At 61.2% G+C, this 56620-nt stretch carries 44 protein-coding genes and 2 tRNA genes; 37 read left to right on the forward strand and 9 right to left on the reverse strand.

The window, feature by feature from the left end; all coding sequences use genetic code 11:
• Positions 1-37 precede the first annotated feature (37 nt).
• The 13 genes from DW821_RS09005 (at position 38) to DW821_RS09065 (ending at position 15271) form a co-directional block, all read left to right on the forward strand.
• The gene (locus tag DW821_RS09005) at positions 38-382 is read left to right on the forward strand and encodes a hypothetical protein (RefSeq protein ID WP_147487040.1); all 345 of its coding nucleotides are present in this window, start codon (positions 38-40) and stop codon (positions 380-382) included.
• Positions 383-749: 367 nt separating this feature from the next.
• The gene (rpmE, locus tag DW821_RS09010; RefSeq protein WP_006235303.1) at positions 750-1175 is read left to right on the forward strand and encodes a 50S ribosomal protein L31; all 426 of its coding nucleotides are present in this window, start codon (positions 750-752) and stop codon (positions 1173-1175) included.
• Positions 1176-1482: 307 nt separating this feature from the next.
• Positions 1483-4290 (forward strand): preprotein translocase subunit SecA, encoded by a 2808-nt coding sequence (gene secA / locus DW821_RS09015; RefSeq protein ID WP_117638070.1) that lies wholly within the window; start codon positions 1483-1485, stop codon positions 4288-4290.
• Positions 4290-5438, forward strand: a complete 1149-nt coding sequence (gene prfB, locus DW821_RS09020; protein ID WP_089572239.1) for a peptide chain release factor 2 — start codon at positions 4290-4292, stop codon at positions 5436-5438. Before secA ends, prfB begins: the two co-directional genes overlap by 1 nt.
• Positions 5439-5603: 165 nt before the next feature.
• On the forward strand, positions 5604-6494 hold the full coding sequence (locus DW821_RS09025; RefSeq protein ID WP_117564199.1) for a YitT family protein: 891 nt from the start codon (positions 5604-5606) through the stop codon (positions 6492-6494).
• A gap of 207 nt (positions 6495-6701) precedes the next feature.
• A complete protein-coding gene (locus DW821_RS09030; protein WP_117638068.1) occupies positions 6702-7532 on the forward strand; it encodes a transketolase in 831 nt (276 codons plus the stop codon).
• Between the two features lies 1 nt (position 7533).
• A complete protein-coding gene (locus tag DW821_RS09035) occupies positions 7534-8475 on the forward strand; it encodes a transketolase family protein (protein WP_117786557.1) in 942 nt (313 codons plus the stop codon).
• Between the two features lie 446 nt (positions 8476-8921).
• Complete coding sequence (ftsE, locus tag DW821_RS09040) at positions 8922-10142, forward strand: cell division ATP-binding protein FtsE (RefSeq protein ID WP_118066567.1); 1221 nt, start codon at positions 8922-8924, stop codon at positions 10140-10142.
• Complete coding sequence (ftsX, locus tag DW821_RS09045) at positions 10129-11049, forward strand: permease-like cell division protein FtsX (protein WP_117778507.1); 921 nt, start codon at positions 10129-10131, stop codon at positions 11047-11049. Before ftsE ends, ftsX begins: the two co-directional genes overlap by 14 nt.
• A 134-nt stretch (positions 11050-11183) precedes the next feature.
• Positions 11184-13319: a ribonuclease R family protein gene (locus tag DW821_RS09050; RefSeq protein ID WP_118066569.1), complete on the forward strand. Its 2136-nt coding sequence runs from the start codon at positions 11184-11186 to the stop codon at positions 13317-13319.
• Between the two features lie 177 nt (positions 13320-13496).
• Complete coding sequence (locus DW821_RS09055; RefSeq protein ID WP_118066571.1) at positions 13497-14102, forward strand: recombinase family protein; 606 nt, start codon at positions 13497-13499, stop codon at positions 14100-14102.
• A 105-nt stretch (positions 14103-14207) separates the two neighbouring features.
• A complete protein-coding gene (locus tag DW821_RS09060) occupies positions 14208-14789 on the forward strand; it encodes a VanZ family protein (RefSeq protein WP_118066573.1) in 582 nt (193 codons plus the stop codon).
• 122 nt (positions 14790-14911) lie between these two features.
• The gene (locus DW821_RS09065) at positions 14912-15271 is read left to right on the forward strand and encodes an arsenate reductase family protein (protein WP_118066575.1); all 360 of its coding nucleotides are present in this window, start codon (positions 14912-14914) and stop codon (positions 15269-15271) included.
• A 45-nt stretch (positions 15272-15316) separates the two neighbouring features.
• On the opposite strand, the gene DW821_RS09070 is transcribed toward DW821_RS09065, so the two are convergent.
• The gene (locus tag DW821_RS09070) at positions 15317-15727 is read right to left on the reverse strand and encodes a hypothetical protein (protein ID WP_118066577.1); all 411 of its coding nucleotides are present in this window, start codon (positions 15725-15727) and stop codon (positions 15317-15319) included.
• Positions 15728-16003: 276 nt separating this feature from the next.
• Between DW821_RS09070 and DW821_RS09075 the strand changes: the two genes are divergently transcribed.
• The 6 genes from DW821_RS09075 to DW821_RS09100 all read left to right on the forward strand — a co-directional run bounded on the left by DW821_RS09075 (position 16004) and on the right by DW821_RS09100 (position 18589).
• Positions 16004-16077, forward strand: a tRNA-Gln gene (locus DW821_RS09075).
• Between the two features lie 17 nt (positions 16078-16094).
• A tRNA-Glu gene (locus tag DW821_RS09080) sits at positions 16095-16171 on the forward strand.
• 97 nt (positions 16172-16268) lie between these two features.
• Entirely contained in the window at positions 16269-17186 is a 918-nt protein-coding gene (locus tag DW821_RS09085; RefSeq protein WP_117634813.1) for a hypothetical protein, read from the forward strand.
• The gene (gene smpB / locus DW821_RS09090) at positions 17176-17646 is read left to right on the forward strand and encodes an SsrA-binding protein SmpB (protein WP_006235325.1); all 471 of its coding nucleotides are present in this window, start codon (positions 17176-17178) and stop codon (positions 17644-17646) included. Before DW821_RS09085 ends, smpB begins: the two co-directional genes overlap by 11 nt.
• A 206-nt stretch (positions 17647-17852) precedes the next feature.
• Positions 17853-18356 (forward strand): flavin reductase family protein, encoded by a 504-nt coding sequence (locus DW821_RS09095; protein ID WP_055251877.1) that lies wholly within the window; start codon positions 17853-17855, stop codon positions 18354-18356.
• A gap of 89 nt (positions 18357-18445) precedes the next feature.
• A complete protein-coding gene (locus DW821_RS09100) occupies positions 18446-18589 on the forward strand; it encodes a rubredoxin-like domain-containing protein (RefSeq protein ID WP_117638060.1) in 144 nt (47 codons plus the stop codon).
• 389 nt (positions 18590-18978) lie between these two features.
• On the opposite strand, the gene DW821_RS09105 is transcribed toward DW821_RS09100, so the two are convergent.
• Together DW821_RS09105 and gpmA are read right to left on the reverse strand one after the other, a co-directional pair.
• On the reverse strand, positions 18979-20235 hold the full coding sequence (locus tag DW821_RS09105; RefSeq protein WP_118066579.1) for an Nramp family divalent metal transporter: 1257 nt from the start codon (positions 20233-20235) through the stop codon (positions 18979-18981).
• Positions 20236-20310: 75 nt separating this feature from the next.
• The gene (gene gpmA / locus DW821_RS09110; protein ID WP_192934503.1) at positions 20311-21057 is read right to left on the reverse strand and encodes a 2,3-diphosphoglycerate-dependent phosphoglycerate mutase; all 747 of its coding nucleotides are present in this window, start codon (positions 21055-21057) and stop codon (positions 20311-20313) included.
• A 730-nt stretch (positions 21058-21787) separates the two neighbouring features.
• Between gpmA and gltB the strand changes: the two genes are divergently transcribed.
• From gltB to DW821_RS09135, 5 genes are all read left to right on the forward strand, one after another.
• Complete coding sequence (gene gltB, locus DW821_RS09115) at positions 21788-26485, forward strand: glutamate synthase large subunit (RefSeq protein ID WP_118066581.1); 4698 nt, start codon at positions 21788-21790, stop codon at positions 26483-26485.
• A 5-nt stretch (positions 26486-26490) separates the two neighbouring features.
• Entirely contained in the window at positions 26491-27972 is a 1482-nt protein-coding gene (locus DW821_RS09120; protein ID WP_118066583.1) for a glutamate synthase subunit beta, read from the forward strand.
• 361 nt (positions 27973-28333) lie between these two features.
• The gene (locus tag DW821_RS09125) at positions 28334-29041 is read left to right on the forward strand and encodes a hypothetical protein (protein WP_118066585.1); all 708 of its coding nucleotides are present in this window, start codon (positions 28334-28336) and stop codon (positions 29039-29041) included.
• A gap of 212 nt (positions 29042-29253) precedes the next feature.
• Positions 29254-30315 (forward strand): hypothetical protein, encoded by a 1062-nt coding sequence (locus DW821_RS09130; protein ID WP_158567563.1) that lies wholly within the window; start codon positions 29254-29256, stop codon positions 30313-30315.
• A gap of 488 nt (positions 30316-30803) precedes the next feature.
• Entirely contained in the window at positions 30804-32174 is a 1371-nt protein-coding gene (locus tag DW821_RS09135) for an amidohydrolase family protein (protein WP_233547222.1), read from the forward strand.
• 133 nt (positions 32175-32307) lie between these two features.
• Here DW821_RS09135 and DW821_RS09140 read toward each other — a convergent pair whose 3' ends face one another.
• The 4 genes from DW821_RS09140 to DW821_RS09155 all read right to left on the reverse strand — a co-directional run bounded on the left by DW821_RS09140 (position 32308) and on the right by DW821_RS09155 (position 35956).
• Entirely contained in the window at positions 32308-32781 is a 474-nt protein-coding gene (locus DW821_RS09140) for a hypothetical protein (protein WP_117639812.1), read from the reverse strand.
• A 146-nt stretch (positions 32782-32927) separates the two neighbouring features.
• On the reverse strand, positions 32928-33200 hold the full coding sequence (locus DW821_RS09145; protein ID WP_006235337.1) for a metal-sensing transcriptional repressor: 273 nt from the start codon (positions 33198-33200) through the stop codon (positions 32928-32930).
• Between the two features lie 47 nt (positions 33201-33247).
• Positions 33248-33469, reverse strand: a complete 222-nt coding sequence (locus DW821_RS09150; RefSeq protein ID WP_055310331.1) for a heavy-metal-associated domain-containing protein — start codon at positions 33467-33469, stop codon at positions 33248-33250.
• A gap of 147 nt (positions 33470-33616) precedes the next feature.
• Positions 33617-35956, reverse strand: a complete 2340-nt coding sequence (locus DW821_RS09155) for a cation-translocating P-type ATPase (protein WP_117639808.1) — start codon at positions 35954-35956, stop codon at positions 33617-33619.
• 560 nt (positions 35957-36516) lie between these two features.
• On the opposite strand from DW821_RS09155, the gene DW821_RS09160 reads away from it, so the two are divergent.
• The 12 genes from DW821_RS09160 to DW821_RS09215 all read left to right on the forward strand — a co-directional run bounded on the left by DW821_RS09160 (position 36517) and on the right by DW821_RS09215 (position 52653).
• The gene (locus tag DW821_RS09160) at positions 36517-38787 is read left to right on the forward strand and encodes a DEAD/DEAH box helicase (protein WP_118066591.1); all 2271 of its coding nucleotides are present in this window, start codon (positions 36517-36519) and stop codon (positions 38785-38787) included.
• Positions 38788-39413: 626 nt separating this feature from the next.
• Positions 39414-40175, forward strand: coding sequence for a 4Fe-4S dicluster domain-containing protein (locus DW821_RS09165; RefSeq protein WP_117634833.1), 762 nt, complete (start codon positions 39414-39416; stop codon positions 40173-40175).
• 280 nt (positions 40176-40455) lie between these two features.
• Positions 40456-40968, forward strand: coding sequence for a PTS glucose transporter subunit IIA (locus DW821_RS09170; RefSeq protein WP_158549076.1), 513 nt, complete (start codon positions 40456-40458; stop codon positions 40966-40968).
• Positions 40969-40986: 18 nt separating this feature from the next.
• Entirely contained in the window at positions 40987-41841 is an 855-nt protein-coding gene (locus DW821_RS09175) for a PRD domain-containing protein (RefSeq protein WP_118066609.1), read from the forward strand.
• Between the two features lie 99 nt (positions 41842-41940).
• Positions 41941-43557 carry a PTS transporter subunit EIIC gene (locus DW821_RS09180; RefSeq protein ID WP_117817223.1) on the forward strand — a complete coding sequence of 539 codons (1617 nt, stop codon included), beginning with the start codon at positions 41941-41943 and terminating at the stop codon, positions 43555-43557.
• Positions 43558-43560: 3 nt separating this feature from the next.
• Complete coding sequence (locus DW821_RS09185) at positions 43561-44943, forward strand: 6-phospho-alpha-glucosidase (protein ID WP_117655571.1); 1383 nt, start codon at positions 43561-43563, stop codon at positions 44941-44943.
• 256 nt (positions 44944-45199) lie between these two features.
• On the forward strand, positions 45200-47032 hold the full coding sequence (locus DW821_RS09190) for an NAD(P)-binding protein (protein WP_118066593.1): 1833 nt from the start codon (positions 45200-45202) through the stop codon (positions 47030-47032).
• Positions 47033-47082: 50 nt separating this feature from the next.
• On the forward strand, positions 47083-48837 hold the full coding sequence (locus tag DW821_RS09195; RefSeq protein ID WP_199584338.1) for a [FeFe] hydrogenase, group A: 1755 nt from the start codon (positions 47083-47085) through the stop codon (positions 48835-48837).
• A 2-nt stretch (positions 48838-48839) separates the two neighbouring features.
• Positions 48840-49898: an ABC transporter substrate-binding protein gene (locus DW821_RS09200; RefSeq protein ID WP_118066597.1), complete on the forward strand. Its 1059-nt coding sequence runs from the start codon at positions 48840-48842 to the stop codon at positions 49896-49898.
• Positions 49899-49901: 3 nt separating this feature from the next.
• On the forward strand, positions 49902-51281 hold the full coding sequence (locus tag DW821_RS09205) for an ATP-binding cassette domain-containing protein (RefSeq protein WP_147487042.1): 1380 nt from the start codon (positions 49902-49904) through the stop codon (positions 51279-51281).
• 215 nt (positions 51282-51496) lie between these two features.
• On the forward strand, positions 51497-51718 hold the full coding sequence (locus tag DW821_RS09210; protein ID WP_118066601.1) for a hypothetical protein: 222 nt from the start codon (positions 51497-51499) through the stop codon (positions 51716-51718).
• Positions 51715-52653: a CPBP family intramembrane glutamic endopeptidase gene (locus DW821_RS09215; protein WP_118066603.1), complete on the forward strand. Its 939-nt coding sequence runs from the start codon at positions 51715-51717 to the stop codon at positions 52651-52653. Before DW821_RS09210 ends, DW821_RS09215 begins: the two co-directional genes overlap by 4 nt.
• On the opposite strand, the gene DW821_RS09220 is transcribed toward DW821_RS09215, so the two are convergent.
• A complete protein-coding gene (locus DW821_RS09220) occupies positions 52650-54791 on the reverse strand; it encodes a YgiQ family radical SAM protein (protein ID WP_233553046.1) in 2142 nt (713 codons plus the stop codon). The two genes, DW821_RS09215 and DW821_RS09220, sit on opposite strands and share 4 nt — an antisense overlap.
• A 193-nt stretch (positions 54792-54984) precedes the next feature.
• Here DW821_RS09220 and DW821_RS09225 point away from each other — a divergent pair, with 193 nt between their 5' ends.
• Entirely contained in the window at positions 54985-55767 is a 783-nt protein-coding gene (locus DW821_RS09225; protein ID WP_370221259.1) for a YoaK family protein, read from the forward strand.
• A 79-nt stretch (positions 55768-55846) separates the two neighbouring features.
• On the opposite strand, the gene DW821_RS09230 is transcribed toward DW821_RS09225, so the two are convergent.
• On the reverse strand, positions 55847-56383 hold the full coding sequence (locus tag DW821_RS09230; RefSeq protein WP_117757906.1) for a hypothetical protein: 537 nt from the start codon (positions 56381-56383) through the stop codon (positions 55847-55849).
• Positions 56384-56620 lie beyond the last annotated feature (237 nt).

Here is a 56620-nt window from a genome sequence, read left to right on the forward strand (position 1 = left end):
CAGGAATACCTCGATACATACGAGGGAGGTGAATGACATGAAACTATTTGAACAGCTGAAGTCCAATGCGTCGCGCATGGCTGTCTACGCCATCCTCGTGGCAACGGCTTTATGCGGAATCGCGGCACCCGTCTATGCGCTCAACGGGGAGAAAGGCGATGTCGAACCCGCGTACATGGCTTCGACGGTTAAGGACCGGTACAAAGCCTTCTCTGGAGACACGTTTTACGTAGCAGAGTACGACACGACCTACCGTCAGCTTCGCTACAACAAGGGCTACGACTATCTAGGCGCAGAGGCAATCAGCTATACATCGGGTTGGTACGGCTCAAACTATGGACACATAACCCAGTTCAAGTGTAACTACCGTGTGTACAACTAAAGCAACCGGCCGGGACGAGGGGTGACGCAAAAGCGTCGCCCCTCGTTTTTAACCATGTCAACTGAACCTAGTTCAGTTTGGTTGATTTCCGATCTCAGCCGAACACATTGAGCGGAAAGGCCGTTCCCGCAGTCAGTCGAACGTCCCCGGGGCCCTTCTCAGGCCCCGGGGACGGCATTTTCCCAGTTGAAGGAACGGTGGAGATGTGTTTCGATGGGTCAGATTCGTGTCGTTCCGAAAAGACCGTGAACCTTTTGTGGGACGCGCGGCGCCGTGGTACCATAGCCGAGTTTGTTGTCTTGGTCGGAAACCAAGACGCCTTATGCGCTGATCGGTAACCAGCGCCTGACCAATAAGGAGTCCTACCATGAAGCAGGGTATCCATCCCCAGTATGTCGAGTGCACGGTGACGTGCTCCTGCGGCAACACCTTCAAGACGCACGCTACCGTGTCCGAGATGAAGGTCGAGCTTTGCAACGAGTGCCACCCGTTCTACACCGGCCAGCAGAAGTTCGTCGACACCGGTGGACGCGTCCAGCGCTTCGCCGACAAGTTCGGTGGCGCCGCTGCCGCCCAGCTCAAGAAGGCTGAGGAGGCCAAGGCTGCCAAGGCCGCCAAGGCTGCTGAGGCCGAGGCCGCTCGCAAGGCCGCCGCTGAGGCTAAGGCTGCCGAGAAGGCTAAGCGTGCTGCTAAGTTCGCCGAGGAGGCTGCCAAGCAGGCCGCCGAGGCTCCCGCAGAGGCTCCCGTCGAGGAGGCCGCTGCCGAGGCCGAGACCACCGAGGCTGCTGAGTAAATAGCTCGCCGCGGAATCGCTCGCATTCATGGCACAAGGGCCGTGCATCCATTTGGGTGCGCGGCCCTTTTCTTTTTATTGGTGCAAGCTAACCTGTCCCCGTGGCACCAAATGGCAGAGAGACGGCGTTTGCTCAGATAAAACTTGCCAAAATAAACCTGTCCCATTGTGGCAGGTTGGTCATAGTTATTACGTGGCGGTCGAGGTCGACCGTATAGGCCGCGCCTTGTTTGGCTAAAGTACAATCATCTGTGTTTAACTCGCCCGCAGCTGCACGGCGTGGGCGATGGCCAAAAAGGAAAACCACATGGGATTCATGTCAAAGCTGCTGTCCTTTGGATCCGATAAGGACCTTAAGCGCTACTACAAGATCGTCGACCAGATCAACGGTCTTGAGCCCCAGTTTGAGAAGATGACCGAGGAGGAACTCCGCGGCCAGACCGATAAGTTCCGCGAGCGTTACGCCAACGGCGAGTCGCTCGACGACATGCTCCCCGAGGCTTTTGCCACCGTGCGCGAGGCTTCCAAGCGCACCATGGGTATGCGCCACTTTGACGTGCAGCTCATTGGCGCCATGGCACTGCACGAGGGCCACATCGCCGAGATGAAGACCGGCGAGGGCAAGACGCTCGTCTCCACCTTGGCCGGCTACCTCAACGCTATCGCCGGCAAGGGCGTGCATGTCGTTACCGTCAATGATTACCTTGCCAAGCGCGACTCCGAGTGGATGGGCCGCATCTATAAGTACTTGGGCATGACCGTCGGTCTGCTCCAGAACAACATGCCGCTCGAGCTCAAGCGCCCGGCCTACCAGGCCGACGTCACCTACGGCACCAACTCCGAGTTCGGCTTTGATTACCTGCGCGACAACATGGTCACCCGTCCCGAGCAGCGCGTGCAGCGCGGTCACAACTACGCCATCGTCGACGAGGTCGACTCCATCCTGATCGATGAGGCTCGCACCCCGCTGATCATCTCGGGCGCTGGCACCAAGTCCGCCAGTACCTACAAGGACTTCGCGCGTGCCGTGCGTGGCCTTGAGCGCGGCGAGGACGTGTCGCACGACATGCTTACCGCCACCGAGGACGTTGAACCCACGGGCGACTACGTCATGGACGAGGCCAAGCACACCATCGCCGCCACCGAGCGCGGCCTTAAGAAAATCGAGCGCCGCCTGGGTATCGATGACATCTACGCCGACCTTTCGGGTCAGCTGGTCAACCACCTGCAACAGGCGCTGAAGGCCCAGTACATGTTCCACCGCGACAAGCAGTACGTGGTCACCAACGGCGAGGTTAAGATCGTCGACGAGTTCACCGGCCGCATTATGGAAGGTCGCCGTTACTCCGAGGGCCTGCACCAGGCCATCGAGGCCAAAGAGGGCGTGCTCGTACGCGAGGAGAACCAGACCCTGGCCACCATCACCCTGCAGAACTACTTCCGTCTGTATGACAAGCTCTCCGGCATGACCGGCACGGCACTTACCGAGGATGCCGAGTTCCGCGAGATCTACAAGCTGCCCGTCGAGGTCATCCCCTCCAACAAGCCCGTGCAGCGCGTGGACCACGAGGACCTGGTGTACCGCACCATTCAGGCCAAGTACAACGCCGTCGCCGACGATGTCGAGCAGCGTCACGCCAAGGGCCAGCCGGTCCTGGTGGGCACCGTCTCCATCGAGAGCTCCGAGAAGCTGTCCGCCGCCCTTACCAAGCGCGGCATCGCACACGAGGTCCTCAACGCCAAGCACCATGAACGCGAGGCCCACATCGTTGCCCAGGCCGGACGCTACGGCGCCGTGACCATCGCTACCAACATGGCCGGTCGTGGTACCGACATCCTGTTGGGCGGCAACCCCGACGAGCTGGTGCGCGAGCGCCTTGAGTACGAGGGCCTGACCATGGAGGACGTGACGCCCGAGCAGCTTGAGCAGTTTAACGCCGAGGCCAAGGAGACCTGCAAGGCCGAGCGCGAGCGCGTGCTTGCCGCCGGCGGCCTGACCGTTATCGGCACCGAGCGCCACGAGTCCCGTCGTATCGACAACCAGCTGCGCGGCCGCTCCGGCCGTCAGGGCGATCCGGGCGAGACCCAGTTCTACCTGTCGCTCGAGGACGACCTCATGCGCCTGTTCGGCGGCGACAAGATGGACCGCGTCTCCAAGATGATGGTCACGGCCGACATGGGCGACGACATGCCCATCCAGCACAAGATCATCTCCAAGGCCGTCGAGAGCGCCCAGCACAAGGTCGAGAGCATCAACTTCTCCATGCGCAAGAGCGTCCTTGAGTACGACGACGTCATGAACAAGCAGCGCCAGGTCATCTACGCTGAGCGCAATAAGATTCTGGACGGCAAGGACCTGACCGACCACATCACCGAGGTCATGCACGACACCGTGTACCGCTGCGTTCAGGAGTTCTGCACCAAGGACAGTCACGATGGCGAGCGCGACCTGGAGGGCCTGCGCAAGTGGGTTGTGGAGCTCACCGGCCACATCGATACGCCGAAGTTCCCCGACGAGGATTATGAGGCTCTGGCTGCCGATGTCCTGGCTTACGTAGAGAAGTGCTACAACATGAAGGCCGAGCGCTTGGGCGAGGACCTGATGCGCGAGCTCAACACCCAGGTCATGCTGCGCGTCATTGATACCCGCTGGATGAACTACCTGCAGGAGATGGACTATCTCAAGACCGGCATCGGCCTGCGCGGCTTTGGCCAGCGCGACCCGCTGGTCGAGTACAAGACCGAGGCCTACGGCGCGTTCCAGATCCTCGTCGACACCATGTACGAGGATTACCTGCGCACGGTTCTGCGCATCGAGATCAAGGCTGCCCCGCGTGCCGTGGAGCACAAGGAAGAGCCCGCGCTCGAGGGTGCGCGCTTCTCCGGTCCTGCCGAGGTCGATGGCGACAACGGCAACTCGGTGCTGCGCAAGCAGGCGCAGGTGCAGGCCCGCACGGCTGTCCAGGGTGGTCCGGCTGCCGTCAACAACGGTGGCAAGGTGACCACCTATCGCAAGTCCGAGAGCGACGATCCGTACGTCAACGTGGGCCGCAACGACCCGTGCCCCTGCGGTAGCGGCAAGAAGTTTAAGTACTGCCACGGCAGGAATCGTTAATGGCTGAGGCTTTAGAGGTAACGCTCGCCGAGCTGGACGCGTTTGCGGACCGGCTCGGCGAGGTCGAGTCGTATCTCCACTTGGACGAAAAGCGCACGCGCGTGACCGAGCTCGAGGCCAAAAGCGTGGCCCCCGGCTTTTGGGATGACGCCGACGCCGCCCGTGCCACCATGGAGGAAATCGCGCGCACCAAGGAAGATATCGCCGCCGTGGACAACGCGCGCGGCGAGCTTTCCGATGCCCGCGCCGCGCTGGAGCTTGCCGAGGAGATGGGGGATGACCCCGATGCCGCCGCTCTTCGCGAGGAGGCTACAGCCACGGCTGAGCGCCTGGCCCGTGCCATCGATGAGCTTGAGCTTTCGAGCTGGTTTACCGGTGAGTTCGATCACGGCGATGCCATTGTGACCATCAAGCCCGGACAGGGTGGTCTGGAGGCCCAGGACTGGACCTTCATGCTCTTTAAGATGTACATGAAGTACTGCCAGCGTCGCGGCTGGAAGGTCACGATTAACGACTGCCCCGCTGCTGAGGTCATCGGCATCGACCGCGCGACCTTTACCGTCGAGGGCAAGGACGCATTTGGCATGCTGCGCGCCGAGGCCGGCGTCCACCGCTTGGTTCGCATTAGCCCCACCGACGACAAGAAGCGCCGCCAGACCACGTTTGCCGGCGTCGAGGTCATCCCCGTGCTACCCGATGATATCGACATCGAAATCAGTCCCGATGACATCCGCGTGGACGTGTACCACGCGAGCGGCCCGGGCGGTCAGGGCGTTAACACCACCGACTCCGCCGTGCGCGTGACGCATTTCCCCAGCGGCATTGTGGTCACCTGCCAAAACGAGCGCAGCCAGATCCAGAACAAGGCCGCGTGCATGCAGATCCTCAAGGCTCGCCTGTACGAGATTGAGCTCGAGAAGCGCGCCGAGGCCCTGGATGAGATTCGCGGACCCAAAACCACGATTGGTTTTGGCAACCAGATCCGCAGCTACGTGCTCTACCCGTATCAGATGGTTAAGGACCTACGCACGGGCGTTGAGACCAGCAACGTCGAGGCAGTTCTTGACGATGGCGACCTGGACCCGTTTGTTATTGGCTATCATCGCTGGGCCACCGGCAACGCCGATGCAGAAGGCTCGGAGATCTAAAACATCGGGCGGCTTCAAGCCGATGCTAAGCCCAACGGTTGGACGGGTTTGTATCCGGAATAAACCCTGCGCAGGGGTGGTTTTTGTCCGGCGAATCGGTAGAATCGAATACAGCAAGAAGTTCGAAGCGCATCCGTTTGGGTGCGCTTTTTTGAGGGAGGCAGCATGGCATATCGTCTGGACATTAAGCGTATTCTTTCGATGAACTTCTTTCACGACCTGCCCCAGATTATGTTGGGGTGCGCTCTGGCCGCTATTGCGACCGACCTGTTTTTGATTCCCAACGGCCTTGCTGCCGGTGGCGTTACGGGCCTTGCCACCATTATCCAGGCGGTCGGCGCATCGCGCGGTCTATCGCTTCCCGTTGGTATTCAGACGATCGTGATGAACGCCTTGCTGCTGCTGGTCGTTATGCGCGAGGGTGGCATGTTCTACGTGGTGCAGACGGCGACGGGCTTTGTGCTGCTGGGCTTTTTCACCGACCTGTTCGCTCCGTTTGTGGCGCCGCTGGCACATGCCGATCTGATGCTGCCCGCTATGTGGGGCGGCATCATCACGGGCATCGGTTATGGCATGGTGCTGCGCGCCGGCGCCAACACCGGCGGCTCGGACACGATTGGCCAAATCATCTCGCGTAATACCTCGCTGCCCGTGGGCTCGACCGTCATGGCGATCGATGTTGCCGTATGTGCGCTGTCGGCTCCGGTCTTTTCAATCGAAAATGCACTATATGCAGGCCTTTCGATGGTCATTAGCGGCTACGTGATCGATGCCGTGGTCGATGGTGGCAACAAACGCCGTATGGTACTCATCATCTCGGACAAGTTCCCCGATATCGCTGCCGATATCATGTATGGCCTGGGTCGTGGTTGTACCAAGTTTAAGGCGACTGGCATGTATTCGGGTGCCGAGAAGCCGGTGATCATGGTCATCGTGAGCCGTCGGGAGCTCAATACCCTCAAGACGATCGTGCGCGAGCGCGATCCTCACGCCATTGTGACGGTCGCCGACGTTACGGAAGCCTTCGGCGAGGGATTCAAGGACATTAGCGCGTAGGGCCGACCGCGTCCCATCCAAAAGACGTTCACATTGATAAACCGTTTCATCAGCGGTTCTGCCTGCTCAATTGTTCAAATAATGATAAAAACTCTGGTAAAGCCATCAGTTTCCAGCATAATGAATGACGTACGTGCATTGCGGCTGTGTTGGGATTACCTTCGGTGCCGTGCGCATTTTGTCTAATGAGGATGAAAGGAAGGCACAATGAGCGACGAAGAGCTCAAAAAGGTTGCCAACGAGGTAAGGAAGGGCATCGTCACCGGCGTGCACGCTGCCAAGTCCGGCCATCCGGGCGGTTCGCTCGGCGCTGCCGACATCATGACCTATCTGTACTTTGAGGAAATGAACGTCGACCCGTCCGATCCCCGCAAGGCCGATCGCGACCGTTTTGTGCTCTCCAAGGGCCATTGCGCTCCGGGCCTGTACGCCGTGCTCGCCGAGCGCGGGTTCTTCCCCAAGGAGGATCTTGAGACGCTGCGCCACATCGGCAGCCACCTGCAGGGTCACCCCAACATGAACGACACCCCGGGCGTCGACATGTCCACCGGCTCGCTCGGCCAGGGCATTTCCGCCGCCGTGGGCATGGCCGTTGCCGCCAAGCACTGGGGCGATACTTATCGCACGTACGCCCTGCTGGGTGATGGCGAGAGCGAGGAGGGCCAGGTCTGGGAGGCCGCCATGTTTGCCGGCAACCAGCAGCTCGATAACCTCTGCGTGATCGTCGACCACAACGGCCTTCAGATTGACGGTCCCGTCGAGGAGGTCAACGACCCCATGCCGCTCGCCGACAAGTTCCGCGCGTTCAAGTTCCACGTGGTTGAGCTCGCCGACGGCAACGACTTCGACCAGATCCGCGCCGCCTTTGCCGAGGCTCGCGCCACCAAGGGGCAGCCGACCGCCATTATCGCCGAGACCACAAAGGGCAAGGGCGTGTCCTTTATGGAGAACCAGGTTGGCTGGCACGGCAAGGCCCCCAACGATGAACAGTTTGAGCAGGCCATGGCAGAGCTCACGGCCGCCGGAGAGGAGCTCTAGGATGGCAGACGTCAAGAAAATCGCCACGCGTGTAAGCTACGGCGAGGCCCTCGTCGAGCTTGCCAACGAGCACGATGACTTTGTGGTCCTCGACGCCGACCTGGCCGCCGCCACGCAGACCGGTAAGTTTAAGGCCGCTTGCCCCGACCGCTTCTTCGATGTGGGCATTGCCGAGAGCAACCTGATGGGCGTCGCCGCCGGTATCGCGACCACTGGTCGTGTTGCCTTCGCGAGTACCTTTGCCATGTTCGCTGCCGGTCGCGCCTTTGAGCAGGTCCGCAACTCCATCGGCTACCCGCACCTCAACGTCAAGATCGGCGCCACGCACGCCGGTATTTCGGTCGGCGAGGACGGCGCCACGCATCAGTGCTGCGAGGATATCGCCCTCATGCGCGTCATCCCCGGCATGACCGTGATCGTTCCCGCCGACGACGTCGAGGCCCGCGCCGTGACGCGCGCCGCCTACGAGTGCGACGGCCCGGTGTACATGCGCTTCGCCCGTTTGGCCTCGCCGGTTATCAACGACCCCGAGACCTACAAGTTCGAGTTGGGTAAGGGCATTGTCATGCGCGAGGGCGCCGATGTGACCATCATCGCTTGCGGTCTGATGGTCGGCGAGGCCCTCGAGGCCGCCGAGCAGCTCGCTGCCGAGGGCATCGACGCCGAGGTCATCAACATGCACACCATCAAGCCCATCGACGCCGACCTGGTCGTCAAGAGCGCTACCAAGACCGGCCACGTCGTGACCGTCGAGGAGCACTCCGTGATCGGTGGTCTGGGCAGTGCCGTTGCCGACGTCCTGTGCGAGCAGTGCCCGACACCGCTCAAGAAGATCGGTGTCAACGACACCTTCGGCGAGTCCGGCCCGGGTGCCGAGCTCCTGCACAAGTACGGCCTGGACGCCGCCAACATCGTGGCGACCACCAAGGAGTTCTTGGCCTAGAGCAGCTATCGCTCAATCGGCAACAAGCCAATCGCATTCAAATGCAGACAGGGGCGTCCTCAAAGAGGGCGGCCCTGTTTTATATTTCAGCTAAATCAGAGCCGCACCAAGCGAGGCTTTCTCCGGGAAGAGAGCCCAGTACAGCAAAGTGCAATTCAGACCCTTCCAACTTTGTATATGCAGCACCCCAAGATAAACGCGGCGGCCCCTTAGTAGCCGCAGGCCGCGTACAGGGTTACCTCCCAAATCTTTCCGCAGGACGGAGGAGCCCCCGCAGCGCGAAGCGCGCAGCGGGGGCTCCGACATGTCCGAGGACGATTTGGGAGGTAACCCTGTACGCGGCCGGAGGGACCAGGCCCCGCCATGCTTCTTATGTGCATTGAAGGCAATCCTGCTAAAATACAAAGCGCTCATGTAGTTTAAACGCACGACGATAAGGAGCACCAGTGGGTAACCACTTCCGTACCTCCGGTGCGGGCGATGATGCCCCCAAGACGCAGACAGGCGTCCAGGGCAGTCGTTTCGCCACTCCGGATTCAGAGGGCCAGCCTGTTGCTCAGGCCCCCGCTCAGCCGGCAGATCAGGCACAGCCGGTATCCGATCCCTTTGCCTACAATCCCACCAGCGATGTCGCGCTTTCCGGCACGGCGGGTTTTGAGCCCGTTCAGGCCGTGACCGCTCGCGTGGAGCAGCCTCAGGCTGGCGCCGCCACGCCGCAGCCTACCATGGCCGGCATTCCCGACCCCATGGCCCCTGCGACACCGGCTCCTCAGCCTGCGCAGTCCGGTCTCTTTGCCGCTATTCCCGATCCCACGCAGCCTGCTGCCCCGGTGGTCGAGAACGATCAGGCCGCCGAGGTCGCAAGCCTCGATAACGCGCTCAACAACCCCGATTTTACGTCGGTGTTTGCGCCCATCGATCCGCAAGCCAGCCGCAAGAAGATGGCCAAGCAGGCCGGTGTCGAGCCCGTCATCCTTATGGAGCATGTCACCAAGATCTATCCGGCACAGCCCAACAAGCCTGCACTCGACGACATCAACATCGAGATCTATCCGGGCGAGTTCGTCTTCCTGGTCGGTCATTCCGGCTCGGGTAAGACCACGCTGCTGTCGACGCTCAACCGCGACGTCAAGCCGACGAGCGGCCGCATCTTGGTTGCCGGTCAGGACCTCATGAAGATCAAGAACCGCAAGGTTCCGTTCCTGCGCCGCCAGATTGGCGCCGTGTTCCAGGACTTTAAGCTTCTGCCGCAAAAGACCGCCTACGAAAACGTGGCGTTTGCCCTGCAGTGCATCGGCAAGCCTAAGGGCGTCATTCGCAGCCAGGTGCCGGAGGTGCTGCGTCTGGTCGGTCTGGCCGATCAGATGGACTCGCTGCCCGACCAGCTTTCCGGTGGCGAGCAGCAGCGCGTCGCCGTCGCCCGCGCTATGGTCAACCGTCCGCCGCTGCTGATCTGCGACGAGCCCACGGGTAACCTCGACCCGGCGATCTCGCTGGGCATCATGAAGCTGCTCGAGCGTATTAACCGCACCGGCACCACCGTGATCGTCGCCACGCACGACCGCGAGATGGTCGATAGCATGCACCGTCGCGTGATCGCCCTCGAGGGCGGCCACGTTATCCGCGACCAGGAGAGGGGAGGTTACGGCAACTATGGCACCAACTAACGTGGGCTACTCCTTCAAAGAGGCAATCAGTCACTTCTTCCGTAACTGGACTACCTCGCTCGGCGCCGTCATCACGATCTTCCTTTCGCTGTTTATCATCGGCCTGTTCATCATGGGCTCCGCGATGCTGAACTCCGTGATCGGCACCGTCGAGGATCAGGTTGTCATCAACGCGTTCATTAGCGATGACGCCGATCAGGCCGATGTTCAGGCTTTTGAGGCCGAGCTTAAGACGTGGAATAACGTCAAGTCCGTGACCTATAAGGACAAGGACGACGCGCTGGCCGAGTATACGAGCAAGATGTCGGGCAACGCCGACGCCACCATGAGCGCGCTCGATGGCCAGAACCCGCTGCCGGCTTCGTTTGCAATTGAGATGGACGATCCGTCCAAGGTCGAGAGCACGGCAGAGAAGCTCAAGAAGAACGCCGACTTCCAGAAGATCGCGGATGACGGCGACGTCAACGCGAGCGTGCTGTACGGCCAGGAGGAAGTGAGCCGCCTGTTCCAGGTGACCAACTACATCCGCATCGCCGCCGTGGTGCTCGTTGGCCTTCTGACCTTTATCGCATTCATCTTCATCAACAACACGATTCGCCTGTCCATCACGGCGCGTCGTCGTGAGATTGCGATTATGCGTCTGGTCGGCGCCAGCAACGGCTTCATTCGCGGCCCGTTTATCACCGAGGGCGTACTGCAGGCCATTTTGGGCTCGCTGCTTTCCATCGGTGTTCTGGAGCTGCTGCGCAATCTGATGATTCCGCGTCTGCAGGAGAGCATCGGCTGGATGTCGTTTGCCCTGCCGATGCAGTACTACCTGGTGACCTATGCTGCGCTGATTCTGGTCGGCGTGATTATCGGTCTCTTTGGTTCTGCCATCGCCATGCGCCGCTACCTGCGCGTGTAGGCATGCCTGGAATTCACCCTTCCAACGGGTCGTCTCTTATGGGGCGGCCCGTTTTTTGATCCCTAGGGGACGGCAGGAAAGCGAATCATTTGGGTAGACTCTTTGGAGTTCGCAATCGATAGCAAGGAGGCGCCATGGGGCGCAATAACAAGCATAAGCGTGGAGCTCGCAATAAGCGCGGGCCGGTGCGCAGCGAACGCCGTCCGAGCCTGACCGGGCGCGTGCAGCTCCATGAGCACAGTGCCTATGTCATAACCGAGAATGGCGACTACAAGGTCATGGGTCGCGGCAAGCGTGAGATCATGGACGGCGATACCGTTGCCGTGAGCATTAAGAACAGCCCGCATGGCGAGCGTCGCGCCGTGATCGAGGGCGTGGTTGAGCGCGCAGCTATAAGCGTGGTGGGCACGTACCAGACCGCCGGTCCGCTCGGTGTGATTGAACCGCTCGATTCGCGCCTGAAGGCCGACTTCTTCATTCTGCCTGAGGATACCTCGGCGGATCGTCTGGGTGTCCACCCGGGTGATGCCGTTGTCGCGCGCATTTTGACCTACCCGACGCGCCTGGAATCGGGCACCGTGACGATCGAACGCCGCATTGGCGGAGATGACGCGCCCGATTTGGGCGTTCAATATGTGATGGCGCGTTATGGCTATACCGATAGCTATCCCGAGGCCGCGCTGGACGAGGCCGAGGGGCTTTCGCTCGATGTGGCCTCGGCGCTTAAGGACCCGCTCCGCCGCGATCTGCGCGACCGCTTTGTCATCACGATCGACCCGGTCGACGCGCGCGACTTTGACGATGCCATTTCGCTTGAGCGCACGCCCGAGGGTGGCTACAAGCTGGGCGTGCATATCGCCGACGTTTCACACTATGTGGCTTGGGACGGGCATATCGATCTTGAGGCTCGCCATCGTACGACATCGGTGTATCTGGCCGATCGCGTGCTTCCCATGCTGCCCGAGCGCCTGTCTAATGACCTGTGCTCGCTTCGCCCTGACGAGGACCGTCTTGCGTTTACCGTCGATATCGAGCTCGATGCGCAGGGTCGCGTGCGGCATTACGATCCGTACCCCAGCGTGATTCGCTCGCGTGTGCGTATGGACTATGACGGCGCCGAGGCGCTGCTGGTGCGTGCCGGCGCGGTGGAGTATGGGGTGCTGGAGGGTGCCGCCGAGGATGTTGCGGCTGCCGAGGCCTCGCGCGAGGAGGCGCTTGAGCGTGGGCTTGCATGCGAAGAGGCAGCCCGCGGCTATAACGTCGACCTCGGCGATTTCCTTGTCGCCGCCAACGAACTCGCCGAACTTCGCCGTCGTATTCGTCGTGCCCGCGGCTCAGTCGATTTTGACACGGCCGAGATTCGCGCTCTATTGGATGAGGACGGAGTACCCGTGCAGATTGTGGCGCGCGAGCGTTCGTGTGCCACGTCGCTTATCGAGGAAGCCATGCTACTCGCCAACGAGTGCGTTGCAGAGTGGCTGGCAGACCGTGATATCGAGGCCTGCTATCGCGTGCATGAGGATCCGAGCCCCGATAGCCTGCACGGTGCCGCCGTTGCGCTGGCGCAGCTAGGCATCATCGACGATCGCCGTGCTGCCGGTATCGCCCTGGGGAGTCCCGATGAGCTACAGGCTGCAGTTGATGCTGCCGCCGGTACGGCCAACGCACCGCTCGTCAACACGCTGCTTCTGCGCAGCATGCAGCGCGCACTGTACAAGCCGCGCAACGAGGGCCACTTTGCGCTCGCCGCGCCGTGCTACTGTCACTTTACGAGTCCCATCCGTCGCTACCCCGATCTGGTGGTGCACCGCGTGCTCAAACTGCAGTTGGCCTATGAGCAGCTCGGCGGCAAGGACGCCCTGGTCCGTACGCCGCGGCTGATCGGCAAGGGGCGCGAGTCGCTGCCGCGCATTCTGCCGCAGATCTGCCGCGCATGCAGCGATGCCGAGCGCGCGGCAGATGCCGCTAGCCATGCGACGCAAAAGATCAAGATTGCCCAGTACTATGAGGACCGTCTGGGCGAGCGCTATGCCGGAACCGTCTCGTGGGTTAGCAGCATGGGCCTCTTTGTGCGCTTGGACCTGACGCAGGTCGAAGGCTTGGTTTCGATCAAGAGCCTGGGCAACGAGTGGTTCGAGTTCGACGAGGATGCGCTCACGCTCACAGGTGCCGACACGGGGACTCGCTATGAACTGGGTCAGCGCGTGATTATCGAGGTCTCGCGCGTCAATACCACGCGTGGGCACTTGGACTTTAAGCTTATCCATTAGCCAAATCTCGACTCATGGCGGGAGAGCGGAGGGCGGTCTTTCGGGGCCGCCCTCCGCATTTGGATCATGGCTACCTTGCCGTCTGCTCGGCCGCCCGCTTACCTGCTATTCGAGAGGTAAAACCTACCAAAATAAACCTGTCCCTTTTTGGCAGGTTTACAAGAAAGCGGGGATGAGATGGCGACGGTGTACGGTTATGCGCGGGTGAGTTCGCGCGATCAGAATCTGAATCGGCAGCTGGATGCGCTGGGCGCCTATGGCGTGGGCTCGGCGAATATTTATGCCGACCATGCGAGCGGCAAGGACTTCGATCGCCCGCGGTATCGCGAGCTGCTGCACATCCTGGGAGACGGGGACGTGCTGGTGGTGCTTTCTATCGACCGACTTGGCCGTAATTACTCCGAGATTCTTGAGGAATGGCGACGCATTACCAAGGAGCTCGGGGTTGCCATTGTGGTGTTGGACATGCCATTGCTTGACACGCGCGTCAGGGCCAGCGGCACGCCGGATGTGACCAACACCCTGATTGCCGATATTGTGCTGCAACTGCTGAGCTACGTGGCGCAGGTGGAGCGCGAGAATATCCATCGGCGCCAGGCGGAGGGAATTGCAGCTGCGCGGGCGCGAGGGGTCCGTTTCGGTCGACCTCGCAAGCCGTGCCCTCCTCAGTTTGAGCTGGTGCGCGATAGCTATGAGGCGGGCGATATAACCCGCAGCCAGGCAGCAAAGTGCCTGGGCGTGTGCGTGGGGACGTTCGATCGCTGGATGCGCGAGGCGGGGTAGAGGTTTGCGTCGCTTTGTCGCTTCCTGTTGCGATTCAAATTTTGATACGGTGACGATGTCATTTGGGGCTACACTCGCTGATATTCAAAAAAAGGAGGTTGGCCCTTGTCGCGCGTAAAACAAATAATCGGATGGACCGCGATCGTTCTGTTCGTTGTAACGCTGGCGGGCATCTGGGTGCTGACGGAGCAAAATGCGGTGGAGACGTCGTTGCTGAGCGAGTCCACCGCGCGTGTGGTAGAGGGTCAGGCTACGGGCGTTCAGGCTGTCGATGCCACGGGTGAAGCCCAGACGGAGAACGGAATGACCGGGGGCGCCGATTCGGCTGCCTCGAATGTCCGGTCTGGCCGACTTGCTTCCATTCGCATGTGGGTGGGCACGAACGTCCGTCGCGTTGCCCATACCGTAGAGTTTTTCTTCGTCGGATTGTTCGCCTCGGTGGTCGTGGTTTGCTTTTCCAGGCGTCCGTGGAGCGTATGCTCCCGTTGCGTGCCCGTATTGCTCTTTTGCGCCGCCTGCTCCGTTGGCGATCAGGTACATAAGATCTTTGTTCCCGGCAGGCATTTCGACGTTATCGATCTAGGATTCGATGCTGCGGGCTATGTCACCGCCATGCTGTTGGTATTGCTGGCGGCGGCGTTGGTGCGCCATGCGAATCGGCCGATCGGCGCCCATGCGAGGCGCTAGCCTTAAGACGAGACATCGCGACTGCCTGCGCTTCGACATTGACTACAATAACGGCTGCAATCGCGAGTGGCCGTCGATGTGCAGTTTTCCAGACACCTGTTTTCTCTAAGAAAGGAAATCCCATGACCGTACTGTTTGTTGAATATCCCAAGTGCTCGACCTGCAAAAAGGCCAAGGCGTGGCTGGACGAACACGGGGTAGAGTATATCGACCGCGATATCGTTTTGGACAATCCCACGGCTGATGAGCTAGCGACCTGGATTGCTCGTTCGGGGCTGCCGGTGCGGCGCTTCTTTAATTCGTCGGGCATGAAATATCGAGAGCTGGGCCTGAAGGCGCGCCTGGATGCGGGCATGACGGATCGGGAGTGCTACGAGCTGCTGGCGACCGACGGCATGCTGGTCAAGCGTCCGCTGCTGGTGGGCGACGACTTTGTGATTCCCGGCTTTAGGGAATCGGCTTGGGCCGAGGCGTTGCTGTAGCGGCTGCGGAAAGTACGTCCCATTTCGAGTGCGGGCCTGCCCCAGTCAGTCCTTCAGCTGTGCCCATTCGTGCGGATCGTAGACCTTTACGTGCTTGTTGGGCTTGCCGCTCCAGTACTCCTCGTCCATAAAGGGCAGGTATGCCTGAATGCCGGGGCAGATAAAGGGAATCCGCTGCTGTTGCAGTCGCTCGCGCTGGCGCTGCTCCAGGCGCGCCTCGGATATGACGGTCGGCATGCCGGACAGCTCGACGAGGCTTGCCTGGATTCGCTTAAGGTCGGGGAGTCCCGCGTGCCATGACATCCGCATGATCAAAAAGGATGCACGGCGGTAGTTTGCCTGCATCACCGTGATGGCGGGGCGCAGTGTGGGATGGATTTTGTCCCGTTCGGGCCAAAGGTCAGCAGTGATCTCGAGGCCCAGGGTCTCCCATAGGTAATCAAGCTCTTCGTCCATGGCGCCTCGATATCTACGCGATCATTGATACTCCGATTGTGTTGCCTGGTGCTATCGTTTTCACGGTAGAATCTGCCAACGGTTGACGGCTACCGCTCGCGGCGTTTTGCCCTTCGTGTGCAGCGGTCGGCTTCACAGGTCCTTCACCGGTTGGACTAAATTAGGCCAATTTGGCTGAATTTTAAAAAAGTCAAAATTGGGGCTTGCGTCACGGCGGTACTTCCCGTATATTTCTTTCTTGCGCAAAGGCACAGCCGAGCGCAGCGATGCAGTCATTGGGATGTCGTCTAATGGCAGGACAGCGGATTCTGGTTCCGTCAATGGGGGTTCGACTCCCTCCATCCCAGCCATTGCATTTGCTACATATGGCCCGTTCGTCTAGCGGTTTAGGACGCCGCCCTCTCAAGGCGGAGATCACCAGTTCGAATCTGGTACGGGCTACCAAAATTGAACGCCCGGGCCTCGTAAGAGACCCGGGTTTTGTGTATTGACCGATATTTAAGGCGCGCGTTGAGTCTGCCGCCCGGACCGAGGAGTTGTCATGGACCTGCCTATCAGCTTGGAAGACATCACGTATGCCGAGAACTATCTGGCGCAGGGCGACCTGGCTACGGCGACGCCGCTGTTGGAGCGTCTGGTGGAGCTCGCCGAGGAGTATATCGACGCCGAGTGCAAGACGGAGGAGAAGCGCCAGTACTTTAGCTTCGACAGCAAGTTTGAGCGCCTGGCCTATCGCCGCGTGGAGAAGGATCCGCGCGAGCTGGTGCAGGTCGAGGTTCCCTTTGACCGCCTGTACTCCGACATGGCGTTTGCCTACATTCGCCAGCAGGATTATGTGAGTGCTCGGAATGCCCTGATGCAGGCCGTGCGTTGGGATCCCATGAACTGCAACTATCGCTTGGACTTGGCCGAGCTGTTCCGCGCGCTCGAGGACAAGCAGGAGTGGGCATCGCTCTCGTTCTCGGTGCTGGAGCGCGCGAGCGACGGTAAGTGCGCCGCACGCGCCTACACCAATTTGGGTCAGTACTTCTTGGAGCCCGAGACCGAGAACATTTCGGCTGCCGTGGGCTGCGCGCGTCTGGCGCTGCGCCTGGCGCCCAACGATGCGCATACGACGCGCCTGCTCAACAAGATCCATACCACCTATCCGGATGCCGCGGACGAGAGTGACGACCATGTGATGGGTGAGCTCGCCCTGCAGGGCGTGCCGACCTCGCCTTCGGCCGAGATCGCCATCTGCCTGATCATGTGCGCGACCGATGCTGCAAGCGACGGCGACAAGCAGGAGGCTACGCGCCTGACGGTCCGTGCCCGCGACCTGGTGGGCGAAGAGGCGTGCGCGGCGATTATCAAGCTGGTGCGCGAGAGTGATGCCGAGCTTAACGCCGAGCGCAAGGCAAAGCGCGAGGCTGCGGGCTCAAACGCCGATGGCGCCAAGGAGGCCGGCGATGCCCAGTAAGCGCGAGCGCAAGCTCATTTCCAAGAATCGCTCGGCACATCACGAGTACTTTATCGATGAGACGTTTGAGTGCGGTATTGAGCTGAGCGGTACCGAAGTCAAGTCGATTCGCGAGCGCGCGTGCCAGATTACCGATACCTTTGCACTGATTCGTGGCGGGGAGTGCTGGCTCGTCGGCCTACATATCCACCCTTATAGCCATGGTGGCGTGTGGAATCGCGATCCCGACCGTCGGCGCCGTCTGCTGCTGCACCGCAAGGAGATCGACTTTCTTGACGGCAAACTTCGCAACCGTGGTTATGCGCTGGTTCCGTTGGAGCTCTACTTTAATACCGACGGCCGCGTAAAGCTGCTGCTGGGCCTGGGCCGAGGCAAAAAGCTCTACGACAAGCGCGAGGACATGGCCAAACGCGATGTTCAACGCGAGATTGACCGCGCCCTCAAGGAACGCAACCGCTGACCGTCCTTCATAAGTTGCGGTGGAATACGGACTGTTTTGCCTGTTTGAGGGGCTATTCAGTCCCTATTTCACCGCAGCTGCGGGTGTCTCATCTTTCTTACTGTTCTGACACATATGTTTCAAAGGCGGCGTCCGTTATGGGCGCTGCCTTTTTTGTGGGTACATACATCCATGAGGTTCCAACCCGAGCTAGGGGAGTGATCGTTATGGACAAAACTGCGTTCTTTACCATGCCGAGCGGCCTGTACGTGGTGAGCGCCGCGGCAGACGGGCTGCGCGCCGGCTGCGTCATCAACACTGCGGTGCAGGTGACGTCCATGCCGCCGCGCATTTCGGTTGCCGTGAACAAGGACAACGTCACCTCGGGCGTCATCGCTTCGGCCAAAGCGTTCGCGCTGACCGTGATCGATCAGACCGCCGATATGCTCTACATCGGTAACTTTGGGTTCCGTACCAGCAGCGATTATGACAAGTTTGCCAAATACGAGACCCGCGAGACGGCTCTGGGCATGCCCTATGTGCCCGAGCACGCGGCGGCCCTGTTTAGCTGCCATTTGATCGACACTGTGGATGTTGGCACGCATCTACTGTTTATCGGCGAGGTCGAGGATGCCGAGCGCTTGAGTGACGAGACGCCGCTCACCTACGATTACTACCATAAGGTCCTGAAGGGCAAGACGCCTCCGAAGGCGTCCTCGTATCAAGGCTAGAAATGTTTTAAAAATACTTGCATTATATTATTGAGAATCTATACTGATAAATGAAGTACATCACCAGTCGCGTTCGAGAGGAGAACATCATGGCTGAGGAGAAGAAGACGTATAAGTTCGTGTGCATCGTTTGTGGCTACGAGGTTGAGGTCGACACGCCCGAGCTGCCCGAGGACTACGTGTGCCCGGTCTGCGGCGTCGGTCCCGATCAGTTTGAGCTCGTCGAGGAGTAGCTCGTCGGCACGCGGCTCACGGCAACATATAGCTCTGTCCAAGGGTCCCGGTCGGATATCCCGGCCGGGACCCTTTTTCTCCGCCCCCAAGGGATCACGGTTGCTGTTGGCCGATCCTGTCTGTTGTGAGTCCGGCCGACCTTTTGTCTTAATCTGTAACGTCTAACGGCTCAAAACGGGTCTTCCTGTTACAGATCGAGACAAACCAAAACCGTCCGGCAGAAGGTCTCAATCTGTAACATCTAACGGTGAAAATTGGGTCCACTTGTTACAGATTGAGACAAACGGAGCTGTCCCTCGGAATAATCTCGATCTGTAACATCTAGATATTAAAAGCGTGTCTAGATGTTACAGATTGAGACGTTTGCCTGGGTAGGTGCCCCGCCCCATTACATCCCCGTCAATAACACGACATCGAGAATCGTCACGATGGCGCCGATCCCTATGAGCAGCGCGTTGAGCGGGCGCGAGTTGGCGTATTTGCCCATGACGCGGCGTGAGCTGGTGAGCCGTATGAGCACAAAGACCGTAATCGGCAGCTGAAGCGACAGCAGCGCCTGACTCCAGATGAGACCTTCAAAAGGATTTGGGACGACCAGGCACGCCGCCACTGCGCCGACGAAACTGGCCGCCACCCCGATCGAGGAATGTCGGTCGTGGATGTCGTATTCCTCGTCGAACATTCCCGCGGTGATGGTGCCTGCCGCCATGCCTGCCGTCACACTACTCGAGAGGCCCGCAAACAGCAGCGCCACCGCAAAGATGGTCGAGCTTGCCGGGCCCAGAATGGGGGAGAGCGTATCCGCTGCGACGGCGAGGTCGTCTACGACAATGCCGTGCGCAAAGAAGGCCGTTGCGGCCAGGATGACCATGGCCGAGTTGATTGCCCAGCCCACGCCCATCGAAAAGAGCGTGTCGAAGAGCTCGTAGCGCAGACGCTCTTCGATAACCTGCTCGCCTTGGCCTTCGAAGTGCATGGATTGGATGACCTCGGAGTGCAGAAAGAGGTTGTGGGGCATAACGACCGCGCCTAGGACACTTACGATAATCGCGGCCGAGCCGGTGGGCATACTGGGCGTGATCCAGCTTGCGGCGGCCTGCGGCCAGTCGACCTTGACCAGTACGAGCTCGGCCAAAAACGAGAGTCCCACCACGCCCACGAAGGCGATGATCCATCGCTCGGCGCGTTTGTAGGAGCTCGTCATAAGCATCGCCATCGATATTGCCGCCACGATGATGCAGCCGGCGCGTACAGGCAGGCCAAAGAGCATTTGAAGGGCAATCGCACCACCCAGGACTTCGGCCATGGCGGTGGCGATGGTCGCGAGATAGGCACTGCCGAGCACAGCGCGCCCAACGAAGCGGGGGAGGTAACGTGTCGTGGCCTCGGCAAGACAGGCGCCCGTGGCGATACCCAGGTGTGCCGCGTTGTGCTGCAGCACAATGAGCATAATCGTGGACAGCGTGACGATCCACAGCAGCGCGTAGCCAAACTGCGAGCCCGCGGCCATATTGGAGGCCCAGTTGCCCGGGTCGATAAAGCCGACGGTCACGAGCAGCCCGGGGCCGATATGCCGCGCAATGTCTAGGCCTCCGTGACCACCGGTGCGCCGGGAGCCAAAATGTTGTTTGAGATGGTTGAGCATGGTGAGCTCCTGTGTATGGGCGGCGTGACGTCACATCTGGGCCGTGCGGCGCCACGCGTCGGTTTTGGGTTGGGGCTACTTGTGTGCTTTGCCCTGATTGGCCACGGCGTCGATCTTGGCGGCGATGGTCGCCGGGTCGCCGATGTAGCGCTTGTCGAGGACATTGAAATCGGTATCGAAGGTGTAGACGAGCGGCACGCCGGTGGGGATGTTGACCTTGAGGATCTCCTCGGGCGTGAGGTGTTCGAGCTTCATGACGAGTGAGCGCAGGGAGTTGCCGTGTGCGGCGATGAGTACGCGCTTGCCGGCGAGCATCTGGGGGCGAATCTCGTCTTCGAAATAGGGCCAGGCGCGGGCGATCGTGTCCTTGAGGCATTCGGTATAGGGCAGCTGATCAGGCGCGACATCACGGTATTGCTCCTGGGTGTGGGGATCGCGCGCGTCGTTCGGCTCGAGTGCCGGCGGGCAGATATCGAAGGAGCGGCGCCAGATGAGCACCTGTTCGTCGCCGTGCTCCGCGGCGGCATCGGCCTTGTTGAGACCCTGCAACGCACCGTAGTGGCGCTCGTTGAGCTTCCAGGATTTGATGACGGGCAGCCACTCGCGATCCATTTGGCCGAGCACGATGTTGAGGGTGTGGATCGCGCGCTTGAGACGCGAAGTGTAGCAGACGTCAAAGTCGAAACCGGCTTCTTTGAGGGCGCGGCCGCCTGCTGCCGCCTCTTCGCGGCCCGTGTCGGTGAGCTCGACATCGGTCCAGCCGGTGAACAGGTTGAGCTTGTTCCACTCGGACTCTCCGTGACGGATAAGGACGAGTTGCATCGTCTGCTGGTCTGCTTGGTGCGCCATAGGGGCCTCCTTGATCTGGCACGGTGTGCGTGCCGTTTGCTTGACGCCGCAAAGGATACCCGTTTAAGCTTAAAAGTTAACCAAGACTAACAAAATTGTTCTATTTGAATGGGATGGTGAAGGGGGCTGCCGAAATGTCTCGATCTGTAACAACTAGGGATGGAAATTGGGCCTAGGTGTTACAGATCGAGACAGGAAGAAATGGTCCTATGGAAAATCTCGATTTGTAACAGCTGGCCGCCAAAACCGGCCCTTCGTGTTACAGATCGAGACAAACCAAAACCGCTCCGCAGAAAATCTCAATCTGTAACATCTAGGCGCCAAAATTGGGTCTTCCTGTTACAGATTGAGATGTTTGAAGCGGTGAGCTTACAGGCCGAACTTGGGCGTCTTGTTGCCGCCCTTGAGGCCTGCTGTGTCGAGCCCCATCATGCAAAAGTCCGCATGGCCCTTGTTTCCAGAATGATTCAAAGGGGCCAGATGCATATGTGCCGGCTGTCCCTGCACTAAAACGTGTACGTCAGCCTCCAAAGATGTCAAATTTCGACATGTTTGGGGGCTGACGTACATGTTTGATAGCAAGACGTTGATGGTCGGTGTGCGTTACGCGATTGTTTCGAAACGGGCGGGAAACACAACGGGCCGGCGATGCTTCTAGTATGCCTATTCAACTGACTGTCTAAATATCTAGGGGAGGATCGCGATGCAGGCAGATTCCGCTCAGCAGCAGGGCCTTTATCGCCCCGAATTCGACCACGATGCATGTGGCATCGGCGCGCTTGCCGATATCAACGGCGAGCGCCATCACCAGATTCTGGACGACGCACTGTCCATTCTGGTCAACTTGGAGCACCGCGGCGGCACCGGACTCGAGAAGAACACCGGCGACGGCGCCGGAATCCTGTTCCAGGTTCCGCATCACTTTTTCCGTAAAGAGGCCCAAAAGTGCGGCCAGATTCTGCCGGCAGAGGGCGACTATGGCGTGGCCATGCTGTTCTTCCCGCAGGACGACAAGGGCGTAGAGGATGCTCGCCGCGTGTTTGAGGAGGGCTGCGCCGAGGCCGGCGTGCCGCTGCTCTTTTGGCGCGAGGTGCCCGTCGACCCGCACGACCTGGGTGAGACGGCCCGCGCCTGCATGCCTACCATCCTGCAGGCCTTTCTGGGCCGCCCCGACGACACGCCGGCCGGCGACGCATTCGAGCGCCGCCTGTACGTGTGCCGCCGCACCATCGAGAAGAAGGCTGACGCCGAGTTTGCCCTGCGCGACAAGATTTTCTACGTCTGCTCCATGAGCTCGCGCACCATCGTGTACAAAGGCATGCTTGTGGCCACGCAGATGCGCCGCTTCTTCATCGACCTCAACGACGCCGCCGTCAAAACGGCCGTGGCGCTCGTCCACTCGCGCTACTCCACCAACACCACACCCAGCTGGGAGCGTGCGCACCCCAACCGCTTTATCATCCACAACGGCGAGATCAATACCCTCAAGGGCAACGTCAACTGGATTCGTGCCCGCGAGCCCAACCTGTACAGCCCCGTGCTGCAGCACGATCTTGAGCGCGTGATGCCCATCATCAACCGCGAGGGTTCCGACTCCGCGATTCTGGATAACGTGCTCGAATTTTTGGTCATGAACGGTCGCCCGCTTACGCGTGCCGCGTCCATGCTGCTGCCCGAGCCGTGGGATCACAACGACAGCCTGAGCGAGGAGCGCCGCGCCTATGACGCTTACCAGTCCATGCTCATGGAGCCGTGGGATGGTCCGGCGGCCATTGCCTTTACCGACGGCCGTATCCTGGGTGCCGCCCTCGACCGTAACGGCCTGCGTCCGGCTCGCTACTACGTGACGCGCGACGGCCGCTTTATGCTGGCGAGCGAGGTGGGCACCATCGAGGTGAGCCCCGAGAACATCCTGACGAGCGGCTGCCTGGGACCAGGCCAGATGCTCGAGGTCGACTTTGCCCGCGGTCGCGTCATCTACAACGACGAGCTGCGCGCCCGTTACGCTAAGGAAAAGCCCTACCGTGATTGGATTGCCGAGGAGACGCTGACCGTCGACGCGCTCGATAGGCCTGCCGCGGCAACGCCCGCCGAGGACGCCGAGGTGCCCGCCGCCGTGCGTATGGCCAAGCTCGGCTACCACTGGGATGACGTCGACGAGGTCGTGCGTCCCATGGCCCAGCAGGGCAAGGCACCGCTCGCTTCGATGGGCATCGATGCGCCGCTGGCCTGCCTGTCCAAGAAGACGCGTTCGTTCTTTGACTACTTCTATCAGCTGTTCGCCCAGGTCACGAACCCGCCGATCGACGCCCTGCGCGAGCATATGGTGACTTCGACCACGCTCTACCTGGGCAACCACGGCAACTTGCTCGAGGACTCCCGTACGGCCTGTCAGCTGGTGCGCCTGGAGCGCCCGCTGCTGAGCGAGGAGGAGTTTGACCGCATTTGCGCGATTGACCGCGTGGGCTTTAAGACCCGCCGGTTCCGTGCCGTGTACCGCCGCGACGCGGGTGAGGGCGCGCTGCAGGCTGCGCTCAAGCAGCTTGCCGAAGACGTCGAGGCTGCGGTTCGCGATGGCGTGAACATCGTGGTGCTGAGCGACCGTGCCGCTGCGGGCGAGGTGCCCGTGCCGTCGCTGCTCGCCGTGGGCTGCGTGCACAACCACCTGATCCGTGCCGGCGTGCGCACCTTTGCCGATATCGTGGTGGAGTGCGGCGATGCCGTGTCTCCGCACGACTTTGCGGCGCTGGTGGGCTACTCCGCAAGCGGCATCTACCCGTACAACGCGCATGCGTGCATCCGCAATCTGGCGGCACGCGGCGACCTGGACGTGACGGCCGAGCAGGGCATCGCCAACTACAACAAGGCCGCGACGGCGGGCATCGTCTCCATCATGTCTAAGATGGGCATCTCCACGGTGCAGAGCTACCATTCGGCGCAGATCTTCGAGGCCGTGGGCTTTACGCCCGAGTTCGTCAACGCGTACTTCGCCGGCACGGTGAGCCGTGTGGGCGGTATGGGCGTCGAGGACGTCGAGCGCGAGCAAAACGAGCGCTACGACGCCGCGCTCGCTATCCTTAAGAGCCCAGCTCCCGATCAGCTGCCCACGTTGGGCCTGACCAAGTGGCGCCCGCTCGGCGGCGAGGATCACCTCATCGATCCGCAGACTGTCTACCTGCTCCAGACCGCCTGCCGCGAGGACAGCTACGACGCCTTTAAGGAGTACAGCGCCCGCCTGCACCGCACCGGCCGTGCCGTGCGCCTGCGCGACCTGCTGGACTTTGATGCCAGCGGCCGCACGCCGGTGGCACTCGACGAGGTGGAGCCCGCGCTCAACATCGTCCGCCGCTTTAACACCGGCGCCATGTCGTACGGCTCCATCAGCAAGGAAGCACACGAGTGCATGGCCATCGCCATGACTCGCCTGCACGGCCGTTCCAACTCGGGCGAGGGCGGCGAGGACCCGCGTCGCGAGACCCCGCTGGCCAACGGCGACTCCAAGAACTCCGCGATCAAGCAGGTGGCAAGCGCGCGCTTTGGCGTGACAAGCCGTTACCTGTGCAGCGCCTTCGAGATTCAGATCAAGATGGCCCAGGGCGCCAAGCCCGGCGAGGGCGGCCACCTGCCCGGCAAGAAGGTCTACCCCTGGATCGCCGAGGTCCGTCAGTCCACGCCCGGCATCGGCCTGATCTCGCCTCCGCCACACCACGACATCTACTCTATCGAGGACCTGGCAGAGCTGATCTTTGACCTTAAGAACGCCAACCCCGGCGCGCGCGTGTCGGTCAAGCTGGTCAGTGAGGCGGGCGTCGGCACCATCGCCACCGGCGTTGCCAAGGGTGCTGCCGACAAGATCTTGATCAGCGGCCACAATGGCGGCTCGGGTGCCGCTGCTCGCGATTCGATCTGGCACGCCGGTCTGCCGCTGGAGCTTGGCCTTGCCGAGGCCCAGCAGACGCTGCTGCAAAACGGCCTGCGCTCGCGCGTGGTGCTCGAGGCCGACGGCAAGCTCATGGACGGTACCGATGTCGCCGTTGCCTGCCTGCTGGGCGCCGAGGAGTTTGGCTTTGCGACCATGCCGCTCATCTCGATGGGCTGCCTCATGCAGCGCGACTGCCAGCAGGATACCTGCCCCGCCGGCATCGCCACGCAAAACTGCCGCCTGCGTCGCGGCTTCCGCGGCAAGCCCGAGCACGTCGAGCACTTTATGCTCTTTGTTGCCGAGCAACTGCGCGAGATCATGGCGAGCCTGGGCTTCCGCACCGTCGACGAGATGGTCGGCCATCCCGAGTGCTTGCGCCAGATCGAGGTCCCGGGCAATCGCAAAGCTAACCTGCTGGATCTGTCGCCTGTGCTGGCAAGCGCGACCTGCGAGTTCGGTGCCCATATCCCGGGTGCCGACGGTCGTCACTTCCTGCCGCAGATGGCCGCGGACAGCGAGCTCGACAAGACGCTCGACTCCACGCTGTTCGTGCCCTATACGGCCGATGCCCGTGCCCACTTGCGTCCGATTCGCTTCCGCGCTGATATCGCCAACGTCAACCGTTGCGTGGGCACCATCCTGGGTAACGCGGTGACCAAGGCACATCCCGAGGGCCTGCCCGCCGGCTCCATTACCATCGATTGCGATGGTTCGGCCGGTCAGAGCTTTGGCGCGTTCCTGCCGCGCGGCATTACGCTCAACGTATGCGGCGACGCCAACGACTACTTTGGCAAGGGCCTCTCGGGCGGCGAGGTGTCGGTGCGCCCCAACCCGCATGCGACCTACAAGTTCGACGAGAACATCATCGTGGGCAACGTTGCGTTCTTTGGCGCCACGAGCGGCCGTGGCTTCATCAACGGCCTGGCCGGCCAGCGCTTTGGCGTACGCAACTCCGGTGCCACTGTGGTGGTCGAGGGTTGCGGCAACCACGGTTGCGAGTACATGACGGGTGGCCTGGCGCTCATCCTGGGCGAGGTCGGGCAGAACTTCGCTGCCGGCATGACGGGTGGCGTGGCTTATGTCTTTGACCAGTACGGCACGCTCGATGCCCGCGTGAACCACGAGAGCGTTGAGCTCAAGGCCCCGACGGCCGGCGAGCTGGCGCAGATTCGCGAGCTCATCCAGGAGCACGTGGACGCGACGCAGAGCCCGCGCGGCATCAAGCTGCTCTACAGCTTTGAGACGATGAGCAAGCACTTTGTGAAGGTCATTCCGACCGAGTACGAGCGTGTGCTGGCGATTGTCGCCGCCGCCGAGGCCGTCGGCAAGACGCATGCGCAGGCCGAGGAGCTGGCGTTTGACATTGTGACCGGTCGCGCGAGTGCCGCGGATGTCGCTCGCTTCGATGTGGCGGGTGGTGTCGCTGGTGCTGTGCCCGCCGCCGCCAGCTCTGTTGCTTCGACCAAGAAGGAGGCGTAAGTGCCATGGGTAAGCCCGGTGCTTTTCTTGATATCGATCGCGTGACCCACGAGCTTCGCCCCGTGGAGGAGCGCAGCCGCGATTTCGATCCGCTGTACGTGGAGCTCGACGACGACGCGCGCCGTGCTCAGGCGAGCCGCTGCATGATGTGCGGCGTGGCGTTTTGCCAGATGGGCGCGAGCTTTGGCAAGGCGCGCCCGAGCGGCTGTCCGCTGCACAACTTGATTCCCGAGTGGAACGAGCTAGTGTACCGCGGCCGCTGGGATGAGGCTGCCGAGCGCCTGTCGCTCACCTCACCCATGCCTGAGTTTACGAGCCGCGTGTGCCCGGCGCTGTGCGAGGCCGCGTGCAACCTGGGTTCGGTCGACGGCCAGCCCACGACGATCCATGACAACGAGCGTGCGATCAGCGACCATGAATGGGCAAACGGCGGCCCGCGCCGCTTTGAGCCGGCAGGGGAGGATGCGCCCACGGTCGCCGTGGTTGGTTCTGGACCGGCTGGTCTGGTGGCTGCATGGGAGCTTGCGCGTCGCGGCGCCCGCGTGACGGTGTTTGAGCGCGACGACCGCCCCGGCGGTCTGCTCATGTACGGCATTCCCAACATGAAGCTCGAGAAGTCTGTGGTCGAGCGTCGCGTGGCGCTCATGCGCGAGCTGGGTATTGTGTTCGAGCTGGGCGCCGACGTGAGCGATCCCAAGGTTACCGCCGGGCTCGACGACTTTGACGCCGTCGTGGTGGCTGCCGGCGCCCGTGCTCCGCGTGGGCTTTCGGCTGCGAACATTGATGCCCCGGGCGTGGTGTATGCCGTGGACTACCTGACGGCTTCGACCGTCTCGGTGCTCGATGGCGGTGAGCCTGCTATTGACGCGCGCGGCCTGGACGTCGTGGTCATTGGCGGTGGCGATACCGGCAACGACTGCGTGGGTACCGCTGTGCGTCAGGGCGCGCGCAGCGTGCGCCAGTTTGAGTTCTTGCCGGCTGCGCCCGATAAGCGCGCGGCAGGCAACCCCTGGCCGCAGTGGCCCAACGTTAAGAAGACCGATTACGGCCAGCAGGAGGCTATCGCTGCGATGGGTGGCGAGATGCGTGCCTGGGCCGTGGATACACTCGAGGTGCTGCTGGACAAGAAGGGTGCGGCTGCGGGTCTGCGCGTGGTCGATCTGGACTGGTCGGCGGGAAAGCCCGAGCGCATCGCGGGCTCCGAGCACGAGGTGCCGGCGCAGCTGGTGCTCATCGCCTGCGGCTTTACGGGTCCGGAGCACGGCGTGTTCGATGCGGTGAGCGTGCCTGTTGCCACCGCTGGTCGTCCGCTGCCGGTGATGGCTGCTGAGGGCTCGCATCTCGCGGCTCGCACGGAGGGTGTCGCCGCGGATGCCGCGCCGGTGTATGTGGCGGGTGATGCCCGCAACGGCAGCTCGCTCGTGGTGAGTGCCATGGCCGATGCCCTGGCCTGTGTAGCCGAAGTCGCCGAGGCGCTGGAGCTGTAAAGTAGTCATTTAAGAACGTCCTCAATGACTAGTCATTTTTTGTCTAGTCGTTGGGGACACTCCTTGCGGATTTGCGAGCGATTTGCTCGTTTGTCGACGTACGGGTGTTCATTTGTCGACTTCTTGGGCTGTGGTCACCTGTTGTTTCTGTGGTGGCTGCGGGCATCTGGCTCAAAAGGGCGGGTTGGCTGTCTATGTCTACCTGCGGTTTTGTTGCGGTGGACTCATTCGGTCAAGTGTCCCGTCAAGTGTTTGGTTAGCATCTGGTTTGCAGTCGAAGGCCTATTTTGCCCGCGCTTGCCTCGGTTGCCCACCCTCCTCGTAAGCTCAAATTGAGGTCCATCAGTTTGAGGAGGATGCCATGACTGACCAAGTTTTTGATCGAGCGCAGCTGGCCGAGGCCGTCGGCAACGATATTGCCGACATGGCTCACTTTTGGATGCTGCGGAAGTTTCAATTTCTGGAGCCGGCGCGCGAGCAGTTCGAGATTATCGTCGATCCGTGGCTCAGCTATTGCGAGGAACCATCTCAAAACGAAATCATGGCCTACAACATGGCGTTTACCGATTGGCTGCTGTTTGAGCGCCCCTATTACCACGGCAAGACGCTGTTGGAACTGTATGTGGACGAGCCGCCAGCGTCAATTTCTCCTGCTTCGCTCGGGCGACTTAAGCAGGTGCGTGACACGCAGTATTTCTCGCGCTTTGGCATTTTTGACAAGGATCCCGCGACTGGCATGGTCGTGCTGAAGGACACGCGCACCGACCGTCGCTTTGACGTCTACGACCCACATATCGTGCAAAAGGAGCGCTGGAACGATGGTGCGATTGCGGTGCGACTCGCGTGCGTCGACGATGTCTGGCTGACGGCGGGGCAGCTCTACCTGTATGACATCGCGCGCCTGAGCGACACGACGGTCGACGGGCCGGGCTCGGTGCATCCCGAGGACCTGGAGGACGGTTTCGACACCTCGTGCATCAGCTTCTTTTTGCGCCTGGTCCGCGACATCATGGGTGCCCAGGGGCGGTATGTGAAGTCGCTCAACATCTACGAACAGGAATGGGAGTAGGGGATGGACGGTTGTCGCCTGCCTTGCCTTCTGCCTTTATGTCTCGATCTGTAACGTTTAGGGACAAAAAACCGGTCTACCTGTTACAGATCGAGACGAATACCTGGGCGCCGCTGGTTTGTCTAAATCTGTAACGTTTAGGGGCCTGGAGAACGTCTAACTGTTACAGATCAAGACGTTTATCAGCGGAGGCAACGGTGACAATGGTCCATTTGTCCGATGTGGTGGTGATGGAAGTGTCTAATACCGTTCTCAAACACAAGCATACGGCTCGCAACACGTTGGCGCGGAATAGGATGCTTGCCAGGCTCACGGAGGCGGCTGAACTAGGCGTGCTGCTTGTGACGCACGACAATGCCGAGCTCATGTGGCTGCGGCGCCATGTGGGAACCGACGATATCGCGGAGCCTGAGTCGCACCTGTTCTGTTTTCAGCATGATTGGGATGCGTTGACGCCGACGGAGCGAGCGCTGCGGACCATCAAAGGGCTTGCGGAGTTTCATCCCGATTGGGCGTTTTGGGGTTACGACGCGGCACTTTTGTGGGGTCTGGAGGTGCCAAATGATCTGCTTGGGCCGCGATTTCTTGTTAAGACAGGTTGCTCGGTGCCGCTGAGTGCAGGATGCCGGCTGTTGCGTCCGCAGGCGGCGGGTGCGCTTGAGCGCGTCGACGGCGTGCGAGTGACGCCGTTTTGGCGCACGGTGAAGGACTGTCTGCTGCGTGCGCCGTTTTCGTATGGTCTGGCGATCGCCGATTCTGCGCTGCGGGCGAAGGGCATATCGCGCGACGACCTCTGCGAACGGCTCCAGGCCGATTGCGAGGGCAGGCGAGGGTATCGCAGGGCACAGGTGATTGCGTCGTATGCGGACGGGCTGTTTGAAAACGGCGGCGAGTCTCGGTTCCGAGCATTCTTTATTGCGTACGGCTTTCCGGTTCCGGAGCTGCAGGTGGAGTTTCGCGACCCGCTCGATCCGAGCCAGGTGTTTCGCGTCGACTATTTTTGGCGGCTCGAGGACGGGACGTGTGTCATCGGCGAGCTCGACGGAAAGGGGAAGTACACCTTGCAGAGCGGCGAGGGTCGGGAGTCGGTTGACCCATTCGTGGCAGAGCGTCAGCGGGAATCTCATCTGACAATGCTCGGGCATAAGGTGCTTCGGTTTACGTTTAACGAACTCAAGAACCCGGGGAACCTGGCTGAAAAGATGAGACTGGCGGGAATTCCACAGCGGGCCGATCTGGCTGAGGAATGGAAGCGTCAGTGGTATGGGTGCTAAGGGGTGCAACTGACGCGAATGTGGTTGTTCCTGCCGAGTTTGTCTCGATCTGTAACAACAAGGGGCCGTTTGGCCTCGTAGCTGTTACAGATCGAGACAGAAGGTTGGCTGCCGCTAAAAGATCTCAATCTGTAACATCTAGAGGCCGAAAACCTGTCTAACTGTTACAGATTTAGACGTTTGACGACAGGGCTGGAGAATATCTTAATCTGTAACATCTAACGGCCAAAAACCGCTCTAACTGTTACAGATCGAGACAAAGGTTGGACGCGGTGCCGAAAGATCTCGATCTGTAACATCTGGCTGCTAAAACCCGGTCTACCTGTTACAGATCTAGACATTTCCCGGATGTCGCTGGGATGGGACTGCAATGCATTCCGTTCTCCGTGTCTCATCCTTTCTCCGTTAACCGATATGTCCGCAGCAACCCTGCCGCACTGGGTGATAATGGACAAATGTTCAAGTTAATCGTGAGGGAGGAGCTCGATATGGCATCTGCCGATCGTTCCACGTTGTTTATCAATGCGACCATTCTGGACGGTTCGGAGCATATGGAGCCGCAACCCGATATGGCCGTGACTGTTGAGCGCGGCGTCATCACCTGGATGGGGCCGAGTGCTGTGGCGCAGGCGCCCGCGGGTGCCGAGGTCATCGATCTGGCAGGGGCGTATCTCATGCCCGGTCTCATCAATATGCACGCGCACCTGTGCGGCTCGGGCAAGCCTGTCTCGGCCGGCGATGCGGGAGCGCTGATGAAGAAGCTCGATAATCCCGTGGGGCGTGCCATCGTCCGCCGCATCCTCAAGGGCAGTGCCCAGCAGCAGCTGGCAAGCGGCGTGACCACGGTGCGCGGCGCGGGCGACCCGCTGTTTGCCGACATTGCCGTGCGCGACGCTATCGACGCCGGCAAGTATCAGGGTCCGCGCCTGGTAGCGCCGGGAACGGGCGTCACGGTGCCGGGTGGCCATGGCGCGGGCTTGTTCGCCCAGGTGGCCAACAGCCCCGTCGAGGTAGCCGAGCAGGTGCGAGACCTGTATGCGCGCGGCGCCGACGTCATTAAGCTGTTCGTAACGGGCGGTGTGTTCGATGCGACCGAGGTGGGCGAGCCGGGCGTGCTGCGTATGCCGGTGGAGGTTGCCGCGGCGGCGTGCAAGGCGGCGCACGAGGTGGGCCTGCCGGTTATGGCTCATGTCGAGAGCACCGAGGGCGTGAAGGCCGCGCTTGAGGCCGGGGTCGACACGATCGAGCACGGTGCCCCGATGACGCCCGAGATCCTGGAGCTGTACCGTGGCGCCGCGGGCACGCAGCTCGAGGGACGTGCGCCCAGCGTTACCTGCACGATCAGCCCGGCGCTGCCGTTTGTGTTGCTCGATCCGGGGAAGACCCATTCGACTGACACGCAAAAGAAGAACGGCGACATCGTGTGCTCGGGCATTATCGAGAGTGCTCGTGCGGCGCTGGAAGCTGGCGTTAAGGTGGGCCTTGGCACAGATTCGAGCTGCCCGTTCGTGACGCAGTACGACATGTGGCGTGAGGTTGCCTATTTTGCCAAGTATGTCGGTGTGAGCAACGCCTTCGCGCTGCATACGGCTACGCAAGTCAACGCCGAGCTGCTGGGGCTGGGCGGCGAGACCGGTGCGATCGAGTGCGGCAAGGCCGCCGATATCCTGGTGACGCGCAAGAATCCGCTCGATGACCTGTGCGCTCTGCGTGAGCCGATACATGTGATGTGTCGCGGTGATCTGGTACGCAAGCTCAAGGTAAAGCGTATTCCCGAGGTGGACGCCGAGCTCGACGCGATTATGGCCATGCCGGCCGAGGCGCTGGCCGAGGAGCTCGCCCGCGACGGTGTGGCATAGGTGTGACAAAGGTGTAGCTCCGTTGCCGCATGTAAAAAGCCGAGGTCTCAACACGAGGCCTCGGCTTTTTTATCGAACAAATACTTAAGATTTGGGACAAACAAACCTGATTAATTTGTCCCGCGTGCGGGCGCTAGGAGCGGGTTTCCATCTTAGCGTGGCACTTGGGGCAGGTGACGCGGATCTTGCCCTTGCCCTTGGGGACGGAGAGCATCTGGCCGCAGTTGGGGCACTTGAGGTATGCCGTGGTCTTGCGACCCTTCCACATCTTCTTGGCCGTGCGCTTGGCGCGCTCAAAGTCTTCCTTGCTCGTTCCAGCCGCGCGCGAGGTGCCGGCCGCCGCAGCGCCGCCGCCCAAGCTGGCGACAAACTTGCCCAAGCCGGGGACGTTCGCGGTCGCGGTGACAAAGGCAGCGTTTTCCTTGCGACGCGCATCGATGTTTTTGGACAGGCCGCGCAGCACGCCAATCACGATCACGGCGATGGCGATCCAGCTGAGCCACTGGATGCGGGCTATCGATCCGATCATCGCGATGACGATGCCGGCAAAACCCATCACGATGGTGAGTTCATCGGCACCATTGCGACCCTTCATAAAGTCATTCATGCAAATTGCCTTTCGTTCGATATGCTGCTCGCCTTTATACCCGATTTAGAGCAAGGGGGACAGGTTAATCTGCACCAAGGTGGTGCAAACGTACCTATCCCCGATACACCAAGATGGTGCAAAGCAGTCTGTCCCCAATGCCCCAATTACTTGGAGAGCTTGTCGACGACGCGTTCGATCTCGGCGAGCTTGGCGGCTTTGAGGTCTTCGTCGCCCGATTCGATTGCCGAAGTCACGCAGCCCTCGATATGCGCCTTGAGCACATCGGCGTTAATGCGCGCGATGAGTGCCTGCGTGGCCATGAGCTGCGTGGAGATGTCGACGCAATAACGGTCCTCCTCGACCATCCGCAAGATGCCGTCGATCTGACCGCGTGCCGTCTTGAGCATGCGGGTCACCGATTTATGGTCTGCCATCATGGCGGGTCCTCGTTTCTGATCGATAGGGGCGGATGCTACCGACGGCGCTAGGCTGCGGTCACCGAAAGGGCATGGAACTTCTCGCCCGCGGCCTCGACGGCGGCAGCGAGCTGCTCGGCGGTCACGGTGTCGGCGCACTCCACCTGGACGGTCTGGGTCTCGTGATCGGCGTCGGCATCGGTCACGCCGGCCACGTTGAGCAGCGCGGTCTCGACGGTGGCGTCGCAGTGGCCGCACATGAGGCCGGAAGTCTTGATTGTGTAACGCATGGGTATTCCTCTCTGTTGCGTCGGCTTTCCCAGGCACCCGACCTTGACCTTCAAGCCGTCGCTCGCGTACCAAAGTACGCGTCGCTCCTCTTTCAGGTCAATCTCGGGCACCTGGAAAACCCGTTCTAAATGGACTTAATGGTGAGCTTATTTTGCCACTTTAGGCTTAAAGGATTTCAGGCGCAGAGCATTGCTTACGACGCACACGCTCGACAGGCTCATGGCCGCGGCGCCGAACATCGGCGAGAGCTGCCAACCGGTGAGGGGGAAGAACACGCCCGCCGCCAGCGGAATGCCGATGCCGTTGTAGAACAGCGCCCAGAACAGGTCCTGCTTGATGTTGCGGATTGTGGCACGTGACAGCTCGATGGCACGGGCGACGTCCATGAGATCGCTGCGCATGAGCACCACGTCGGCGCCCTCCTTGGCGATGTCGGCGCCGGTGCCGATCGCAAGGCCCACGTCGGCGCGCGCCAGGGCGGGGGAGTCGTTGATGCCGTCGCCCACCATGGCGACCTTGCTGCCCGCATCCTGCAGCCCGCGCACGTGGCGCTCCTTGTCGGCGGGGAGGACGTCGGCGATGACCTGCTCGCTGCTCAGCCCCACGCGGCGGGCGATGGCCTCGGCCGTCACGCGGTTGTCGCCGGTGAGCATGCGCACGTCGACGCCGAGCTTGCGGAGCGCAGCGATGGCCTCGGCGCTCGTCTCTTTGACCTCGTCAGCCACGGCGATGGTGCCGACAAGCTCGCCGTTCTTGGCAAAGAACAGCGGCGTCTTGCCTTCGGCGGCAAATTGCTCGGCAAGACCCGCGGGCACGGTAACGCCCAACTCGTCCATCAGGCGCACGTTGCCGGCTGCGATGACATTCTGCCCCTCGCGCGCCGTTACGCCACGACCGGGCACGGCGGCAAAGTCCTCGACCATGCGCGCGACAATTCCGCGTGCCTCGCACTCGGCCATGATCGCCTCGGCCAGCGGGTGCTCGCTCGAGCGCTCCAGCGCGGCAGCGAGCTTCAGTAACGCCTTTTCACTCATAGCGGGCGAGCCGTCGGCGCGCGCGACAACCACAATGTCGGTCACGGCCGGCTTGCCGCGGGTGACCGTGCCCGTCTTATCGAGCACCACGGTGCCCACGCTGCGCAGGTTCTCCAGCGCCTCAGCGCTCTTAAACAGAATGCCCATCTCGGCGCCCTTGCCGGTGCCCACCATAATAGCGACGGGCGTGGCCAGGCCGAGCGCGCACGGACAACTGATCACCAGCACGGCGACGGCGGAGGTAAGCGCTTCGTTGACGCTTCCGGTCAGCACCATCCACGCCACAAAAGCTACGGCAGAGATTACAAACACCACGGGCACGAACACGCCGGCGACCTTGTCGGCCATGCGGGCGATGGGCGCCTTGGTGGCGTTGGCGTCCTCGACGAGCTGGATAATCTTGGCGAGCGATGTCTCGGCACCCACACGCGTGGCGCGGAAGGTAAACGAGCCGGTGCGGTTGACCGTGGCCGCATTGACAGTGTCGCCGGCGGTCTTCTCCACGGGAATGGATTCGCCGGTGAGCGCGCTTTCGTCCACGGCCGAGCTGCCATCGAGCACCACGCCGTCAACGGGGATGGACTCGCCGGGGCGCACACGCAGCACCTGGCCGGGCAGAATGGCATCGACGTCGACGGTGGCCTCGATACCGTCCTCGGCCACGACGGTCGCGGTCTTGGGTGCTAAGTCGATGAGCGCCTCGATAGCGCCGCCGGTTTTGGACTTGCTGCGCGTCTCGAGGTATTTGCCCACGGTGACGAGCGACAGGATGGTGCCGGCGCTCTCAAAATATAGGTTGTCCATGCTCGTCATCATGGCCTCGTGCACCTGACCTGCGGCTAGCTGGTCGGCCATGATGAACATGGCGTAGAGCGACCAGGCGATGGACGCGGTGGCGCCCACGGCGATGAGGGCGTCCATGATAGGCGCGCCGTGCGCGAGCGATTTAAACCCATTGATAAAGTACGCGTCGTTGACATAGACGATGGGGATGAGCAGGACGAGCTCGGTGAGGGCGAGCGTCATGCTGTGGGCATGGTCGGTGAAGACGCCGGGCAGTGGCCAACCGAGCATGTGCCCCATGCCTATGTAGAACAGCGGGATGAGGAAGATGATCGAGACGATGAGGCGGGTGCGCATGGCAGAGGCGGCGGCCTCCAACTTTTTGGTCGGCGACTCCATATGCGCGGCGCCGGACCTGGCTTGCGCACTTCCGCTTTGGACAGCGTCGGTGCCCGTGCTGATGGGCGAGGCCGAGTAGCCCGCGCGGTCGACAGCGGTGCAGATGTCGTCGGAGGTGACCTGCGCGGGGTCGTAGTCGACCATCATGGAACCGGCGAGCAGGTTGACCGCGACGCTTTGGACGCCGTCGAGTTTGCTCACGGCGCGATCCACATGCGCCTGACAGGCGGCGCATGTCATGCCGCCCACGTCGAACTTATCTTGAGCCATGGTTTCTCCTTTCTGCAGTTCGGTGTTGGAATTGTTAACCTGCCGATACTATATACCCATACCCCCTGGGGGTGTCCAGTGGGGATGAAAATGTATGACATTTCGCTACAGATGCGGGTGGCTGCTCAATCGTTGGCAGCTCATGTCAAACATCTCGATCTGTAACATCTAGCGGGGAAAATGACCTCTAACTGTTACAGATCGAGATTATGTTTTGCGATGTTTGAGTTCGTCTCAATCTGTAACGTGTAGACCCGGTTTTGTCTCGTAACTGTTACAGATTGAGACAATCGGCCCAGGCCCGCCTCGTCCGCTCCGTCATCTGTGGTTTACGTGGGGGCATGTGAAGCACGGGTATACTAACCGGCGGCGAATCTGCTCCATCGTTTAGTGCTGCTGCGTCTGGACGGCGCGTGATAGGGCTGCCAAAGCGATCGCCAGCGTGCTGAGCAACGTCCTCTCTGTGCGCACCCGTTTTTGTATGTATTAGCGCACTACCAAGCACGCCCGCGCGGCCGCATGCCGTGCCCATTGCGCGTGCAGATAAGGAACAACAACATATGCGTAATTCTGTATCCGACGTCACCGACGCCGAGATTCTGGACGAGACCCGCGAGGCCATGACCCAGGCTGCCTTCGATGCTGCCGATGAGGCCAATGCTGCCCAGGCCGTCGAGTCCGCTACCGAGAGCCTGCCCGCCTTTGACGAGCTGGGCCTTTCCGACGAGATGCTTCGTGCTATCGAGAACCTGGGCTACACGGCGCCGACGCCCGTGCAGGCCGGTTCGATTCCTGTGGTGCTCGAAGGCCGCGACCTGCTTGCCGCCGCTCAGACCGGCACCGGCAAGACGGCTGCCTTTTTGCTGCCGACCATGAACAACCTGGAGCACATCGCTCCTCCCAAACCCGTGCGCGAGCGCGGCGGCCGCAACCGTCGTCGCGGCGCCAAGAAGCCCGAGGGCAACGGCCGCGGTCCCGTGATGCTCGTCATCACTCCCACGCGCGAGCTTGCCCAGCAGATCGACGAGGTTGCGAGCAAGATCGCCGACGTCACCGGCCACGTTGCCGTGACCGTCGTGGGTGGCGTGAGCTACAAGCCGCAGACCGCTGCCCTCAAGTACGGCTGCGACATCCTGGTCGCAACGCCAGGCCGTCTGGTCGACTTGATCGAGCAGGGAGCCTGCCATCTGAACGAGGTCAAGGTGCTGGTGCTCGACGAGGCCGATCGCATGCTCGACATGGGCTTTTTGCCCGCCGTCCGCCGCATTGTGCGCGAGACGCCGGCCGAGCGCCAGACGCTGCTGTTCTCGGCGACCCTCGACGAGGAGGCCGTGGGCGAGATCACCGACCTGGTGAGCGACCCGGCCCGCGTGGAGATCGCGCCGGCCACGTCGACCGCCGACACCGTCGACCAGTTTGTGTTCCCGGTGTCCATCGAGGCAAAGAACAACCTGCTGCCTGAGTTCCTCAAAAAGGAGGGCCCGGAGCGCACCATCGTCTTTATGCGCACCAAGCACCGCGCCGACAGCTGCTGCCGTCGCCTTGAGCGCAAAGGCATCAAGGCCGCCGCGATTCACGGCAACCGCAGCCAGGCCCAGCGCGAGCGCGCGCTTTCTGCCTTCCGCGACGGCACCGTCGACGTGCTGGTGGCAACCGATGTTCTCGCCCGCGGCATCGACATTAGCGACGTGCGCTACGTCGTGAACTTCGACGTGCCGGCCGAGCCGACCGACTATATCCACCGCATTGGCCGTACGGGCCGCGCCGGCGAGCTGGGCTGGGCCATTACGTTTGTGACCGAGCAGGACGTCGACGAGTTCTACGAGATCGAGAAGCTCATGGACAAGACCGCCGACATCTACGAAGCCGGCGACCTGCATGTGGGTCCCAACCCGCCTGCGGTTGACCCCGAGCGCGACCCTGCGGCCTTTAAGGTGAAGAAGAAGACCAAGCGCGGCAAGTCCAAGAGCAAGAAGAAGCTTGAGCAGGCGCGTCGCGACGGCAAGCGCAACGGCGACGATTACGGCGATGTGGCCGGTCGTTCCAACCGCGGTCGTGACGAGCGCCGCAGCGACGGCGAGCGTCCGAGCCGTCCCAAGCGCGGCGGCAAGACCCGCGTGCGCGAGGGCGTTCAGGCTCGCGTGGACGAGGCTGTGGAGAGCGTGGCCCGCGAGGTGGCTGCCGAGGAGCGCGGCGGTGCTGCTGCCGTCGAGCAGGCCCCGCGTGGCAACCGTGCCGAGCGCCGTGCCAAGCAGTTCCAGGGCGAGGCGCACCGCCGTCGTCGTGAGGACGAGGACCGTGGCGGCCGTCGCCGTGTTGAGCGCGAGGACGAGGGCCGTGGTTCGCGCGGTGGCAAGCGTGGCGCGGGCGATCGCCGTCGTTCCGGTCGCGATGACGAGCGCGGTGGCCGTGATGGGCGTCGCGGCGGCGAAGGCCGTGGTTCGCGTGACGAGCGTGGTACCCGCGGCGGCGAGTCCCGCGGCGGCAAGCGCTTTGACGAGCGCGGAGGCCGCGAGGGCGGCCGCGGTGGTGAGCGTCGCGAGGGCGCTCGTGGCAACGGTGGCCGCAGCGGCGCCGGTCGTTCGAATGAGTCGCGCGATCGTCGCGACCCGCGTGCCAGCCGCGATCGTCGCGATGACTGGCGCAACTACGACGACACCCGCGATGAGCGTCGTGGCGGCTATCGTGGCGGGCGTGGCGGCAACCAGGCCGGCTCCCGCGGCGGCCGTGCCGGCGGTCGCGATAATCGTGGCAGCTATGGCAACAGCCGTGGCGGCAAGCGCGGTGGTAGCTCCCGTCGCCCCGGCGACGGCGGCGGCAAGCGCAAATAACATACGCATCGCCCGCTAGAGCGAGGTGAACCAAGGGCCCCGAGCAACTACGTTCGGGGCCCTTTTGTTTGCCGTATCCGATCGCTAGTTCAAATGTGATTTCCTCGGGAATGCATCTAGAGGATGCCGTGGGCTTGTTTCCTGCCATGCAGCAATGGGTCCTATGGGGTGCGCCGTGCATTTTTTGGAGTATTCTGCAGTTCGAGTTGTCTGCATATGATTCGACGTCGCCAACGGTGGCCTTCGGATATCCCTAGCGAGCGTTCCGAGTCAGATTTCGCCGTTTTCCGGAGCAGGGGGCGCGTCATTCTCGCCATGTCGGGACTTAGAATGATACGGCGTCCTACAGTTTTGCCCACCCGCGGCGGTGCTGGCGCGGTCACGTTGCAGAATACTCCGTTTTTTGCACGGGCCAGGATGGGGTACCTCAGGAGAACGCGGCGGTATCCCGTAAATATATACAATCTGTACCGTAATTTATACAAAACGAAGAGGCAGACAGCATAGGGTGGGTGCATTGGGGTGCCTGGCGCACCGAAACGGGGAGCTCCCCCCATGCGCCGTATACTCTGTCTGAATGTGAAAACGGCTTGACGCGTTGCCAGGCGTAGGGAGAGGGTGCCTCGATGAGCGTATTCGAAATTGTGTTTAGTCCGACGGGTGGAACGCGGAAGGTGTCTGGCCTTGTGGCCGGGGCGCTGGACAATAATACCGTTACCGTCGATCTGACCGATAGCGGGCTAGATCTCAGCGCTGTCTCGATGACTGAGGACGACGTGGCCGTAATCTCTGTGCCGGCGTATGCCGGTAGAATTCCGGCTGTGGTGGCTGACCGGTTGGGCATGGTGCGCGGCAACGGGGCTCGGGCTGTTTTGGTTTGTGTATACGGAAACCGCGCGTTTGAGGACACGCTCGTAGAGCTGGAGGACGTTGCGAAGCGCGCCGGATTTAGGGTGGTTGCAGCTGTTTCTGCTATTGCTGAGCATTCCGTTGCTCGTCAGTTTGCTGCTGGGCGACCGGATGCGCAGGATGCGGCGCAGCTCGCAGAGTTTGCGCAGCAAATTCAGCAAAAGCTGTTGGCTGAGGATGCGTCCGAGCCCTCTATCCCCGGCAATCGTCCTTATAAACAAGCTGGAGGTCGCCGCATGGCACCCGAGGCAACAGAGGAATGCGTCTCCTGCAGTGCATGCGCCGCGGCGTGTCCCGTTTGTGCTATCGACAAGGGCGACCCCAAGCGAGCAGCTGACGAGGCGTGCATCTCCTGCATGCGCTGCATCGCCGTATGCCCGCGAGGCGCTCGCAAGCTTGATCCCAACAAGCTATCCGCTGTTTCCCAGATGCTGAGCAAGGCTTGCGTCGTGCGGAAGGAATGCGAGCTCTTCATCTAACGCATGCGAAATTGCTGCAAGGAGTGCCCCTGGGTGCCGGCGGGAAAGGAACGTCCCTAAGTGCCGCCTAAATACCGTTTATCGAAGAAAAAATACCGCTCACCGGTCATAATGATAGACATGGCTTTGCTATTGCCTACAATAACTCCCGTAAAAAGAAATGCGGAAGGTTACCGAGTCCCTCGGACGTGGGCCTAACCAAAGTCTTTGAACGGGTGTGTCTCTATGGATGCATTCGCTTGATTTTGGTTGGGCTATATTTATGAAGGGACATGCCACCATGGGTTTCTTTTCTCGCCTGATGGGCGGTTCGGATGAGCAGAAGACTGCAGCTTCCGAGTTCGAAATCCTCGCTCCCGTTTCCGGCGAGCTTGTTCATCTAGAAAATACCAATGACCCCGCTTTTAGCAGCCGTGCCGTGGGCGATGGCGTTGCCGTGGTTCCCCAAGAGGGGACCGTGTGCGCTCCTGTTTCCGGTACCGTCGCGGCGCTGTTTCCGACTGAGCACGCGCTGGGCATTATGTCCGACGACAGCTCTGCTCAGGTGATGCTGCATATCGGAATCGACACTGTTAAACTTGAGGGCAAGGGCTTCCATGCGCTTGTTGCTCAGGGTGACCATGTCGATGCGGGCCAGCCCCTCGTCGAGGTCGATTTCGACGCGGTTCGCGCCGCTGGCTTCGACCCCACGGTCTTCGTTATCGTGTGCGAGCGCTCGGAGAACTCGACTCTTCGTGAGCATGCTTCCGGCCCTGTTGCTGTTAAAGAGCCTGTCGTCTGGCTTTCCGAGTAAATTCTTGTGGTGGGTACCGTGGTTATCAAGCGAGTTTTCAACAATAACGTCGCAATGGTCACTTCGGACGATGGCTCCGAGCTCATCGTCATCGGCCGAGGCCTCTGCTTTGGCCGCCATGCCGGCGACGCTATCGATGAGGCATCGGTCGAAAAGACCTATGCGCTGCAGGAGGGCACTTCTCAGGATTCGCGCACGATTGACCGCTTGGCACATCTTTTGGAGTCCATCCCCACCGTCAACCTCGTGATTGCCGAGGACATTGTTCAGATGCTCCGTCGAGAGCTCAATGTTGATATCAACGACAAGATTCTCATTGCTCTCGCAGACCATATCAGCCTCGCCCTCGAGCGCGAGCGCAAGGGCGTTCCCTGTGAGAATCCGTTGCTGCTCGAGATCCAGCAGTTCTATCGCAAGGAGTACGCGCTTGCGGGCCGTGCCCTTCAGATTATCAAGGACTACCTGGGTATCGAGATGAGCGAGGAGGAGCAGGGTTTTATTACGCTGCATATCGTCAACGCCACCATGCCGCAACGCTCCGACCGTCTAATCGTCTCGGTCCAGCTTGTTCGCGACGTGCTCGCGATTGTTTCCGAGCACTATGCCACGACCCTTGACGTCACCTCGTTGCCGTACGAGCGTTTCGTTCGCCATCTGCAGTTTTTTGCGCAGCGAGCGCTCGATCCCGCGGCGGGGCAGGTCAATGGCGACGCGCTGTTCCGTATCGATGAAACGGCGTATCCGAGGGCGTTCTCGTGTGCGGAGTCAATTGCCGACCACTTAGCGTCTACCTATAACGTTGTCGTTACCGATGCCGAGAAGAGTTATCTCGCATATCACATTGTTAACCTGCTTGGAGAACCTGGTCTCTAGGCATAACGTGCCCACACATCGATTGATATAAGGCAAGGCTCACGGTCTTGTCCAGGGCACACCTATCTCAATTTGCGGAAAAGGAAGGGGAGTACCGCTATGACCGCAAAAAAGAAGTTCAATTTCAAAGCGCCGTTGGAGGTGTTCGCGAAGTCGATCGTTCAGCCGATGATGTATCTCTCGGTTGCCGGCATCCTGCTCATCGTGGGCATCATTCTGACCAACAAGACCATCTGCGCCGTGATCCCTGTGCTGGGCTCCGGTCCGTTCCAGCTTGTGGGCGCCGTTGTCTATCAGTCGCTGATGTTTATCATCAACAACCTCTCGATTCTGTTCTGCGTGGGCATCGCCGGCGCCATGGCAAAGAAGAACAAGGGCCATGCTTCGCTTATCGCCCTGATGTCGTTCTTCCTGTTCCTGCAGGCTAACAACATCGTGCTCAACGCTACCGGCTCTCTTGCCGAAGCGAGCGGCATGCTCGGCCTTACCGGAACCGGCCAGAGCACCGTTATGGGCATTCAGGTGCTCGATACCGGCGTGTTTGGCGGCATCATTCTTGGTTGCATCACCGGTGCTGTGTTCAACAAGTACTCGAACAAGCAGTTCCCCATTGCCCTTTCGATGTTCTCGGGCGTTCGTTTTCCGTTCCTGATCATGATCATCATCTCCTGGATCATGGGCGCTGGCTTCTGCATCGTTTGGCCTCCGGTTCAGGGTGCCATCTCCTCCGTTGCCGGCATCATTAAGGAGTCGGGCAACATCGGTCTGTTCATCTACGGCATGCTCAACAAGCTGCTCGTTCCCACCGGTCTGCACCACCTCATCTACACCCCGTTCCAGTTCTCCGATGTGGGTGGCACCCTGACGCTGGGCGATCAGGTTATCGCCGGTGCCTATCCCATCCGTGTCGCCGAGATGGCAATGACGGGCCAGCCCTTCTCCGATAGCACGTATTTCAACAGCTACACCTTCAACAACCTGTGGCCCTACATCGGTATCGGTCTCGCCTTTATCTTCACCGCTTACAAGGGGAACAAGGATAAGACCAAGGCCGTTATCATCCCGCTGATCATCACCGCCGTGCTCTCCTGCGTCACCGAGCCCATGGACTTCCTCTTTGTCTTTGCCGCTCCCGTGCTCTTTGTCGTTCACTCGGTTCTTTCCGGTATCTTCCTGGTCCTGCTCAAGGTCCTCTCCGTGCCCGCTTCGACTGCAGGCGGCATCATCAACATCGTGGTTTCCAACCTGGTCCTCGGTGTCGACAAGACCAACTGGCCGGTTATGCTGGTGCTTGGAGTCGTCAACGCCGCTCTGTACTTCTTCCTCTTCACCTTCCTTATTAAGAAGCTCAACCTCCACACGCCTGGCCGCGAGGAGGAGTCCGAGCTCGCCGAGTCCGTTGCCGAGGGCGAGGCTGCCGCGTCTGTCGCGGTGAAGCAGGGCGCTGTTGCCGCAGCTCCCGCAGAGGGCGTCGATGCAGGTATTGCCGACCTGGTCGCAGGTCTTGGCGGCAAGGACAACATCGAGGAGCTCGAGAACTGCTTTACGCGTCTTCGCGTGAACGTTAAGAACCCGGACCTCATCGATGAGAACCTCATCAACCACGTGCCCAACAGCGGTATCAACCGCAACGGCAACAATATCCAGATCATCTTTGGCATGAAGGTCGCCGAGATGCGCGACAAGGTCGAAAACGCAATTGAGAAGGAGCAGTAAACAATGATCATTACTCTGTGTGGTGGCGGATCCACCTTTACCCCCGGCATCGTCAAGTCCATCGCTCTGCGCAAGGACGAGCTCGACGTTGACGAGATTCGCCTGTACGACATCAATGAGGAGCGTCAGCGCAAGATCGGCGTGCTCGTGGACTGGATTTTGCACGAGGACCTTGGCCTGGACATCAAGCTTACGGTGACCACCGACAAAAAGACGGCTTTTACCGACGCGAGCTTCGTGTTTGCCCAGATGCGCGTGGGCGGCTACGCCATGCGCGAGCAGGACGAGAAGATTCCGCTGCGCCACGGTTGCGTGGGTCAGGAGACCTGCGGCTGCGGCGGCCTTGCCTACGGCATGCGCACCATCTTCCCCATGGTCGAGCTGATCGATGACGTTGAGAAGTACGCCAAGAAGGACTACTGGATTCTCAACTACTCCAACCCTGCTGCCATCGTGTCCGAGGGCTGCCGCGTGCTGCGTCCCAACGCTCGCATCATCAACATCTGCGACATGCCGATCGCGATCATCGACGTGGTTTGCGCCGCACTCGATATCGACAAGAAGGATGTCGAGTACGATTACTTTGGCCTCAACCACTTTGGTTGGTTCACCTCGATCCGCCACAAGGGCGAGGAGGTGCTCCCGCAGCTGCGCGAGTACATCAAGGAGCATGAGATTCTGCTGCCCGACTCCTACCTCAAGGGCATGGGCTCGCTCATGGCAAAGAAGCCCGAGGAGGCCACTGACGAGCACCCCGAGCAGAACCGCCACACCAAGGGCAGCTGGTACTACGTCTGGAAGGGCGAGTACGAGATCATGGAGTGCTTCCCGGAGTACCTGCCCAACACGTATCTGAACTACTACCTGCAGCAGAAGGAGTTCGTCGAGCATTCCAACCCCGAGCGCACCCGTGCTAACGAGGTTGAGGAGACGCGTGAGAAGAACCTCTTCGACGGCATCGACCACTACGAGAAGACGGGCGAGATCGACGAGAGCACGTTCTATGCGGGCAGCCACGGCGACTGGATTGCCGATCTGGCTATCGCTCTGAAGAACGACACCAAGCAGCGCTTCCTGGTCATTTGCGAGAACAAGGGCGCTATCCCCAACATGCCCTACGACGCTATGGTCGAGCTGCCTGCCTACATTGGCAAGAATGGCCCCGAGGTCATCAGCCGCGACAACATTCCTCTGTTCCAACAGGGCCTCATGATGCAGCAGCTGAACTCCGAGAAGCTCGTGGTCGAGGCTACGATCGAGGGTTCTTACGAGAAGGCGCTCAAGGCCTTTACGCTGAACAAGACCGTGCCTTCGATGAAGGTCGCCAAGGAGGTTCTCGACGACATGATCGAGGCCAACAAGGGTTACTGGCCCGAGCTTAAGTAAAAGCAACAGGGTCGCTGGCCGCATACCTGGAGCAATGCCCCGTCCACGTGATTGCGTGGGTGGGGCATTGTCATTTGGTAACGCGTTTTACCAAATATGGCATTTATCTGCGGTAATGTTCTATTTCACCGCCGAGGGTGACATTTCATACCGCCTGCCGAACTGCGTGGAGACCTAACAACTTTTTAGGTCAGTGTTGTGCGTGTAGCAACTTCGCCCGGCCTCGCCTCCGGGCTGCCATGTGAGAGGGGATCTTATGGCTCGACTGCACGTAATGGAACGCAGCAACGCTCAGGCCGTCATGGACGACCTGCACGATGCGCTCGGACGTCGTCTGGCGGTGAGTTCGCTCGCCCCGTGCCCCGTTGAGTTTACGGCAGCGCTCGTCAATCTGTGCTCCACCCAGAGCTGCGGCAAGTGCACGCCCTGCCGCGTGGGCCTGAGCGCGCTGAGCGACCTGCTCGCCGATGTGCTCGAGGGCCGCGCCGACGAGTCCACGCTCAACTTGATTGAGCGCACCGCCCGCACCATCTACCTTTCGAGCGACTGCGCCATCGGCTACGAAGCTGGCGCCATGGCACTCACGGCCATTCACGGCTTCCGCGACGATTTTGAGCACCACATCCGCGAGCACTCCTGTGGCTTTGACCGCGAGGCCCGCGTCCCGTGCGTCTCGGGCTGCCCGGCGCACGTCGACATTCCCGGCTACATTTCGCTGGTCGAGGCCGGCCGCTATGCCGATGCCGTCAAGGTCATCCGCAAGAACAACCCGCTGCCGCTCGTCTGCGGCCTGGTGTGCGAGCATCCCTGCGAGATGCACTGTCGCCGTGGCATGGTCGACGACCCCATGAACATCCTCGCCCTCAAGCGTTTTGCCGTTGAGCACAGTGACCTCAACGACCACAAGCCGCATGTGGTGGACAACACCGGCAAGCGCGTCGCCGTGATCGGCGGCGGCCCGGCCGGCCTTTCCTGCGCCTACTACCTGGCCGTGATGGGCCACAAGGTGACCATCTTTGAGCAGCGCCACCACCTGGGCGGCATGCTGCGCTATGGCATTCCCAGCTACCGTCTGCCGCGCGAGCGCCTGCAGGCCGAGATCGACTGGATCTTGAGCGCCGGCATCGACGTTGAGCTCGATCACTCCGTCAACGGCGAGGAGCTCGCCCGTCTGCGCGACGAGTTTGATGCCGTCTACCTGGCCATCGGTGCCCATAGCGACAAGAAGCTCGGCCTTCCGGGCGAAGAGGCGCCCGGCGTGGAGTCGGCCGTCAAGATGCTGCGCGCCATCGGTGACGACGAGCTGCCCGACCTGAGCGGCCAGCGCGTGTGCGTCATCGGCGGCGGCAACGTTGCCATGGACGTGGCTCGCTCTGCCGTGCGCTGCGGTGCCGAAAAGGTGAGCATTGTCTACCGCCGCCGCATCTGCGATATGACGGCTCAGGACGCCGAGATTGCCGGTGCCCAGGCCGAGGGCTGCGAGGTTCTGGAGCTGACGGCGCCGCTCGCCATCGAGACGGGCGAGGACGGTCGCGTGAGCGGCCTGCGCGTGCAGCCGCAGATTATCGGCGAGCCCCGTCGCGGTCGTCCGGCCCCGCGTGCCGCCGCCACGTCCGAGCAGGTCATTCCCTGCGAGCGCGTGTTCGTGGCCATTGGCCAGGACATCGATTCCAAGCCGTTTGAGGAGATGGGCATTGCCTGCAAGTGGGGCTGCGTGGTCACCGATTCGGACGGCGCCGTGCCCAACTTCGATGGCCTCTTTAGCGGCGGCGACTGCCAGACCGGCCCCGCTACCGTCATCCGCGCCATCAATGCCGGCCGCGTGGCTTCGGCAAACATCGACCGCTATCTGGGCTTCGACCACAAGATTAAGCTTGAGGTCGAGCTGCCGACCGTCCAGTTTAAGGGTAAGCACGAGTGCGGCCGCTGCGAGCTGGGCGAGCGCGAGGCCGGCGAGCGTATTCACGATTGGAATCTGGTCGAGCAAGGTCTTACCGAGCAGGAGGCACACCAGGAGGCGAGCCGCTGCCTGCGTTGCGATCACTTTGGCTTTGGCGCGTTCCGCGGAGGGAGGAACCTGGAATGGTAGAGCCCAACAAAACCACCGTCAGTGACAACACCGAAAACGGAGCGCACAATATGGCCAAGCTCACTATCGATAATTGCGAGGTCGTGGTGTCCGAGCGCACCACGATCCTGGATGCAGCCAAGTCCGTCGGCATCCAGATTCCCACCCTATGCTATCTGCGCGATCTGAACGAGATCGGCGGCTGCCGCGTGTGCGTGGTCGAGGTTGAGGGCTGTGATCAGCTGGTTGCCGCCTGCAACAACTACGTGCTCGACGGCATGGTGGTCCACACCAACAGTCCCAAGGCCCGCGAGGCCCGTCGCACCAACGTGCAGCTGCTGCTGTCCCAGCACGATTCGCAGTGCACGAGCTGCGTGCGCAGCGGCAACTGCAACCTGCAGACCATCGCCAACGACCTGGGCATTTTCTATCTGCCGTATCAAAGGCATTTGGCGGGCGAGGGCTGGGATTTCGATTTTCCCATCATCCGCGAAAACGACAAGTGCATTAAATGCATGCGCTGCATCAAGGTGTGCGAGAGCGTGCAGGGCCTGGGGATTTGGGACCTGACCAACCGCGCCACGCATACCGCCGTGGGTACCCGCGGGCGCGCACCGATCGGCAAGACCGATTGCGTCGCGTGCGGCCAGTGCATTACGCATTGCCCGACGGGCGCACTGCGCGAGCGCGACGATACCGAGACCGTGTTTGACGCGCTCGCCGATCCCGACAAGATCGTGGTGGTGCAGATCGCGCCGGCCGTGCGTAGCGCTTGGGGCGAGGAACTCGGCATTCCGCGCGAGGAGGCTACCGTCGAGCGCCTGGCTTGCGTGCTGCGTCGCGCGGGCTTTGAATACGTGTTCGATACCGATTTCTCGGCCGACCTCACCATTATGGAGGAGGGCTCCGAGCTGCTCGGGCGCCTGGGCGCCGCCGCCAAGGGCGAAGGTGACAGCCGCGGCTGGCCCATGTTTACGAGCTGCTGCCCGGGTTGGGTTCGCTTTGTGAAGGCGCGTTATCCGGAGTTTGTCGACAGCCTGTCCACGTCCAAGTCGCCGCAGCAGATGTTCGGCGCCATCGCCAAGACCTACTACGCCAAGGTGCTGGGCGTGGAGCCCGAGCGTCTGTTCGTGGTGTCCGTTATGCCGTGCACGGCCAAGAAGGCCGAGTGCGCGCTGCCGAGCATGATGGGCGAGGGCGGCGCGCCCGATGTGGACGTTGCGCTGACGGTGCGCGAGATGGTGCGCATGATCCGCGCGAGCCACGTGAGCGTGGACACGCTGGTTGAGGAGCCGCTCGATACGCCGCTGGGCTTTGGCACGGGCGCGGGTGTGATCTTTGGCGCCACGGGCGGCGTGATGGAGGCCGCCGTGCGCTCGGCCTATTACCTGGTGACGGGCAAGAACCCCGACGCCGACTTCTTTACCGAGATGCGTGGGCTCGACGGTTGGAAGGAAGCCATGGCCGATATCGATGGCACCAAGGTGCGCGTCGCCGTGGCGCACGGGCTGGGCAACGCCGCCCGCCTGCTCGATGCGATTCGCGACGGCCGTGCGAGCTATGACTTCGTCGAGGTCATGGCGTGTCCGGGCGGCTGCGTCGGTGGCGGTGGCCAGCCCATCCATGACGGCTGCGAGCTGGCGGCAGAGCGTGGCCAGGTTCTTTGGGACCTCGATGCGGCAGCGGACATTCGCTTCTCGCACGAGAATCCCGATGTTCAGGCATGCTATCGCGAGTTCTTGGGTGCGCCGCTCTCGCCGCTGGCCGAGGAGTTGCTGCACACTGACCACCACGCCTGGACGATGCCTAACGAAGGGATGTGCTAACGATGCGCGCGTTTGAATTTGAGCTTTCGCGCCGAGGGTTTGCCTCGGCGCTTGCCGCGGGCGCGCTGTCGCTTGCGTTGGCCGGCTGCAGCGGCGGGGCTGCGGGGGCGGGGTCTTCTGCGGGTTCGGCTGCTGGGTCTGCGGCGAGTGGCGCTGCCGCTGAGTCGGTCGAGGTGCGCGTTGCCTCGCTCAAGGGACCGACATCGATCGGCCTGGTGCAGTTTATGGACCAGGCGGCACATGACGAGATGCATAACGAGTTCGACTTTGCGATCAGCGCCGCTGCCGACGAGATCGTGCCCAAGGTCATTCAGGGCGATGTCGATATTGCCCTGGTGCCCGCCAACGTGGCGAGCGTGCTCTACAACAAGACCGAGGGCGCGGTGCAGGTCATCGACATCAATACGCTCGGCGTGCTGAGCGTGGTGACGGGCGACGCGGGCGTGACCTCGTTTGCCGACCTGGCGGGCCGCACCGTCTATATGACGGGCAAGGGCACAACGCCCGAGTACGTCATGAACTATCTGCTGGAGCGCGCAGGTCTGACTGGCCAGGTGGCGCTTGAGTTTAAGAGCGAACCCACCGAGGTGCTGTCGGCCCTGCTTGCCGACCCGTCCGCCGTGGGCGTGCTGCCGGAGCCATTCAAGACCGCTGCCATCGCCAAGAGCGAGGGCAAGCTGTCGGCACCGGTGAGCCTGACCGATGTGTGGGACGAGCTCGCGGGTGACACGGGCTCCCGTTTGCTGACGGGCGTGACCGTGGTGCGCCGTGCCTTTGCCGAGGAGCATCCCGAGGCTGTGGCGGAGTTCTTAAGCTGCCATGCGGCGAGCGTTGAGGCCGTAAACGCGGCACCGGCGGACTGGGCTCAAGCGGTGGTCGATGCGGGTATCGTCGATAACGCCACGATTGCCGAAAAGGCGATTCCCGGGTGCATGCTCGTGTGCCAGACGGGGAAAGATATGAAGGCGGCGCTCGGTGGGTACCTACAGGTGCTGGCCGATGCGGACGCGAGCGCCGTGGGCGGTAAGCTTCCGGCTGACGATTTCTACTACATGGAGTAGCTCGTGCGTGCGTTTGCTCGACAAATGACTGAGCGTGCGAAGGCGGTGGCGGCAGTAGGTGCCGTCGCCGCCTTTTGGCTTGCCGTGTGGATCTTTGCGGCGTCGCTGGTGGCGCAGCCGTTGATTTTGCCGGGGCCGGGCGCTGTTGTGATGGCGTTGCTGCGGCTGGTATGCGATGCCGGCACGTGGGTGATTCTGGTGGGCTCGGGCGCGCGAATTTTGGGCGGATTGGCGCTCGCTGTGGCATGCGGTGGCGTGCTGGCGGGAGTATCGGTGCGGTCGCGGGCGTTTGCCCGCTTGGTGGCGCCGGCGCTTTCGTTTGTTAAGGCGACGCCGGTTGCCTGTGTGGTGGTCCTGCTGCTTATTTGGTTGGGGTCGGCGCGCGTGAGCATCGCGGCGGTCTTTTTGATGGCACTGTCGGGCGTTTATTTCTCACTGGTCGAGGGTCTGGCGCAAGTGGACAAACCGCTGGAGCAGATGTTTCGCCTGCATGGCGTACGGGGTTGGCGCCTGTTTTGCGCCCATACCTGGCGCGAAGTCCTGCCGTTTGTGCTTTCGTGCGCGCGTGCCGTGATTGGCATGAGCTGGAAGGCCGGCGTGGCAGCCGAGCTCATCGGCATGGCGACGGGCACCGTGGGCGAGCGCATCTATCAGGCGAAGCTGCTCATCGAGACGGCTGACCTGCTGGCGTGGACCGTGTTGGTCGTGGCGGCATCGTGGGCATGCGAGCGTGTGCTGGTGTGGTTGCTGCGGGCTTCGGGGCCCGCGGCGTGGCGTGCTGCCGTGCGGGCACATGGGCGTGGTACTCGCGGGCGTTCGGGCGACCCTGCTGGCGCCGGCGCTGCGGCGGAGCTTGCGCTTGCCGTGGGCGATCGTGCGCCCTGGGCGCCGGCGCTCGACGGTTTGGAACTCAACGTGCCCGTGGGTGGGCGTATCTGTGTGATGGGCGCTTCGGGCATGGGCAAGTCGACGCTGCTTGCGCTGGCGGCGGGGGAGTGCACGCCGTGTTCCATGGTGTTTCAGGATGTTCGCCTGGTCGAGGACGTCTCTGCCCTGGATAACGTGCTGGTGTGCGCCGACGCGCGCGTGGATGCCTCGAGTGCCGCAGCTCTGTTGCGCTTGCTGGTGCCGGGGGTCGATGTGCATGCTCGCGTGGCCGAGCTTTCGGGCGGGCAGCGCCGCCGTGTCGAGATCGCCCGCGCCCTGCTGTGCTCGGGCGACGCGGTGATTCTGGACGAGCCCTTTACCGGTCTAGATACCGCTGCGCGCGACGCATGCGCCAAGGTCGTGCTCGACTTGCTCGACGGTCGCATGCTGTTGCTTGCCACACACGATGCCGTCGACGCTCGGGCCCTCAATATCTCGTACATCATCACGCTCTAACTACTAACTCAGCAACAAAATGATCCGTTTTCTTCCGTCTCCATGGGGTCGGGTATGGTATTCTATCTGCGGGGTAATACTTAGGTATACCAAGTAATACCAACGCCGTAGAAACAAACTCCAGATGCGGGCCAATCGGGTTGCCTTCACAGCCCGTCGCTCAGCCGCGTGGCCCGCATCTATCCGCACCACCGTCGTTTCAAAAAGGAAGCGCCATGGCAGAACACATGACCCCGGTTGTCGCGAAGGTCTTGCCCGAGGAGAAGGCGGCCTTCGTGGCGGCAACCCAACTCGTGGGCACCACGCCGTCCAACGCCATCCGCATGTTTATCGCCGCCTTCAATCGCTGCGGCACCTTTCCGTTCGACATCTCGCCCAACGGGGCCTTTGGCAAAGACTGTCCCCAACAACTAGTCGTTGAAGAACGTCCCCAATGACTAGTCGTTGGGAGGAGGTCGGCATGCTCAATGCGCTGGTTTGGGCGCTTGCCTGTTTTGGCGTCGTCGCTGCCGATATTGTCCTGAGCATGGTTTTGTTCTCCGTGCTGGACATCGTGTCGGCGCTGACGGGTTTCCCGATCGACAACCTCGATATTCAATGGTTTCAAGCCGTCGCTCAGACGGCGTCGTTTTTGATGGCGCTGCTATGGTGGCGTTATTTGTGGCCGCGGTCGTTTATCGCGCGCTGGCAAGGTGAGCGTCCGCTTGGCGGGGGAGTGCGTAGCGCGTGGAAGCGCATTGCCTGCGTTATCGTGATCGGCTTGGCACTGCAGGTGGTCGTTGGCTACGTGACCGACGCCGTACTGTCATTGTTGCCCGAGGTCGCGGCCGATTACAGTGAACTTGTCGAGGAAACAGGCATGGGCGACACCAGCTATCTCGCCGTCCTGACTACGGTGCTCGGCGCTCCGTTTTGCGAGGAGCTGCTGGTGCGCGGCATCATTTTTGAGTTTTCGCTCCGAGCATTTAACCCGCAGTGCCGCCCACTTTGGAAGCGCCGACGTCTCGTGCGACCGCAAGACGGCGCCATGGTGCCCTGGGCGGCCCCGAGTACCTGGGGTATCGCCGCGGCGATTGTGCTGCAGGCGGCAATCTTCGGCTTTATGCACATGAATTGGGTACAGGGCTGCTATGCGGGTGCCGCCGGCCTCATCTTTGGCTGGGTGCTCGTGACGACCGGAAAGCTCCGCTACACGATCCTGCTGCACTTTGCCTTTAATGCCGGCTCGTACCTCATGGGCCTGCTATGGTTTGTGAACACGCCGCTCGACGCGGTAGCCACGGTCGCTATCGCCGGCGTCGTCCTCGTTGAGGCAATGCGCTCGCTGCGCCACGCGTGTGGGATGGACGCAGCGAGCGCACCACTGCCCTAGTTGCGGCGACCGCCTCCGTTGGCACCCTGACGCCCCTGAGCTGCGCGGTTGCGCCCGGCGGTGTTCTGCGCGCGGGACATGCCGCCGTGGCCCTTGCTGCCTTTGGGTCCCTTGCCGGCGGCGCCACCGTGGGCCTTGCCGCCCTTCTTGCCGGTCCCATGTCCGCCGCTAACAGGCGTCTCGCCCGGGCGTGGCGGCACGGGGCGAATCAGACAATGCTTGGTATAGCCGATCAGGTCACGACGCCCGGCCTTCTCCAGTGCCTCGCGCACGAGCTTGTAGTTCTCGGGCTTGCGATACTGGATGAGCGCGCGTTGCATGGCCTTCTCGTGCGGGTCGCGCGCCACATAGATCGGCTGCATGGTACGCGGATCTACGCCGGTGTAGTACATGCACGTCGACATGGTGGACGGCGTTGGGTAGAAGTCCTGGACCTGCTCGGGCATGTAGCCCATGTCGCGCACAGCCTCGGCAAGCTCCACCGCTTCCTTCATCGTCGAGCCGGGATGGCTCGAGATCAGATACGGCACCACGTACTGCTTGAGTCCGTATTCACGGTTTAAGCGCTCAAATTTGCGGCAGAACGCATCGTAGACGGCGCGGCTCGGCTTGCCCATTACGGAGAGCACGGCGTCGCTCACATGCTCGGGTGCTACGCGCAGCTGGCCCGAAACGTGATGCTCCAGCAGCTCGCGCAAAAACTCGTCCGAGGCGTCGGCCATGGTGTAGTCAAAGCGGATGCCGCTGCGCACGAAGACCTTCTTGACGCCCGGCAACTGGCGCAGGTCGCGCAACAGCTGCGTGTAGCCGCTCTCGTCGACCACCATGTTCTTGCACACGCTCGGCCACAGACAGCGCTTGTTCTTGCAAACGCCGTGCTTGAGCTGTTTGTCGCAGGCGGGACGGCTAAAGTTGGCCGTCGGTCCGCCCACGTCGTTGATGTAGCCCTTAAACTCGGGGTCGCGCGTGAGCAGCTCGGCCTCGCGTATGATCGAGTCGTGGCTGCGCATCTGCAGCACGCGGCCCTGGTGGAAGGTGAGCGCGCAAAACGAGCACTCGCCAAAGCAGCCGCGGTTAGAGCTGATGGAAAACTTGATCTCGGCAAAGGCCGGCACGCCGCCTGCCGCGTCGTAGTCGGGATGCCAATCGCGTGCGTAGGGGAGTTCGGCCACCTCGTCCATCTCGTCGGTGGTGAGTGTTGCCGACGGCGGGTTCTGCACCACATAGACGCTGTTGGGGTAGGGCTCTACCAGACGATGTCCGGTGATGGGGTCCATATTCTGCTGCTGCACGTTAAAGCTGCGCGCGTAGTTGAGCTTGTCGGCGGCAAGGTCGTCCCAGCTGGGCAGCAGGTCGTAGTCGTAGACCTCGTCGAGCGAGCTGGTGCGGTAGACGGTGCCGTTGATATAGGTGATCTGATCGACGGGCAGCCCCGCGTCGAGCGCGTCGGCGATCTCGACAATCGCGTGCTCGCCCATGCCGTAGATGAGGATGTCGGCGCCCGAGTCGAGCAGCACCGAGCGCTTGAGCTTATCCTGCCAGTAGTCGTAGTGGGCCAGGCGGCGCAGGCTCGCCTCGATGCCGCCGATGATGATGGGGGCGTCCTTGAACGTCTGACGGATGAGGTTGCCGTAGACCGTGACGGCACGATTGGGGCGGTGCCCTTCCTCGCCACCGGGGGTATAGGCGTCGGTGTGGCGGCGGTGCCTGGTCACCGAATAGTGGTTGACCATGGAGTCCATGTTGCCGGCGCTGACGAGAAAGCCCAGGCGCGGCTCGCCAAGCACGGTGATGCTGGCGGGGTCGGTCCAGTCGGGCTGGCAGATGATGCCCACCTTGTAGCCGTGCGCGTCGAGGACGCGGCTGACGATGGCCATACCAAAGCTGGGATGGTCCACGTAGGCGTCGCCGCAGATGTAGACAAAGTCGCACTGGTCCCAGCCGCGCGCATCCATGTCGGCGCGGCTGACGGGGAGGAACTTATCGCGGCCCGGTCGCCAGGGGCGGGCGGGCGTCGCTTGGGAATGCTTGGTGCGGGCGACCGTGGCCTGCGCCTTGCCGCCGCGCTTTTGTTGCTGGCCCTGTTTGCCCTGCTGACTGCGCTGGTTGTTCTGAGCGTGCTGAGGCTTTTTTGCCACGATCCCTCCCGGTGTTTGTATGCTGCACGTAATTGTAACCAGTCTTTTTGGGACGGGGCTAAAAAGACTGGTGGAGTACACGAGGCGTCGGGCGTCGGGTGTGGCGCCGCGCCCGCCGTTTGTTTCCAGACTGTGTATCTGCGCGTTGGGGAGCCCGTCTCGCGCGCACGCCATGTTGTCAATGGGTTACAGTATGAACGGCGGCTATGTCTCCGCCAACGCACGAGAGGGTCGTCAACAAGGAGGCCGCACGACGATGCAGCGTGCCAAGCAGATATCGGAGTCCATCGAGCTGGGCATCATTCTGGCGCTCGCCGGTGGCTTTATGGACGTGTATTCGTACATTGGGCGCGACCATGTTTTCGCCAACGCACAGACGGGCAACATCCTGCTCGTGGGCGTGAGCATCTCGGAGGGCAACTGGGCACTTGCGGGGCGCTACTTCTTCCCTGTGGTGTCGTTTGCTGTGGGCATTATGCTTGCCGACCTGGTGCACGAGCGTTTTGGCAGCGTGATTCACTGGCGCCAGGTGACGGTGTTTTTTGAAGCCGTCATCTTGCTGGGTGTGAGCTTTATCCCGGGCGGTAATTTCAACCTGCTCGCCAACTGCCTCACCTCGTTTGCCTGCGGCATGCAGGTCGAGAGCTTCCGCAAGATCCATGGTCACGGCATCGCCACGACCATGTGCATCGGTAACTTGCGCAATGCGCTGCAAAACGTGGACGACTACATCATCACCCACAAGCGCGGCTTTTTGGAAAACGGCGTGCTGTACTTTGGCGTGATCTTTACCTTTGTGTTTGGCGCCGTGCTGGGCAACTGGTGCATCGAGCGCATGGGCCTGCACGCCATTGCGGTGGCGAGCATGCTGCTGTTTATCGCGTTTGCCATCATGTTTATCGATCGCGAACGCGACTTGCACAGGAAATGGGCCCGCATCGTAGCTGACTGGCAGACCACGAGTCTTAAGCGCTAAGGTGCATGTTCGTAACAACATTCAGGAGCCAGAAAAACTATCTAGCTCCTGAATGTTGTTACGAACTGCTTTTTGCGATTTATTCGAGATGCTCTTCAATCCGAGCCCTAAGAAGGGCAATGGCTGTAGGTATTCCAATTGCGGCGGCTAATTCGGCTTTATCCAAAACCTGTATGCTAAAGCACGATTGTTTATCACATTGAAGGACGATAACTGAAGATAGCTTCACTTCCTGTTGGCTGAATATATCGTAATCTCCAAATAGGAAGTTACCTTTTATTGCGTAATTCGGTATGTTCGTTACGCACTTCATCTCAAGTCTGTTTAGACCATAATCGAACACCGCAACTTCCTTGTGTTCGATGATGAGCGCAACCCTGGGCATGTTGCTAAAGCCACCGTCGACGACAGTGAAGAGTTTTTCATTCGCATCGTCATAAACGGTATATTTAAGACTCGATAGCTGTCCTAGTGGACCCGTGAACCCATGTCTTTTGATGTTGAGGTTGTCTCCCGCTGGGTTGATGAGAGCCAGAGTATGCGGATAAGGATTACCTTCAATTGAGATTCGATATTCGTTTGTAGCTGTCTTGCTCGATTTAGGACCAGTAGCCATCACGCGTCATCGCCTCGATCGAATTGGAACCGTCTTCTACTTCGTGCGGAGAATTGCGCTGTACGTTGCGGTACATGCAGCTGCAATAACCGCATGGGCAATTTCTAACAAAATGAATGACGCTATTTGCTGCATGCATTTTATTTACTATAAAGTATCCTTTTATAAACGTATTGTCAAACATATATTGCTAAAACAGAAATAATTTATAGCCTTGATTGGCAACTTCATCCGAAC

Origin of the sequence: Collinsella sp. AM33-4BH (assembly GCF_003469205.1) — a bacterium.
In the GTDB taxonomy this organism is placed as follows: domain Bacteria; phylum Actinomycetota; class Coriobacteriia; order Coriobacteriales; family Coriobacteriaceae; genus Collinsella.

Excerpts from the sequence above, each read along its gene's own strand:
- smpB (WP_006235325.1), top strand. The coding sequence starts at position 17,176 with ATGCCCAGTAAGCGCGAGCGCAAGCTCATTTCCAAGAATCGCTCGGCA.
- DW821_RS09200 (WP_118066597.1), top strand. The coding sequence starts at position 48,840 with ATGCGCGCGTTTGAATTTGAGCTTTCGCGCCGAGGGTTTGCCTCGGCG.
- secA (WP_117638070.1), top strand. The coding sequence starts at position 1,483 with ATGGGATTCATGTCAAAGCTGCTGTCCTTTGGATCCGATAAGGACCTT.
- DW821_RS09030 (WP_117638068.1), top strand. The coding sequence starts at position 6,702 with ATGAGCGACGAAGAGCTCAAAAAGGTTGCCAACGAGGTAAGGAAGGGC.
- DW821_RS09085 (WP_117634813.1), top strand. The coding sequence starts at position 16,269 with ATGGACCTGCCTATCAGCTTGGAAGACATCACGTATGCCGAGAACTAT.
- prfB (WP_089572239.1), top strand. The coding sequence starts at position 4,290 with ATGGCTGAGGCTTTAGAGGTAACGCTCGCCGAGCTGGACGCGTTTGCG.
- DW821_RS09230 (WP_117757906.1), bottom strand. The coding sequence starts at position 56,383 with ATGGCTACTGGTCCTAAATCGAGCAAGACAGCTACAAACGAATATCGA.
- DW821_RS09150 (WP_055310331.1), bottom strand. The coding sequence starts at position 33,469 with ATGCGTTACACAATCAAGACTTCCGGCCTCATGTGCGGCCACTGCGAC.
- DW821_RS09215 (WP_118066603.1), top strand. The coding sequence starts at position 51,715 with ATGACTAGTCGTTGGGAGGAGGTCGGCATGCTCAATGCGCTGGTTTGG.
- DW821_RS09065 (WP_118066575.1), top strand. The coding sequence starts at position 14,912 with ATGACCGTACTGTTTGTTGAATATCCCAAGTGCTCGACCTGCAAAAAG.
- DW821_RS09140 (WP_117639812.1), bottom strand. The coding sequence starts at position 32,781 with ATGAATGACTTTATGAAGGGTCGCAATGGTGCCGATGAACTCACCATC.
- DW821_RS09210 (WP_118066601.1), top strand. The coding sequence starts at position 51,497 with ATGGCAGAACACATGACCCCGGTTGTCGCGAAGGTCTTGCCCGAGGAG.
- DW821_RS09195 (WP_199584338.1), top strand. The coding sequence starts at position 47,083 with ATGGCCAAGCTCACTATCGATAATTGCGAGGTCGTGGTGTCCGAGCGC.
- DW821_RS09160 (WP_118066591.1), top strand. The coding sequence starts at position 36,517 with ATGCGTAATTCTGTATCCGACGTCACCGACGCCGAGATTCTGGACGAG.
- DW821_RS09225 (WP_370221259.1), top strand. The coding sequence starts at position 54,985 with ATGAACGGCGGCTATGTCTCCGCCAACGCACGAGAGGGTCGTCAACAA.
- DW821_RS09005 (WP_147487040.1), top strand. The coding sequence starts at position 38 with ATGAAACTATTTGAACAGCTGAAGTCCAATGCGTCGCGCATGGCTGTC.
- ftsX (WP_117778507.1), top strand. The coding sequence starts at position 10,129 with ATGGCACCAACTAACGTGGGCTACTCCTTCAAAGAGGCAATCAGTCAC.
- DW821_RS09055 (WP_118066571.1), top strand. The coding sequence starts at position 13,497 with ATGGCGACGGTGTACGGTTATGCGCGGGTGAGTTCGCGCGATCAGAAT.
- gpmA (WP_192934503.1), bottom strand. The coding sequence starts at position 21,057 with ATGCAACTCGTCCTTATCCGTCACGGAGAGTCCGAGTGGAACAAGCTC.
- DW821_RS09125 (WP_118066585.1), top strand. The coding sequence starts at position 28,334 with ATGACTGACCAAGTTTTTGATCGAGCGCAGCTGGCCGAGGCCGTCGGC.
- gltB (WP_118066581.1), top strand. The coding sequence starts at position 21,788 with ATGCAGGCAGATTCCGCTCAGCAGCAGGGCCTTTATCGCCCCGAATTC.
- DW821_RS09095 (WP_055251877.1), top strand. The coding sequence starts at position 17,853 with ATGGACAAAACTGCGTTCTTTACCATGCCGAGCGGCCTGTACGTGGTG.
- DW821_RS09170 (WP_158549076.1), top strand. The coding sequence starts at position 40,456 with ATGGGTTTCTTTTCTCGCCTGATGGGCGGTTCGGATGAGCAGAAGACT.
- DW821_RS09155 (WP_117639808.1), bottom strand. The coding sequence starts at position 35,956 with ATGGCTCAAGATAAGTTCGACGTGGGCGGCATGACATGCGCCGCCTGT.
- DW821_RS09145 (WP_006235337.1), bottom strand. The coding sequence starts at position 33,200 with ATGATGGCAGACCATAAATCGGTGACCCGCATGCTCAAGACGGCACGC.
- DW821_RS09120 (WP_118066583.1), top strand. The coding sequence starts at position 26,491 with ATGGGTAAGCCCGGTGCTTTTCTTGATATCGATCGCGTGACCCACGAG.
- DW821_RS09070 (WP_118066577.1), bottom strand. The coding sequence starts at position 15,727 with ATGGACGAAGAGCTTGATTACCTATGGGAGACCCTGGGCCTCGAGATC.
- DW821_RS09025 (WP_117564199.1), top strand. The coding sequence starts at position 5,604 with ATGGCATATCGTCTGGACATTAAGCGTATTCTTTCGATGAACTTCTTT.
- DW821_RS09190 (WP_118066593.1), top strand. The coding sequence starts at position 45,200 with ATGGCTCGACTGCACGTAATGGAACGCAGCAACGCTCAGGCCGTCATG.
- DW821_RS09135 (WP_233547222.1), top strand. The coding sequence starts at position 30,804 with ATGGCATCTGCCGATCGTTCCACGTTGTTTATCAATGCGACCATTCTG.
- DW821_RS09050 (WP_118066569.1), top strand. The coding sequence starts at position 11,184 with ATGGGGCGCAATAACAAGCATAAGCGTGGAGCTCGCAATAAGCGCGGG.
- DW821_RS09165 (WP_117634833.1), top strand. The coding sequence starts at position 39,414 with ATGAGCGTATTCGAAATTGTGTTTAGTCCGACGGGTGGAACGCGGAAG.
- DW821_RS09185 (WP_117655571.1), top strand. The coding sequence starts at position 43,561 with ATGATCATTACTCTGTGTGGTGGCGGATCCACCTTTACCCCCGGCATC.
- DW821_RS09105 (WP_118066579.1), bottom strand. The coding sequence starts at position 20,235 with ATGCTCAACCATCTCAAACAACATTTTGGCTCCCGGCGCACCGGTGGT.
- rpmE (WP_006235303.1), top strand. The coding sequence starts at position 750 with ATGAAGCAGGGTATCCATCCCCAGTATGTCGAGTGCACGGTGACGTGC.
- DW821_RS09100 (WP_117638060.1), top strand. The coding sequence starts at position 18,446 with ATGGCTGAGGAGAAGAAGACGTATAAGTTCGTGTGCATCGTTTGTGGC.
- DW821_RS09035 (WP_117786557.1), top strand. The coding sequence starts at position 7,534 with ATGGCAGACGTCAAGAAAATCGCCACGCGTGTAAGCTACGGCGAGGCC.
- DW821_RS09180 (WP_117817223.1), top strand. The coding sequence starts at position 41,941 with ATGACCGCAAAAAAGAAGTTCAATTTCAAAGCGCCGTTGGAGGTGTTC.